This is a genomic window from Pseudarthrobacter sp. MEB009 (genome assembly GCF_030208875.1).
Taxonomy (GTDB): Bacteria; Actinomycetota; Actinomycetes; order Actinomycetales; family Micrococcaceae; genus Arthrobacter.
Window position 1 is genome coordinate 1 of record NZ_JARVTC010000008.1, and the last position, 56339, is coordinate 56339.

At 68.1% G+C, this 56339-nt stretch carries 53 protein-coding genes (1 of these 53 running past the window's edge); 13 read left to right on the forward strand and 40 right to left on the reverse strand.

The genetic code is table 11. The annotated features are described in order from the left end of the window. Positions 1-379: 379 nt before the first annotated feature. From tyrS to QRN07_RS08185, 3 genes are read right to left on the reverse strand one after another with little or no spacing between them, the layout of a single operon-like run. Entirely contained in the window at positions 380-1693 is a 1314-nt protein-coding gene (tyrS, locus tag QRN07_RS08175) for a tyrosine--tRNA ligase (RefSeq protein WP_050685667.1), read from the reverse strand. Between the two features lie 60 nt (positions 1694-1753). Further along, entirely contained in the window at positions 1754-3982 is a 2229-nt protein-coding gene (locus tag QRN07_RS08180) for a HelD family protein (protein WP_050685668.1), read from the reverse strand. Between the two features lie 51 nt (positions 3983-4033). Next, the gene (locus QRN07_RS08185; protein WP_050685669.1) at positions 4034-4711 is read right to left on the reverse strand and encodes a DNA-3-methyladenine glycosylase; all 678 of its coding nucleotides are present in this window, start codon (positions 4709-4711) and stop codon (positions 4034-4036) included. 97 nt (positions 4712-4808) lie between these two features. On the opposite strand from QRN07_RS08185, the gene QRN07_RS08190 reads away from it, so the two are divergent. Both QRN07_RS08190 and QRN07_RS08195 read left to right on the forward strand, forming a co-directional pair. Beyond that, a complete protein-coding gene (locus QRN07_RS08190; protein ID WP_285240794.1) occupies positions 4809-6317 on the forward strand; it encodes a DNA-3-methyladenine glycosylase 2 family protein in 1509 nt (502 codons plus the stop codon). Then, on the forward strand, positions 6314-6808 hold the full coding sequence (locus tag QRN07_RS08195) for a methylated-DNA--[protein]-cysteine S-methyltransferase (protein ID WP_285240795.1): 495 nt from the start codon (positions 6314-6316) through the stop codon (positions 6806-6808). The genes QRN07_RS08190 and QRN07_RS08195 overlap by 4 nt, the downstream gene beginning before the upstream one ends. A gap of 35 nt (positions 6809-6843) precedes the next feature. Here the strand turns inward: QRN07_RS08195 and QRN07_RS08200 are convergent, their stop codons facing one another. The 9 genes from QRN07_RS08200 to argC all read right to left on the reverse strand — a co-directional run bounded on the left by QRN07_RS08200 (position 6844) and on the right by argC (position 16117). Next, entirely contained in the window at positions 6844-7380 is a 537-nt protein-coding gene (locus QRN07_RS08200; protein WP_285240796.1) for a pyridoxamine 5'-phosphate oxidase family protein, read from the reverse strand. A gap of 88 nt (positions 7381-7468) precedes the next feature. Continuing rightward, a complete protein-coding gene (gene argH / locus QRN07_RS08205; RefSeq protein ID WP_285240797.1) occupies positions 7469-8905 on the reverse strand; it encodes an argininosuccinate lyase in 1437 nt (478 codons plus the stop codon). A 5-nt stretch (positions 8906-8910) separates the two neighbouring features. After that, entirely contained in the window at positions 8911-10116 is a 1206-nt protein-coding gene (locus QRN07_RS08210; protein ID WP_050685674.1) for an argininosuccinate synthase, read from the reverse strand. A gap of 49 nt (positions 10117-10165) precedes the next feature. Beyond that, positions 10166-10696 (reverse strand): arginine repressor, encoded by a 531-nt coding sequence (locus QRN07_RS08215; protein ID WP_050685675.1) that lies wholly within the window; start codon positions 10694-10696, stop codon positions 10166-10168. Continuing rightward, the gene (gene argF / locus QRN07_RS08220; protein WP_050685676.1) at positions 10693-11688 is read right to left on the reverse strand and encodes an ornithine carbamoyltransferase; all 996 of its coding nucleotides are present in this window, start codon (positions 11686-11688) and stop codon (positions 10693-10695) included. The genes QRN07_RS08215 and argF overlap by 4 nt, the downstream gene beginning before the upstream one ends. Beyond that, complete coding sequence (locus QRN07_RS08225; protein ID WP_285240821.1) at positions 11685-12899, reverse strand: acetylornithine transaminase; 1215 nt, start codon at positions 12897-12899, stop codon at positions 11685-11687. The genes argF and QRN07_RS08225 overlap by 4 nt, the downstream gene beginning before the upstream one ends. A 50-nt stretch (positions 12900-12949) precedes the next feature. Then, on the reverse strand, positions 12950-13903 hold the full coding sequence (gene argB, locus QRN07_RS08230; protein ID WP_050685678.1) for an acetylglutamate kinase: 954 nt from the start codon (positions 13901-13903) through the stop codon (positions 12950-12952). Between the two features lie 19 nt (positions 13904-13922). Beyond that, entirely contained in the window at positions 13923-15089 is a 1167-nt protein-coding gene (gene argJ, locus QRN07_RS08235) for a bifunctional glutamate N-acetyltransferase/amino-acid acetyltransferase ArgJ (protein ID WP_050685679.1), read from the reverse strand. Further along, positions 15086-16117, reverse strand: coding sequence for an N-acetyl-gamma-glutamyl-phosphate reductase (gene argC, locus QRN07_RS08240; protein WP_285240798.1), 1032 nt, complete (start codon positions 16115-16117; stop codon positions 15086-15088). The genes argJ and argC overlap by 4 nt, the downstream gene beginning before the upstream one ends. Positions 16118-16265: 148 nt before the next feature. On the opposite strand from argC, the gene QRN07_RS08245 reads away from it, so the two are divergent. The 3 genes from QRN07_RS08245 (at position 16266) to QRN07_RS08255 (ending at position 22766) form a co-directional block, all read left to right on the forward strand. Further along, positions 16266-17231: a quinone oxidoreductase family protein gene (locus QRN07_RS08245; protein ID WP_285240799.1), complete on the forward strand. Its 966-nt coding sequence runs from the start codon at positions 16266-16268 to the stop codon at positions 17229-17231. A gap of 257 nt (positions 17232-17488) precedes the next feature. Continuing rightward, positions 17489-21385: a Pls/PosA family non-ribosomal peptide synthetase gene (locus QRN07_RS08250; protein WP_285240822.1), complete on the forward strand. Its 3897-nt coding sequence runs from the start codon at positions 17489-17491 to the stop codon at positions 21383-21385. 19 nt (positions 21386-21404) lie between these two features. After that, positions 21405-22766 (forward strand): M1 family metallopeptidase, encoded by a 1362-nt coding sequence (locus QRN07_RS08255; protein WP_050685682.1) that lies wholly within the window; start codon positions 21405-21407, stop codon positions 22764-22766. A 4-nt stretch (positions 22767-22770) separates the two neighbouring features. Here QRN07_RS08255 and QRN07_RS08260 read toward each other — a convergent pair whose 3' ends face one another. The 3 genes from QRN07_RS08260 to pheS are packed head-to-tail and all read right to left on the reverse strand — an operon-like array spanning position 22771 to position 27115. Then, complete coding sequence (locus QRN07_RS08260; RefSeq protein ID WP_056595939.1) at positions 22771-23469, reverse strand: 4'-phosphopantetheinyl transferase family protein; 699 nt, start codon at positions 23467-23469, stop codon at positions 22771-22773. A 38-nt stretch (positions 23470-23507) separates the two neighbouring features. Then, positions 23508-26051, reverse strand: a complete 2544-nt coding sequence (gene pheT, locus QRN07_RS08265) for a phenylalanine--tRNA ligase subunit beta (RefSeq protein ID WP_050685684.1) — start codon at positions 26049-26051, stop codon at positions 23508-23510. Between the two features lie 2 nt (positions 26052-26053). After that, positions 26054-27115 (reverse strand): phenylalanine--tRNA ligase subunit alpha, encoded by a 1062-nt coding sequence (gene pheS, locus QRN07_RS08270; RefSeq protein WP_056595932.1) that lies wholly within the window; start codon positions 27113-27115, stop codon positions 26054-26056. Positions 27116-27315: 200 nt separating this feature from the next. On the opposite strand from pheS, the gene QRN07_RS08275 reads away from it, so the two are divergent. From QRN07_RS08275 to QRN07_RS08285, 3 genes are read left to right on the forward strand one after another with little or no spacing between them, the layout of a single operon-like run. Continuing rightward, on the forward strand, positions 27316-27843 hold the full coding sequence (locus QRN07_RS08275; protein ID WP_285240800.1) for a hypothetical protein: 528 nt from the start codon (positions 27316-27318) through the stop codon (positions 27841-27843). Further along, the gene (locus QRN07_RS08280; protein ID WP_285240801.1) at positions 27840-28511 is read left to right on the forward strand and encodes an SIMPL domain-containing protein; all 672 of its coding nucleotides are present in this window, start codon (positions 27840-27842) and stop codon (positions 28509-28511) included. Before QRN07_RS08275 ends, QRN07_RS08280 begins: the two co-directional genes overlap by 4 nt. Positions 28512-28567: 56 nt before the next feature. Continuing rightward, positions 28568-29695: an Rv2578c family radical SAM protein gene (locus QRN07_RS08285; protein WP_285240823.1), complete on the forward strand. Its 1128-nt coding sequence runs from the start codon at positions 28568-28570 to the stop codon at positions 29693-29695. Positions 29696-29781: 86 nt separating this feature from the next. On the opposite strand, the gene QRN07_RS08290 is transcribed toward QRN07_RS08285, so the two are convergent. Further along, positions 29782-30234, reverse strand: coding sequence for a (deoxy)nucleoside triphosphate pyrophosphohydrolase (locus QRN07_RS08290; RefSeq protein WP_285240802.1), 453 nt, complete (start codon positions 30232-30234; stop codon positions 29782-29784). Between the two features lie 161 nt (positions 30235-30395). Here QRN07_RS08290 and QRN07_RS08295 point away from each other — a divergent pair, with 161 nt between their 5' ends. Then, positions 30396-31604, forward strand: coding sequence for an MFS transporter (locus QRN07_RS08295; protein ID WP_285240803.1), 1209 nt, complete (start codon positions 30396-30398; stop codon positions 31602-31604). A 21-nt stretch (positions 31605-31625) separates the two neighbouring features. Here QRN07_RS08295 and QRN07_RS08300 read toward each other — a convergent pair whose 3' ends face one another. From QRN07_RS08300 to infC, 5 genes are all read right to left on the reverse strand, one after another. Next, on the reverse strand, positions 31626-32549 hold the full coding sequence (locus QRN07_RS08300; RefSeq protein ID WP_050685709.1) for a cation diffusion facilitator family transporter: 924 nt from the start codon (positions 32547-32549) through the stop codon (positions 31626-31628). Between the two features lie 123 nt (positions 32550-32672). After that, entirely contained in the window at positions 32673-33590 is a 918-nt protein-coding gene (locus tag QRN07_RS08305; RefSeq protein ID WP_285240804.1) for a TrmH family RNA methyltransferase, read from the reverse strand. A gap of 66 nt (positions 33591-33656) precedes the next feature. Further along, positions 33657-34151 carry a 50S ribosomal protein L20 gene (gene rplT / locus QRN07_RS08310; RefSeq protein ID WP_285240805.1) on the reverse strand — a complete coding sequence of 165 codons (495 nt, stop codon included), beginning with the start codon at positions 34149-34151 and terminating at the stop codon, positions 33657-33659. 118 nt (positions 34152-34269) lie between these two features. After that, a complete protein-coding gene (gene rpmI, locus QRN07_RS08315; RefSeq protein ID WP_009358635.1) occupies positions 34270-34464 on the reverse strand; it encodes a 50S ribosomal protein L35 in 195 nt (64 codons plus the stop codon). 118 nt (positions 34465-34582) lie between these two features. Then, on the reverse strand, positions 34583-35605 hold the full coding sequence (gene infC / locus QRN07_RS08320) for a translation initiation factor IF-3 (RefSeq protein ID WP_502934785.1): 1023 nt from the start codon (positions 35603-35605) through the stop codon (positions 34583-34585). A gap of 397 nt (positions 35606-36002) precedes the next feature. Here infC and QRN07_RS08325 point away from each other — a divergent pair, with 397 nt between their 5' ends. Further along, a complete protein-coding gene (locus QRN07_RS08325; RefSeq protein ID WP_056595916.1) occupies positions 36003-36389 on the forward strand; it encodes a DUF1844 domain-containing protein in 387 nt (128 codons plus the stop codon). A 208-nt stretch (positions 36390-36597) separates the two neighbouring features. Here QRN07_RS08325 and QRN07_RS08330 read toward each other — a convergent pair whose 3' ends face one another. The 8 genes from QRN07_RS08330 to QRN07_RS08365 all read right to left on the reverse strand — a co-directional run bounded on the left by QRN07_RS08330 (position 36598) and on the right by QRN07_RS08365 (position 42952). Further along, a complete protein-coding gene (locus tag QRN07_RS08330; protein WP_285240806.1) occupies positions 36598-37899 on the reverse strand; it encodes an MFS transporter in 1302 nt (433 codons plus the stop codon). A 55-nt stretch (positions 37900-37954) separates the two neighbouring features. Then, positions 37955-38842, reverse strand: a complete 888-nt coding sequence (locus tag QRN07_RS08335) for an SseB family protein (RefSeq protein WP_285240807.1) — start codon at positions 38840-38842, stop codon at positions 37955-37957. 19 nt (positions 38843-38861) lie between these two features. Next, positions 38862-39608 (reverse strand): bifunctional 1-(5-phosphoribosyl)-5-((5-phosphoribosylamino)methylideneamino)imidazole-4-carboxamide isomerase/phosphoribosylanthranilate isomerase PriA, encoded by a 747-nt coding sequence (gene priA / locus QRN07_RS08340; protein WP_050685694.1) that lies wholly within the window; start codon positions 39606-39608, stop codon positions 38862-38864. A 40-nt stretch (positions 39609-39648) separates the two neighbouring features. Continuing rightward, positions 39649-39807 carry a CG2302 family histidine operon protein gene (locus QRN07_RS08345; protein WP_164468838.1) on the reverse strand — a complete coding sequence of 53 codons (159 nt, stop codon included), beginning with the start codon at positions 39805-39807 and terminating at the stop codon, positions 39649-39651. After that, entirely contained in the window at positions 39808-40581 is a 774-nt protein-coding gene (hisH, locus tag QRN07_RS08350; protein WP_285240808.1) for an imidazole glycerol phosphate synthase subunit HisH, read from the reverse strand. Next, positions 40578-41204 carry an imidazoleglycerol-phosphate dehydratase HisB gene (hisB, locus tag QRN07_RS08355; RefSeq protein WP_285240809.1) on the reverse strand — a complete coding sequence of 209 codons (627 nt, stop codon included), beginning with the start codon at positions 41202-41204 and terminating at the stop codon, positions 40578-40580. Before hisB ends, hisH begins: the two co-directional genes overlap by 4 nt. A 61-nt stretch (positions 41205-41265) precedes the next feature. Next, on the reverse strand, positions 41266-42384 hold the full coding sequence (locus tag QRN07_RS08360; RefSeq protein ID WP_285240810.1) for a histidinol-phosphate transaminase: 1119 nt from the start codon (positions 42382-42384) through the stop codon (positions 41266-41268). Between the two features lie 142 nt (positions 42385-42526). Continuing rightward, entirely contained in the window at positions 42527-42952 is a 426-nt protein-coding gene (locus QRN07_RS08365; RefSeq protein ID WP_285240811.1) for a LysM peptidoglycan-binding domain-containing protein, read from the reverse strand. A 323-nt stretch (positions 42953-43275) separates the two neighbouring features. Here QRN07_RS08365 and lexA point away from each other — a divergent pair, with 323 nt between their 5' ends. Further along, entirely contained in the window at positions 43276-44010 is a 735-nt protein-coding gene (lexA, locus tag QRN07_RS08370) for a transcriptional repressor LexA (protein ID WP_050685698.1), read from the forward strand. Positions 44011-44119: 109 nt separating this feature from the next. Here the strand turns inward: lexA and QRN07_RS08375 are convergent, their stop codons facing one another. Together QRN07_RS08375 and hflX are read right to left on the reverse strand one after the other, a co-directional pair. Next, positions 44120-46174 carry an ATP-dependent DNA helicase gene (locus tag QRN07_RS08375; protein ID WP_285240812.1) on the reverse strand — a complete coding sequence of 685 codons (2055 nt, stop codon included), beginning with the start codon at positions 46172-46174 and terminating at the stop codon, positions 44120-44122. Next, positions 46167-47735: a GTPase HflX gene (hflX, locus tag QRN07_RS08380; protein ID WP_050685700.1), complete on the reverse strand. Its 1569-nt coding sequence runs from the start codon at positions 47733-47735 to the stop codon at positions 46167-46169. The genes QRN07_RS08375 and hflX overlap by 8 nt, the downstream gene beginning before the upstream one ends. Positions 47736-48170: 435 nt before the next feature. Here hflX and QRN07_RS08385 point away from each other — a divergent pair, with 435 nt between their 5' ends. Further along, on the forward strand, positions 48171-48794 hold the full coding sequence (locus QRN07_RS08385; protein WP_050685701.1) for a class I SAM-dependent methyltransferase: 624 nt from the start codon (positions 48171-48173) through the stop codon (positions 48792-48794). On the opposite strand, the gene dapF is transcribed toward QRN07_RS08385, so the two are convergent. From dapF to QRN07_RS08415, 6 genes are all read right to left on the reverse strand, one after another. After that, a complete protein-coding gene (gene dapF / locus QRN07_RS08390) occupies positions 48766-49710 on the reverse strand; it encodes a diaminopimelate epimerase (RefSeq protein WP_285240813.1) in 945 nt (314 codons plus the stop codon). The genes QRN07_RS08385 and dapF overlap by 29 nt on opposite strands. Positions 49711-49747: 37 nt before the next feature. Beyond that, positions 49748-50650: a tRNA (adenosine(37)-N6)-dimethylallyltransferase MiaA gene (miaA, locus tag QRN07_RS08395; RefSeq protein ID WP_050685702.1), complete on the reverse strand. Its 903-nt coding sequence runs from the start codon at positions 50648-50650 to the stop codon at positions 49748-49750. A gap of 3 nt (positions 50651-50653) precedes the next feature. Next, on the reverse strand, positions 50654-52231 hold the full coding sequence (gene miaB / locus QRN07_RS08400; RefSeq protein ID WP_502934786.1) for a tRNA (N6-isopentenyl adenosine(37)-C2)-methylthiotransferase MiaB: 1578 nt from the start codon (positions 52229-52231) through the stop codon (positions 50654-50656). 3 nt (positions 52232-52234) lie between these two features. Next, positions 52235-52732, reverse strand: coding sequence for a regulatory protein RecX (locus QRN07_RS08405; protein WP_285240826.1), 498 nt, complete (start codon positions 52730-52732; stop codon positions 52235-52237). 114 nt (positions 52733-52846) lie between these two features. Further along, the gene (recA, locus tag QRN07_RS08410; protein ID WP_050685704.1) at positions 52847-53902 is read right to left on the reverse strand and encodes a recombinase RecA; all 1056 of its coding nucleotides are present in this window, start codon (positions 53900-53902) and stop codon (positions 52847-52849) included. Between the two features lie 249 nt (positions 53903-54151). Beyond that, positions 54152-54376, reverse strand: a complete 225-nt coding sequence (locus tag QRN07_RS08415) for a DUF3046 domain-containing protein (RefSeq protein WP_050685705.1) — start codon at positions 54374-54376, stop codon at positions 54152-54154. A 41-nt stretch (positions 54377-54417) separates the two neighbouring features. On the opposite strand from QRN07_RS08415, the gene QRN07_RS08420 reads away from it, so the two are divergent. Next, complete coding sequence (locus tag QRN07_RS08420) at positions 54418-54951, forward strand: MarR family winged helix-turn-helix transcriptional regulator (protein ID WP_050685706.1); 534 nt, start codon at positions 54418-54420, stop codon at positions 54949-54951. A 108-nt stretch (positions 54952-55059) separates the two neighbouring features. On the opposite strand, the gene QRN07_RS08425 is transcribed toward QRN07_RS08420, so the two are convergent. The 3 genes from QRN07_RS08425 to pgsA form a co-directional block, all read right to left on the reverse strand. After that, a complete protein-coding gene (locus QRN07_RS08425; RefSeq protein ID WP_050687702.1) occupies positions 55060-55512 on the reverse strand; it encodes a helix-turn-helix domain-containing protein in 453 nt (150 codons plus the stop codon). A gap of 201 nt (positions 55513-55713) precedes the next feature. Then, positions 55714-56199: a CinA family protein gene (locus QRN07_RS08430; protein WP_285240814.1), complete on the reverse strand. Its 486-nt coding sequence runs from the start codon at positions 56197-56199 to the stop codon at positions 55714-55716. Continuing rightward, positions 56196-56339 carry the 3' end of a CDP-diacylglycerol--glycerol-3-phosphate 3-phosphatidyltransferase gene (gene pgsA, locus QRN07_RS08435; RefSeq protein ID WP_050687698.1) on the reverse strand. The gene runs 501 nt beyond the window's last position, so the window shows 144 of its 645 coding nt (coding positions 502-645); the start codon falls outside the window, past its right edge; it ends in the stop codon at positions 56196-56198. Before pgsA ends, QRN07_RS08430 begins: the two co-directional genes overlap by 4 nt.

Below are 56339 nucleotides of genomic sequence, written 5' to 3' on the forward strand. Positions count from 1 at the left end.
AAAAAATTGGTATCAACAAACATGGCACACTATTGAGTTCTCAAACAACAGACACGTTCGAATATTCCCGAAACAATTCATTTGAATGAATTCTTATTCCGTATTTCTTCGCCGTGATGTTTCAAGCTTATTTCATTCATATTCGCTTTGCAAATCCGGTTGTTTTCCCGGAATTCACTCTGTTTCCATGAATCCGCCCAGCAGAAAATCGAAGCAACTTTTCGGTCCAGGCACTGCCTGGCTAAGAATTGCTTCTTATCAATGTTGGGGGTTTGTCACCACTCAGCGGCGGCGACTCAGAAAACAATACACGCCCCCCAACAGCCGTGCAAGTCGGCTGGTGAAGGGCGTGCTGTGGTGTTTTCGGGGGCGTGGAACCCTAGGCGGGATCCACCTGGACGGTGGCGAGGTTCTTTTTTCCCCGCCGAAGGAGCAGGTACTTGCCGTGCAGCAGCTGCGAGCCGGCGACAACAGCATCCGGGTCTGTCATTTTCTGGTTGTTCACATAAGCGCCGCCCTCCCCCACCGTGCGGCGGGCGGCCGATTTGCTCTCGGAAAGACCCGACGCCACCAAAAGATCCACAATGCCCAAAGCGTCTGCCGGCACCGTGGCGGAAGGAAGTTCGGCGGTGGCGGCAGAAAGGGTCACCTCATCGAGGACAGTAAGGTCGCCGTTGCCGAACAAAGCGGCGGACGCTGCGATGACCTTTTCGGTCGCATCCACACCGTGAACCAGCGACGTTACTTCGAAGGCAAGCCGGCGCTGGCCTTCCCGGGCAAACGGACGCTCGGCAACAGCGGTGGCCACGTCGTCGATCTCTGCCCGGGTCAGGAAGGTGAACACCTTGAGCCGGTCAACGACGTCAGCATCTGCGGTATTAAGCCAGAACTGGTAGAAGGCGTACGGGCTGCACATCGCGGCATCGAGCCAGATGGCGTTGCCCTCGCTCTTGCCGAACTTGGTGCCATCGGAATTGGTGATCAACGGCGTACCCAGGGCGTGGACGCTCTTGCCCTCCACCTTGCGGATCAGCTCCGTGCCGCTGGTCAGGTTGCCCCATTGGTCCGAGCCTCCGGTCTGCAGGACGCAGCCGTGGTCGCGGTACAGCTGGAGGTAGTCCATACCCTGCAGGATCTGGTAGCTGAACTCGGTGTAGCTGATGCCCTCATCGGAACTCAGCCGGGAGGCCACCGCGTCCTTGCGCAGCATGGTGCCTACACGGAAGTGCTTGCCCACCTCACGCAGGAAGTCGATGGCGCTCAGCGGAGCCGTCCAGTCAAGGTTGTTGACCATCCGGGCGGCGTTGTCCCCCTCGAAGCTTAGGAAACGGCGGACCTGGCCCTGCAGGTAGCCCACCCATTCCACCACGGTGTCCTTGGTATTCAGGGTCCGTTCAGCCGTGGGACGGGGATCACCGATCAGGCCCGTGGACCCGCCAACCAGGCCCAGCGGCCGGTGGCCGGCCAGCTGGAGCCGCCGCATCACCAGCAGCTGCACCAGGTTGCCCAGGTGAAGCGAGGGAGCCGTGGGATCAAAGCCGCAATAGTACGTGACCGGCCCACCGGCGAGGAGCTTCTCCAGCTCTGCTTCATCGGTGGAGACGTGGACCAGGCCACGCCATTTCAGCTCCTGCCATACGTTGGCAAAAGTGGGATCGTTCTGTTGCAGTTCGAGGCTGTTGATTTCTGGCACGCCTTCTAAGTTAGCAGGAGTGCGGCGCCGCCAGGCGGCGGCACCGCCGGGAGCAGGCCCTCAGCCTGCGATGCCTGCCGGTACGGGCTGGGCCGCTATCAGGCGCAGCCGCTGGGTGGCCCGGGTCATGGCCACGTACAGGTCGCCCACCTTGCCGTGCTCGTGGTTGAGCATCATGGCCGGTTCCAGCACCACCACGCCGTCGAATTCCAGGCCCTTGGCCTCGCGGGGGCTGATGACCACAATGTCCTGCTCGTAGCTCCCAGCACCGTTGCCCACCCGCCGGCCGTACGCAGTGCGGAGGGCGCGGATGGCTGCGGGCAGGAGGTCGCCGTCGGCAATCACGGCGATCAGGCCGCCGTCGAGCGCTTCCAGCTCTGCCGGCAGGACCTCCACCAGGCGGTCCACCACTGAGCCCGCCGGGACCTCGTCAATGACAGGTGACCAGCGGCCCTCACGGACAGCCTTGGGCGCCGAAACCACCAGCCCGGCAGCGTTGGCCATCCGGACTGCTGCCTCGGCAATCTGGGACGGCGTCCGGTAGTTGACCGTCAGCTCCTCAAGCTGCCAGCGGTCACCGAACATGGGAGCCAGGGCACCCTGCCAGGAATTGGCGCCGGCCACGGAACTGGTCTGGGCAATGTCGCCCACGATCGTGAACGACTTCAGCGGGCAGCGCCGCACCAGCAGCCGCCACTGCATGGGCGAAAGCTCCTGGGCCTCGTCCACCACAATGTGCCCGAAGGCCCAGCTGCGGTCGCTGGTGGCGCGCTCGGCCGCCGTGAGCCGGTCCTCGCGCTCCTGGTTCTGGTCCGCGAGCTCCTCTGCAGTCATCAGCACATCAACACCCATGTGCTCCATGTTTTCCAGCGTTTGCTTGGCGTTGGCCAGGTCGCGGGCCCTGTCGTGCTCCTGCTGCGCAAGGCCGCGGCCGTCGGTAGCGTCCAGATCCCCCAGCAGTTCCGCGGCTTCATCAAGCAGCGGGACGTCGGGTTCCGTCCAGGGCGCGTCCGCCGGGCGCAGCAGGGAAGCCCGCTCAGCCTTGGTGAGGTGCGGGGTGCAGAATTCGAGGATGGCCGGCTTGCTGAACAGCTCGGAAACCAGCTTCTCCGGCGTTATGGGCATCCAGCACAGGTTGAGGGCGATCCGCACGTCGCGGGCGCTGCGGACGTCCTCGGCAAGGTAGCCCCGGTCAGCGTTGTTGCCGATGTTCCCGGCTTCAACAAGGTCGGTCAGCTGTTCGGTCAGCTCACGGAGCAGGATCTTGACGAAGCTGGCGCGTGCCTCGTTGTGCGGTTTCCCGGTGGCGCGGGCACGCTCCCGCGCACGCCGGACCTGGCGGACCGTCAGCGTCAGCTTGCGGCCGTCCACTTCCAGGATCCGGTCCCCGGCCGGGACCCGCTGGCGGTTGGCGACGGCGTTGGCCACAATGGCGGCCATGTCCAGGCGGCCCTTGATGGCGGCGACGCCGGCGTCCTGTTCGGGTACGGCATGGATGCCGGGCATCAGCCGGCCCAGGCTTGCCATCACCACACCAGTCTCGCCGAGGGAGGGCAGCACACGTTCGATGTACTTCATGAACGACGACGACGGCCCCACCAGCAGGACGCCTGCAGTCTTGAGCCGGTCCCGGTGGGTGTAGAGGAGATAGGCGGCACGGTGCAGCGCCACGGCGGTTTTGCCGGTGCCGGGGCCGCCCTGCACCACCAGGGCACCTGAGATCGAGGACCGGATGATGCGGTCCTGCTCCGACTGGATGGTGCTGACGATGTCCGACATCCGGCCGGTGCGCTTGGAGTTCAACGCCGCCAAAAGGGCGCCTTCGCCCTGCAGCGATTCGTCGTCCGCCAGCATGCCGGCGTCCAGGACGTCGTCTTCAATGGCCTTGACTTCGCGGCCCTGCAGGATCAGGTGGCGGCGGCGGCGTACACCCTGCCGGTCGAAAGCGGTGGCCTGGTAGAAGTGCCCGGCTTCTGGCGCGCGCCAGTCCACCATCAGCCGCTGCAGGTCCTCGGTGGTGAGGCCGATCCGGCCGATGTACTGTTCCTCGCCGGAGTCCAGATCCAGCCGGCCAAAGACCAACCGGTCGTCCACTGCATCCAGCTGCGCGAGCCGGTCCTCATACAGGGCGGCAAAAGCGTCCCGTTCCGAAACGTTCTGCATGGTGCCTACGGCTCCGGCGCGCCGGACCTGGGCAAGCTGCCGGCGCTTCTCGTCGCGCAGCTCCTCCAGCCGGGCGTAGAGGCCGGCAACATAATCCCGTTCGTGGGCCAAATCGGCGTCGAGCATTAACGTTCCCCTATCGCGGAATACAGACCGTCCATTCTACAACCATTTCCGTTAACGCTTGTGAAACATGGTGGTCTCAGGTTGCGGCGTCCGGGGCCGGGCCGGCTTGTACGTGGACACGGTCCGGTCCCCGGTCAGCCAGAACCGCCACGGGTACTCCCCCGACCCGCCGGGACCGGCAACCCCCACCCGCGGCCCGGAACTGACGGGCCCGGCAGGGTGCGGCGGCAGTTCCAGCGTGAACGGCTCCGCCAGGGCGTCCCGGCCGCTGTCCGCAGTGCTCAGTCCCATGGCTTTGGCCAGCCGGGCCGGTCCCCGCGCCAGGTCCGCCGGTGACTTGGACGTGGGCCGCCGCTGCCGGGCAAGGTCCCCGCCCGCCACCACCTCCCCGGCACGCAGCAGCAGCGCGGACGCCGTGCCAACCGGTCCGCAGACGATGTTGGCGCAGTGGTGCATCCCGTAGGTGAAGTAGACGTAAAGGTGCCCGGGCGGCCCGAACATCGGCGCGTTGCGCTGCGTGGACCCGCGGTAGGTGTGGGACCCGGGGTCGGGATGAAGTGAATCCCCCGGCCCCAGGTAGGCCTCCACCTCGGTGAGCCGGACAGCCACCAGGCCGTCCCGCGTCCGGTGCGTCAGCACGGCACCCAGGAGCATCGGGGCCAGGTCCAGGGCGTTGCCGGCCAGCAATTCCCGCAGGGGCGGCCCGGACGGGGGCTGTGGCGTGGTCATTTTTCGACTCTACCCACTCCGGGAAGTGGCCAGGGGTACGCACGGCCGTGTCCGATTTCCGCTAGAAGCAGTCCCGCCGGGCTGGCAGGATGGAGGCATGGACTTCTGGCAGCGCTACCGGGCGATCGACGCCCGGGACACCCGGTTCGACGGGCAGTTCTATACTGCCGTCCGCACCACGGGCATCTACTGCCGCCCCTCCTGCCCGGCCCGGACCCCCAAGGCCGCCAATGTCACCTTCTATGAGACCTCGGCCGCGGCGCACGACGCCGGTTACCGGGCCTGCAAGCGCTGCCTCCCGGAGGCGGTCCCCGGGACCCCCGCCTGGAACATCCGACAGGACGTTGCCGGCCGCGCGATGCGGCTGATTAATGACGGGGTCATCAACCGCGACGGCGTCCAGGGCCTTGCTGCCCGGCTGGGCTACTCCTCCCGGCAGCTGAACAGGATCCTCAGCCAGGAGCTGGGCGCCGGTCCCCTCTCGCTGGCCCGCGCCGGCAGGGCGCAGACGGCCCGGACGCTGCTGGTGTCCACGGCCATGAAGCTCGCGGACATCGCTTTCGCTGCCGGTTTCAGCAGTGTCCGCCAGTTCAACGAAACCATGGTGGAAGTCTTCGACATGACCCCCACTGCGCTGCGGCTCAAGGGCCGTCCGGCGAAGGCCGGGGGCGGCACCACGGCCCTCAGCCTGGCTTTGCCGTACCGCCAGCCGTTCGATCCGGGCATCTTCACGTTCCTTGCCGTGCGTGCCGTCCCCGGCATCGAAGCGGGCACCGCCACGTCCTACGCACGGACGCTGCGGCTGCCGCACGGCGACGCGCGCTTCGCGGTGGAGTACGACGGCGGCACGCCCGGCCGGCCCCTGACCCTCACCATCGGCGCGGTGGACCTGCGGGACCTGCCGGCGCTCCTGAGCCGGGTCCGCAGGCTCTTTGACCTGGACGCCGACCCGCAGGCCATCGATGCTGCCCTGGCGGCGGATCCCCGGCTCGCCGCCGCCGTCGCCGGGACACCCGGGATGCGGATGCCCGGGGCGCTGGACCCGCAGGAGCTGCTGGTCCGGGCCATGATCGGCCAGCAGATCACCGTGGCCGCTGCCCGGACGGCACTTTCGCAACTGGCTGCGGCAGGCAGCCACAGCAGCGCTCCGGCGGACGGCCTGGACCGGCTGTTCCCCACCCCAGCGCAGATCGCGGCTTCCGGGCACCTGCTCCGCGGCCCGAAGCGGCGCACGGAATCCCTCCTGAACGCCGCAGCGACCATGGCGGACGGCCGGCTGGAGATCGGCTACGGCCATAACGTCCCCGGCCTCACGGCCGCGTTGCTGCCACTGCCGGGCGTGGGACCCTGGACGGTGGGCTACGTGGCGATGCGGGTGCTCGGTGCCCCGGACGTTTTCCTCGCCAATGACGCCGCCGTCCGGAACGGCATCAAGGCCCTGGCCGCGGGCACAGACGCCGGTTCGCCGGACTTCCGCGAAGTCAGTCCCTGGCGTTCCTACGCCACCATGCACCTCTGGGCCGCTGCCGCCCGTCCCCCCGGCATCGGACGTACTCCACGCACCCGCCGTTCCCCGGCCCCAACCTCCGCGAAAGTGACGCCATGAAAGCCCAACTGCTGACCATGACCACCCCCGATGGCCCCTTCACCATCATCGCCCGGGACGGGGCGGTGCTCTCGTCCGGCTGGACAGCGGACCCGGCTGACTTGACCGGCCAAATCCACGCGTCCCTGCGGCCGGACGGCCTGGAAACAGTCAGCAGCCTGGCCGGCATCTCCCCGGCCGTTGACGCGTTCTACAGCGGAGACCCGGAACCTGCAATGGCCGTGCCGGTGCTGCAGCAGTCCGGCCCGTTCCGGGCGCATGCCTGGGACGTCCTGCGCCTTGTGGCACCGGGGCAGCCCGTGACGTATACCGAATACGCGGCGCTGGCCGGAAACCCCAGGGCTGTCCGGGCCGCGGCCAGCGCCTGCGCCTTCAACGCCGCGGCATTGTTTGTTCCCTGCCACCGGGTGATCCGGACGGACGGCACCCTGGGCGGGTTCCGCTGGGGCCTGCCGGTGAAGGAACGGCTGCTGGCGCGCGAAGCGGCATAGGCGAACCGCCGGCGCAGGTCCCGTGGCGCGACGGCTTAATCGAGCGGGATACCGTCCGGCCCGAACCGGTGCCGCAGGTGCCGGCGGTTGTGCCGGGCCTGCCAGAATTCGATCTCAACGGGCCGGAGGGCGTAGAGCTGCCATTCCGGGTTACTGCTGCCATCAGCCTGCGGCCGGGCGTCCCAGTCCGCTGCCGACGCGGCGGCGGAGAGCTCCACCACGGGACCGGCCACCCGCACCTGCCGGCCCTGCGAATGCCAGTAGAAGTTCATGGCCGCCACCGGCGAGCCCGTGAGTTCCCGGCCCTTGCGGGAGGTGCGGGACGTGGCGAACTGCCAGCCGGCGTCGTCAATGTCCTTCAGGATCAGCATCCGTGCCGACGGCTGCCCGCTGCCGGCCACCGTCGCCAGGCTGAAGGCGTGCGGCTGCGGTTCACCGGCGGCGAGGGCCTGGTCCAGCCAGAACCGGAACAGCGCGGCGGGGTCCGCCGGCGCGGTGTCCGGGTCGAAATCGGGCAGCTCCGCGGGGAAGTCGGGCAGTGCGCGGAGGAACTGCCGGAAGGTTTGGGTCATGGCGCCATGCTAGCGGGGCTGCCCCGCAAGTTAACGCAGAACACCCCTCCCGCCTGTCGGATCAACAGGCGGGAGGGGCGTGCGGGAGCTAGCCGGCGTAGGCGCGGACGGCTTCCAGTTCGGCTTCCAGCGCGGTGAGCTGGCGTTCGACGGCGGCCGGTGCCGTGCCGCCCTGGGAGTTGCGGCTGTTAAGCGAGCCCTCCGTGGACAGTACCGTGCGGACCTCCGGCGTGAGGTGCGCGGAGATGTCCGCGTATTCCTCGTCTGTCAGGTCCCACAGTTCAACGCCGCGGGATTCGGCCTGCTTGACGGCGGCGCCGGAAAGCTCGTGCGCTTCCCGGAACGGCACGCCCTGCCGGACCAGCCATTCGGCGATGTCGGTGGCCAGGGCAAAGCCCTGCGGTGCCAGCGACGCCATCCGCTCGGTGTTGAACGTCAGGGTGGCGATCATGCCGGAAACGGCCGGAAGCAGCAGCTCCAGGGTGTCGGCGGCATCGAAGACCGGCTCCTTGTCCTCCTGCAGGTCGCGGTTGTACGCCAGCGGCAGTCCCTTGAGGGTAGCCAGGAGCCCGGTCAGGTTGCCGATCAGGCGCCCTGCCTTGCCGCGTGCCAGCTCGGCCACGTCCGGGTTCTTCTTCTGCGGCATGATGGAGGACCCCGTGGAATAGGAATCGTGCAGTGTGACGAAGGAGAATTCCTTGGTGGCCCAGAAGATGACTTCCTCGGAGATCCGGGACAGGTCAACACCGATCATGGCCGTGACCCACGCGAACTCGGCGAAAACGTCGCGGGACGCGGTGCCGTCGATCGAGTTGTGCGTGGCGGAGAAGAAGCCCAGGTCCGCGGCCACCGCTTCCGGGTCCAGGCCCAGCGAGGACCCCGCCAGGGCGCCGGAACCGTACGGCGAAACGCCGGCCCGCTTATCCCAGTCCTGGAGCCGCTGCACATCACGCAGCAGCGCCCAAGCGTGGGCCAGCAGGTGATGGCTCAGCAGCACCGGCTGGGCGTGCTGCAGGTGGGTGCGGCCCGGCATGGCCACACCGTGGTGCGCCTTGGCCTGCCCGACGAGGGAGTCCACGGTGGCCAGCACGCCGCGGGCGATGATCCGGGCGTGGTCGCGCAGGAACATCCGGCCCAGGGTTGCCACCTGGTCGTTGCGGGACCGGCCGGCGCGGAGCTTGCCGCCCAGCTGGGTGCCGGCGCGTTCGATCAGGCCGCGTTCCAGCGATCCATGCACGTCCTCGTCGGAGTCGGCGGGCAGGTAGCCGCCGGACGCCACGTCCTCATCCAGGCGGGTGAGGGCGGCCAGCATGCCGTCGAGTTCGGCGTCGTCCAGCAGTCCGGCCTTGTGCAGCACGCGGGCGTGCGCCTTGGACCCGGCAATGTCGTAGCGGGCCAGCCGCCAGTCAAAATGCGTGGACTTGCTCAGCGCCGCGAGGGCGTCCGCGGGGCCGCCGGCGAACCGGCCGCCCCACAGCGCACCTGTATTGGTCCCCGAGCGCACCCCGGATTTGTGCTCAGCCACGGGGGCTACTTTCCTGCGACGCGGATGTCGCGGCCCGAGGCCACCTTGGCGGACATGCCCCACAACTCGATGAAGCCCTTGGCCTGCGACTGGTCGAAGGTGTCGCCGGTGTCGTAGGTGGCCAGGTCGAAGTCGTACAGGGACGTGTCGGAGCGGCGGCCGTTGACGATTGCCTGGCCGCCGTGCAGGGTCATGCGGATGTCGCCGGTGACGTACTTCTGGGTGTCTTCGATGAAGGCGTCGAGGGAACGCTTCAGCGGGGAGAACCACTGTCCGTCGTAGACCAGCTCGGCCCAGCGCTGGCCAACGGTGGCCTTGAAGCGGGCCTGCTCGCGCTCGACGGTGATGTCCTCGAGGTGCTTGTGCGCGGTGATCAGCGCCATGGCGCCGGGGGCCTCGTAGATTTCGCGGGACTTGATGCCCACGAGGCGGTCCTCGACAACGTCGATCCGGCCCACGCCCTGGGCGCCGGCCCGGCGGTTCAGTTCCTTGATGGCCTGCAGCGGGGTGACCCGGACGCCGTCGATCGCCACCGGCACGCCGGCTTCGAAGGAGATGGTGACTTCATCCGGGGCCGGCGGGAACTCCGGGGTGGCGGTGTAGTCGTAGATGTCCTTGGTGGGGGCGTTCCAGATGTCCTCAAGGTAGCCGGTTTCGACGGCACGGCCCCAGACGTTCTGGTCGATCGAGTACGGGTTCTTTTTGGTGGTCTCGATGGGCAGGCCCTTTTCCTCGGCGAAGGCGATGGCCTTGTCGCGGGTGAGGGCGAGGTCGCGGACGGGGGCGATGCACTTCAGGTCCGGCCCAAGGGTCTGGATGCCGACTTCGAAGCGGACCTGGTCGTTGCCCTTGCCGGTGCAGCCGTGGGCCACGGTGGTGGCGCCGAATTCGCGGGCGGCCTTGACCAGGTGCTTCACGATCACCGGGCGGGAGATGGCCGAGACCAGCGGGTAGTGGCCCTGGTAGAGGGCGTTGGCCTTCAGCGTGGGCATGCAGTACTCGTTGGCGAACTCGTCCGACGCGTCGGCCACGTAGGCTTCGACGGCGCCGCAGCCCAGGGCGCGCTGCCGGATGGTCTCCAGCGACTCGCCGCCCTGTCCAACGTCAACGGCCACGGCGATGACCTCGGCGCCGGTGGCTTCACCGATCCAGCCGATGGCTACTGAGGTGTCCAGGCCGCCGGAGTAGGCCAGCACAATGCGTTCAGTCACTTAAATGCTCCTTGAATTGAGGGTTTGGTTCGTGTTGTTGCCATCAAGCTTATTGCCCGGCTTCCTCGGCCAGCTGAAGGAAGCGCGCGGCGAGGTCGGGTCCGCCCAGGGGGTCCCGGGAGACCAGCAGGACGGTGTCGTCACCGGCGATGGTGCCCAGGATGGACGGCATCACCGAATGGTCGATTGCGAGGGCCAGGAAGTTCGCCGCGCCGGGCGGGGTACGCAGGACGGCGATGTTGGCCGAGGCTTCCGCCGTGACCAGCAGTTCGCTGCAGAGCCGGGCCAGCCGGGCGTCCAGGATTTCCTGGCTCACCCCGCTTTTGGCGGCCCGTTCCCCGCCTTCACCCGGGACGGCGTAAACCAGCACGCCTTCCTGGCCGCGGACCCGGACGGCACCGAGTTCCACCAGGTCCCGGGACAGGGTGGCCTGGGTGACCTGGACGCCGTCGTCCGCCAGCAGCGCCGCAAGCTCCGCCTGGGAGCGCACGGACTGGCCCGTGAGCAGGGCCGTGATCCGGGCCTGGCGGGCCGTTTTGGTGGCCGGGCTGGAGGCGGGCCCGGCTGACGGGACGGTCACTGGCTGCCAGCCGCCACGGGCTCAAGGCCAGCCACCACTGCCAGGCCGGACCGGTGCAGCAGCCAGGCCATCAGGGCCTTCTGGGCGTGCAGCCGGTTCTCGGCCTCGTCCCAGACGATGGACTGCGGACCGTCGATGACGCCGGCGGAGATCTCGTAGCCGCGATAAGCGGGAAGGCAATGCAGCACCACGGCGTCGTCCGCGGCGAGGGACATGGCCGCCTCGTCCACGGAGTACTTCCGGAACAGCTGCATCCTGGCTTCCTTTTCCGCTTCCTGGCCCATGGAGACCCAGGTGTCGGTGGCCACCACGTCCGCGCCGGTGAGGGCTTCGGTGGCATCGGTGGTGACCAGGACGGAGCCGCCTGTCAGGGCAGCCCGCTCCTCTGCGGCGGCCACGATCTCCGCGGTGGGAAGGTAGCCTTCGGGACCGGCGATCCGGACGTGCATGCCGGCGGTGACCCCGGCCAGCAGGTAGGAGTTGGCCATGTTGTTGGCGGAATCGCCGAGGTAGGCCATGGTGAGGCCCTGCAGCGGGCCCTTGTGCTCCTTGACGGTCAGCAGGTCCGCCAGGAGCTGGCACGGGTGGTAGTCATCGCACAGGGCGTTGATAACGGGCACCTTCGAGTTTTCCGCCATGGCCACGAGTCCGGCGTGCGCCCCGGTCCGCCACACGATGGTGGAGACCATACGCTCCAGGACCTTGGCGGTGTCCGCCACGGATTCCTTGTGCCCGATCTGTGCCTCGCCGGGGTTGATGATCAGGGCGTTGCCGCCCATGTCGGCGATGCCGGTGGCGAACGAGACCCGGGTGCGGGTGGAGGTCTTGTCGAAGATCACCGCTACCGTTTTGCGGCCGTTGCCTTCCGCGGCGAACGGCTGGACGCTGTACGGCGCGGCTTTCATGCGGACTGCAAGGTCCAGGACCTCCGCCTGCTCAGCCGGGCTGAGGTCGGTGTCCTTGAGGAAGTGCCGGGTTGGGGTTGCTGTCACTGGGCGTCCTTAGCAGTCTGGAGGATGGCCGGGAAGGCGGCGAGGAAGGTCTCTGCCTGGGCGGTGGTCAGGACCAGCGGGGGTGCCAGGCGGATGGTGTGCGGGCCGGGGGCGTTAACGATGAACCCCGCGTCCAGGCCGGCCTGGACCACTGCCGGTGCCACGTCGGCGTCGAGGTCGAAGCCGATCAGCAGTCCCCTGCCGCGTACGCCGGTCACGCCGGGAACGGCGGCCAGGCCGGCGCGCAGGTGTTCCCCCACGGTGTTGACGTTGGCCAGGACGTGCTGGTTTTCGATGGCGTGCAGTGTTGCCAGGGCAGCGGCCGTTGCCACCGGGTTGCCGCCGAAGGTGGTGCCGTGCTGGCCGGCGGACAGCAGGGCGGACGGCTTCTCCCCCATGGTCAGCAGCGCGCCGATGGGGAACCCACCGCCCAGGCCCTTGGCCAGGGTGATGGCGTCCGGAACGATTCCGGCGTCCTCGCTGGCCAGCCATGTGCCGGTCCGGCCTACACCGGTCTGGACCTCGTCGAGGATCAGCAGCGCGCCGGCGTCAGTGGTGAGCCGGCGGGCGGCCTGCAGGTATTCGGCGCTGAGCGGCCGGACTCCGGCTTCACCCTGGATGGGTTCCAGGAACACGGCCGCAGTGGAATGGTCGACGGCGGCACGCAGGGCTTCGAGGTCGCCGAAGGGGATGTGCACCACGCCGCCGGGCAGCGGTTCGAAGGGTGCCCGGTACGCTTCCTTGGCTGTGAGGGCCAGGGCGCCCATGGTGCGGCCGTGGAAGGCGCCGTCCAGCGCAACGACCTTGGTCCGTGGTGCGTCCGCTGTGCCGGTGTTGCGGCGGGCCAGCTTGAAGGCGGCCTCCACGGCTTCGGTGCCGGAATTGGCGAAAAAGACCTTGGAGCCGGCCGGTGCCTTGGCCAGGGCCAGCAGCTTCTCGGCCAGCGCGATCTGGGTGGGGCTGGTGAAGAAGTTGGAGACGTGGCCCAGGGTGGCCAGCTGGCTGGCGATCACGGAGGTCACGAACGGGTGGGCGTGGCCCAGCGCGTTGACGGCGATGCCGCCCAGGAGGTCAAGGTATTCCTTGCCGTCGGCGTCCCAGACCAGGCAGCCGGCGCCACGCACCAGGACCCGTTGCGGGGTGCCGAAGACACCCATCAGGGAACTTGAGTAGCGGGACAGCCACTCGGCGCCGCTGCCCATTCCGGTCATCACGGATGCTTTGGCGTCAGGCCCGGCGGGACCCACGTCAACAGTGTCGTTCATGCGCTCACTTCCTGGTCGGGAACCACCTGGGTGCCGATGCCGGCGGTGGTGAAGGTTTCAAGGAGCATGGAGTGCGGCAGGCGGCCATCAACGATATGCGCCCGTTCCACCCCGCCGTCCACTGCCTTGAGGCAGGCTTCCATTTTGGGGATCATCCCCGACTCCAGCGTGGGCAGGAGGTCCCGGAGGTCCGAGGCCTTCAGCGAGGAGATGAGCGAGGACTTGTCCGGCCAGTTGGCGTACAGGCCCTCGACGTCGGTGAGGATGACCAGCTTGGAGGCGCCCAGGGCTTCGGCGAGGGCAGCCGCGGCGGTGTCGGCGTTGACGTTGAGCACCTGGCCGGTGGTCTGGACCCGGCTGTCGGCAGGATCGGCGCCGGCTTCGATTTCGGGGGCAACGGTGGAGATCACCGGGATGCGGCCGGCGGCGAGGATGTCGAGGATGCCTTCCGGGTTCACCCCCACTACTTCGCCCACCAGGCCCAGGTCCACGTCTTCGCCGTCAACCACGGTGCCGGTCCGGACGGCGCGGAGCAGGCCGCCGTCTTCCCCGGACATGCCCACCGCGTACGGGCCGTGGGAGTTGATGAGTCCCACCAGCTCCCGGCCCACCTGGCCGGTCAGGACCATGCGGACCACGTCCATGGCCTCCGGGGTGGTGACGCGGAGTCCGCCCTTGAACTCGGATTCGATGCCCAGGCGCGCCAGCATGGAGTTGATTTGCGGGCCGCCGCCGTGGACCACCACGGGGTGGATGCCCACGTGGTGCAGGAACACCACGTCCTCGGCGAAGGCACGCCGGAGCTCGTCGTTGACCATGGCGTTGCCGCCGTACTTGATCACCATGGTGGTCCCGGCGAAACGCTGGATCCAGGGCAGGGCTTCAATCAGCGTGCCGGCTTTGCTTTGCGCGTCCAGCATCGAGGTGTTTTCGCGGGTTTCGGTGTTCATGCGTGCCTCCGGGCGTGGGTCAGCTTGAGTAGGCGCTGTTTTCGTGCACGTAGTCGTGGGTGAGGTCGTTGGTCCAGACCGTGGCTTCGGCCGTGCCGGCCTGCAGGTCGATCTCCACCAGGACCTCGCGGGGCTCCAGGTCCACCAGCGCGCGGTCATCGCCAATGCTGCCGTTGCGGCAGATCCGGATGCCGTTCATGCTGACGTTCAGGGCGTCCGGGTCGAAGACGGCGTCGGTGGTTCCCACAGCGGAGAGCACCCGGCCCCAGTTGGGGTCCTTGCCGAAGATGGCGGCTTTGAACAGGTTGGACCGTGCCACGGAGCGGCTGACGGTTTCGGCGTCCGCTTCGCTGGCGGCGTTGTAGGTGCGGATGGCGATATCGTGGCTGGCGCCCTCGGCGTCACCGATCAGCTTGCGGGCCAGCTCGGCGCAGACCTGGGTGAGTCCGGCTGCGAAGGCCTCCGCGTCCGGCACCGCACCGGAGGCGCCGGAAGCCAGCAGGACCACGGTGTCATTGGTGGACATGCAGCCGTCAGAGTCTGCCCGGTCAAAGGTGACACGGGTGGCGTCGCGGAGGACGGTGTCCAGCATGTCCGCGTCCACAGCGGCGTCGGTGGTGAGCACCACCAGCATCGTGGCCAGGCCGGGCGCCAGCATGCCGGCGCCCTTGGCGATGCCGCCGATGCTGAACTCCTGCCCGTCCGCGTCGCTGCCGATGAAGAGGGCGGACTTCGGGACCGAGTCCGTGGTCATGATGGCGGTCCCGGCGTCCGGGCCGCCGTCGGGGCTCAGCGCAGCGGCTGCGGCCTCGACACCGGGCAGGATCTTGTCCATGGGGAGTTGCTCGCCGATCAGGCCGGTGGAGCAGACAAACACGTCGGTGGCGGAAATGCCCAGCACGTCCGCAACCTTTTCGGCGGTGCTGTGGGTGTTCTGGAAGCCGGTGGGCCCGGTGCAGGCATTGGCTCCGCCGGAGTTCAGGACCACGGCGTCCACCCGGCCGTCGGAGACAACCTGCCGGGACCAGTGCACGGGAGCGGCCGCAACGCGGTTGCTGGTGAACACGGCGGCAGCGGCCTTGGAAGGGCCGTCGTTGACCACCAGGGCGAGGTCCGGGTTTCCTGATGCCTTGAGTCCGGCGGTGACGCCGGCGGCGCGGAATCCCTGGGGTGCGGTGATGGTCACGGTGCTACTCCCTGCAGGTTGAGGCCGGCCGTTTCCGGCAGGCCAAGTGCGATGTTCATGGATTGGACGGCACCGCCGGCGGTGCCTTTGGTGAGGTTGTCGATCACGCACGTGATGATCACCCGGTTGGCGTGGGCATCAAAAGCGAGCTGCATGGCCACGTGGTTGGAGCCAACCACCGATTTAGTGGCCGGCCATTGGCCCTCGGGAAGCAGGTGGACGAAGGGCTCATCGTCATAGGCATCCGCCCAGGCCTGGCGCAGCTGGTCGGCGCTGACACCGGGCTTGACCTTAGCCGTGGCGGTGGTGAGGATCCCCCGGCTCATGGGTGCCAGGGTGGGCGTGAAGGAAACGGTCACGGGGCTGCCCGCAGCGAGGCCCAGGCCCTGTTCGATTTCGGGGGTGTGCCGGTGCCCGCCGCCCACGCCGTAGGGGCTCATGGAGCCCATCACTTCGGAGCCGATCAGGTTGACCTTGGCGGCTTTCCCGGCACCCGAGGTTCCGGAGGCGGAAACGATCACAACGTCATCGTGCTCCAGCAGGTGCGCCGCGAAGCCCGGCGTCAACGCCAGGAGCGCGGAGGTGGGGTAGCAGCCGGGCACGGCAATCCGTTTGGCCCCCTTGAGGGCCTCGCGCTGGCCCGGCAGTTCGGGGAGCCCGTAAGGCCAGGTTCCGGCGTGCGGTGAGCCGTAGAACTTTTCCCACACGGCAGGATCGGCGAGGCGGTGGTCGGCGCCGGCGTCGATCACCACCGTGCCCTCCGGCAGCTGCGCGGCAATCTCCGCGGAGGCGCCATGTGGCAGGGCGAGGAACACCACGTCGTGGCCGGAGAGGTTAGCGACGGTGGTGTCCTCGAGGATGCGGCTGGCCAGCCCGTGCAGGTGCGGCTGCAGCTCACCGAGGCGGGAGCCGGCGTTGCTGTGGGCGGTGATGGCGCCGATGGTGACGCCGGGGTGGCCGGCGAGCAGGCGCAGGACCTCTCCCCCGGCATAACCGCTGGCTCCGGACACTGCAACAGAAATAGTCATGGCATCGACTATACAGCAATAGTTATGCAATACACCCGATATTTATGCACCGCCGCCGGAGGGCGGCCCCTTGCCCCGCCGATGGGGGCAGAACCTAGGATGGAAGCGGCAGCCGGGCCGGAAACGCCGGTCCCGGGGAAAGAGAGCTATGACGCACGCAATCGTCGCACGGCAGGCCGGCGGACCGGAAGTACTCCAGTACCAGGACATTGAGCGGCCCACGCCGGGTCCCGGGCAGCTGCTCATCAAAGTGGGGGCTGCAGGGGTCAACTTCATCGACACCTACAAGCGCAGCGGCGCCTACCAGGTTCCCTATCCCTTCACGCCCGGTTCCGAAGCAGCAGGCACCGTGGAATCTGTGGGCGCCGGAGTCAAGGACTTTACCGCCGGAGACCGGATCGCCACCGCGGAGGGCATCGCGTGCTACGCCGGTTACGCCCTGGTTCCCGAAGAAGCGGCACTGCCCGTTCCCGACGGTGTGGATGACCTGACGGCCGCCGCCCTGCCGCTGCAGGGCATCACCGCCCACTACCTGATGAACTCGACGTTCAAGGTGGCCGCCGGCCACACGGTCCTGCTCCATGCCGGCGCGGGCGGGGTTGGCCTGCTGCTGATCCAGCTGCTCAAGGCCCGCGGCGCCAGGGTCATCACCACTGTCTCCAGCGACGCGAAGGCGGAACTGGCAGCCGGCGCCGGGGCTGACCAGGTGCTCCGGTACGACGGATTCGCGGACAAAGTCCGGGACATCACCGGGGGCACCGGCGCGGACGTGGTGTACGACGGCGTGGGCAAGGATACGTTCGATGGCTCACTGGCGGCGCTGCGCATCCGCGGCACCCTGGTCCTTTTTGGGGCCGCATCAGGGCCGGTGCCCGCGGTTGACCCGCAGCGCCTTAACGCCGGCGGCTCCCTGTTCCTGACCCGGCCCACCATGGCGCACTACCTGCAGGACGCCGCCGAGCGGCGCTGGCGTTCGGGCGAGGTCTTCGCGGCAGCCGCCGACGGCAGCCTGAAAGTCCGGATCGGCGCACAGTACAGCCTCGCCGACGCGGCACAGGCACACCGCGACCTCGAGGGCCGCCGGACCACCGGCAAGGTCCTCCTGGTGCCCTAGGCACGTCCCGGGATGGAACAGCGGACACACAGACGTTCCGGGAGCGGGACCTAAACCGCCGTCACGGACACCTTCCGTTCATCTGGCGCAGGCACAATGCCCGGGTGACTTCGCAGCATGCCCCTTCGGGGAACATCCTTTCCGGCCCGGCAACCTCCGCCGCGGCGCCTTTGGCGCCACCGGAGGGGCCGGCTCCGGGGGTGCCCGGCCAGCCCGGACCCGCGGATGCTGCGCCCGGAACTTTGCCCGGCGGGGACCTGGTCCACGCCCCGCAGCTGCCCGGCCTCCCGGCAGCCCCGCCGGTCCGCACCCTGATCGACATCCTCCAGGACACGGCGGCCCGCTACCCCGACGCTTCCGCGCTAGACGACGGCCGGCAGTCCCTCAGTTACGCCCAGCTTCTGGTGGAAGTCCGGGCTGCGGCGCTGCAGCTGCACCAGGCGGGGGTGGGCGCCGGGGACCGGATCGGGGTGCGGATCCCCTCCGGCACCAACGAGCTTTACATCGCCATCCTCGCGGTGCTGCTGGTGGGCGCCGCCTACGTGCCCGTGGACGCTGACGATCCCGACGAACGGGCCCGCCTGGTGTTCGGTGAAGCCAAGGTGGCGGGGGTGCTGGGTACGGGCGGAGTCCTGTCCGGCACCGGACGCACCGGGCCTTTTGCCGGTGCGCGGCCGCCGGGCCCGGACGACGACGCCTGGATCATTTTTACGTCCGGCTCAACCGGTACGCCCAAGGGGGTGGCCGTCCAACACCGGTCGGCCGCCGCGTTTGTGGACGCCGAAGCCCGGATTTTCCTGACCGGGGAGCCGTTGGGGCCACAGGACCGGGTCCTGGCCGGGCTGTCGGTGGCCTTTGACGCTTCCTGCGAGGAGATGTGGCTGGCCTGGCGCCACGGTGCAGCCCTGGTGCCCGCCCCGCGGGCCCTGGTGCGCACCGGAATGGACCTTGGCCCGTGGCTGATCAGCCACGGCATCACGGCAGTCTCCACAGTCCCCACGCTGGCGGCGCTGTGGCCCGCGGAATCGCTGGAGAGCGTCCGGTTGCTGATTTTCGGCGGCGAAGCCTGCCCGCCGGAACTCGCCGAACGCCTGGCCGTGGATGGCCGCGAAGTCTGGAACACCTACGGCCCCACGGAAGCGACAGTGGTTGCCTGCGCTGCCCCGCTGGGCGGCCCCGGGCCGGTCCGGATCGGGCTGCCGCTGGACGGCTGGGACCTGGCAGTGGTGGACGCCGATGGGGTGCCCGTTGCCGAAGGGGAAGTCGGTGAGCTGATCATCGGCGGCGTAGGCCTGGCCCGCTACCTCGACCCCGCCAAGGACGCCGAGAAGTACGCCCCCATGCCCAGCCTCGGCTGGAAACGCGCCTACCGCTCCGGCGACCTGGTCAAGTACGAGCAGGCCGGCCTGATCTTCCAGGGCCGCGCGGACGAACAGGTCAAGCTGGGCGGCCGCAGGATCGAACTCGGCGAGATCGATGCCGCCCTCCAGTCGTTGCCGCACGTGGGCGGCGCCGCGGCGGCCGTCCGCACCACGGCGGCAGGGAACCAGATCCTGGTGGGATACCTGGCCCCCGCTTCCGGACAGGACATCGACCTGGCTGCAGCCCGTGCGCTGCTCGGCACCAGCCTGCCGGCGGCCCTGGTTCCCCTGCTGACCGTGGTCCCCTCGCTGCCCACCAAAACCAGCGGAAAGGTGGACCGCCACGCGCTGCCCTGGCCGCTGGCCGGCGCCGGTGCCGCGGCAGCCGATGCCGCCCCATTGAACCTGCCGGACGACGCCGCCTGGATCGTGGAGCAGTGGAGCGCCGTGCTGGGCAGCCCGGTCACGTCCCTCGACGCTGACTTCTTTGCTTACGGCGGCGGCTCGCTGTCCGCCGCGCAACTGGTCTCGGCCCTGCGCCGGCGCTACCCCACCATCACCGTTGCGGACATCTACGCCACGCCCCGCATCGGAGCACTGGTGGAAGTGGCCCGGCAGTCCAACCCGGGCGGTACGGCCGGGCCGGCCAGGGAACGGCCCGTCCGGCCCACGGCCCGGAAATCGCAGATCTTCCAGACCTTGATGGGCGTCCCGCTGCACATCCTGGTGGGCATGCGGTGGCTGACCTACGTGATGGCCGCCAACAACGTGCTCGCGGCGGTGGCAGGTTTCTCGGCAGCGCCCACCGTTTCCTGGTGGTGGGTGGCCGCCGCCTGGCTGCTCTTCGTCAGCCCGGCCGGCCGGATGCTGATGTCGGTGGCCGCAGCCCGGTTCCTGTTGCGCGGTGTCGGGCCGGGGACGTATCCACGCTCGGGCCGGGTTCATCTCCGGCTGTGGCTGGCCGAGCAGATCCAGGACCTTTCCGGCGCCATCAGCCTGGCCAGCGCGCCGTGGGTGCCCTACTACGCCAGGGCCCTTGGCGCGAAGATCGGCCGGGACGTCCAGCTCCATTCGCTGCCGCCGGTTACAGGTTTGCTGACGCTGGGACCGGGGGCCAACGTGGAACCGGAAGTGGACCTGTCCGGCTGGTGGATCGACGGCGACAGCGTCCATATCGGCGCCGTCCGGATCGGTGCAGGCGCCACGGTGGGAGCCCGGAGCACGCTGATGCCCGGCGCCTCGATCGGTGCCGGGGCGCAGGTGGAGGCCGGGTCCGCGGTGCTGGGGAAGGTCAAGGCCGGCCAGCTGGTGGCCGGCTCCCCCGCAGTGCGCCGCGGCAAAGCCCGGCACTCCTTCCCGGACGCCCCGGCGCAGGGCAGGTTCCTGGCCAGGCTGTGGTTTGCCGGGTTTGCCTCGGCCTCGGCGGCCCTGGCCCTGCTGCCCATCGTGGCGGCCGGTGCCGCACTCGCGGTGGCGTACCCGTTCATCCAGGGCAGCTCCTCGCTTTCTGCCGCGATTCCCGGCTTGGCCCTGGCGCTGGCACCGGCAGCGCTGGCCTGGTTCCTCACCAACGCCCTGCTGATCCTGGCCGCCACGAGGCTGCTGGGCATCGGGCTGGTCGAAGGCCACCACCGGGTGCGCAGCCGGGTTGGCTGGCAGGTGTGGGCCACCGAACGAGTCCTGGACCTGGCCCGGGACCTGCTGTTCCCCATCTACGCCAGCCTGTTCACCCCGGTGTGGCTGCGCCTCCTGGGCGCCAAAATCGGCAAAAACGTCGAAGCCTCCACTGTCCTGCTGATCCCCAAGATGACCACCGTGGGCGAAGGCGCGTTCCTGGCCGACGACACCATGGTGGCGTCCTACGAACTGGACGGCGGCTGGCTCCGTGTGGCCCCGGCCAAGATCGGCAAGCGCTCGTTCCTGGGCAACTCCGGCATGACGGCCGCGGGCCGGAACGTGCCCAAGAACTCGCTGGTGGCCGTCCTGTCCGCCACGCCGGCCAAGGCGAAGTCCGGCACCTCATGGCTGGGCAGCCCGCCCGTCCGGCTGCGGCGTACCGCGATTGCCTCCGACGACGCCCGCACCTTCCAGCCGCCGTTCCGGCTCAAAGTGGCCAGGACCCTCTGGGAACTGGGCCGGTTTGTTCCCGTGATGCTCACCGTAGGCATCGCCGTGGCAGTGATGCTCGCCTTCGATTGGCTGGCCGGTACCTTCAACTACGCCGTGGCCGCCCTGCTCAGCGGCGTGGTGATGATCCTGGCCGGGGCCGCGGCCGCCGCGGCTTCCGTGCTGGCCAAATGGATCCTGGTGGGCAGGATCCGGGCCGGCGAACATCCGCTGTGGAGTTCCTTCATCTGGCGGAACGAAGTGGTGGACACGTTCATCGAGATGGTCAGCGCCCCCTGGTTCGCCCGCGCAGCCACCGGCACCCCGGCCCTGGTCTGGTGGCTCCGGAGCCTCGGCGCCAGCATCGGCACCGGCACCTGGTGCGAGAGCTACTGGCTGCCGGAAGCGGACCTGGTAACCCTGGGCCGCAACGCAACAGTCAACCGCGGCTGCGTGGTCCAGACCCACCTTTTCCACGACCGGGTGATGAGCCTGGACGCTGTTACGCTCGAAGACGGTGCCACCATGGGACCGCACGGGGTCATCCTGCCACAGGCCAGCATCGGCGCCGGCGGTACCGTAGGCCCGGCATCCCTGGTGATGCGCGGCGAATCGGTGCCTGCCGCCACGTACTGGATGGGCAACCCGGTCAGTCCGTGGACCGGCCCCGCCGCCCCGCCTGCCTGACACAAACCTAAGGTCGTTCATGAGTCCCACAGCACCACCCGCCGGCAGCCCGATCGGCCTGCCGGGCGGCGGCGCGCCCGACCCCTACCTGCCCGGTGCAGGTACCAGCGCATACCGGGTGGAGCACTACGACCTGTTCCTCGACTACAAAGTGGCCAGCAACCGCCTCAGCGGCAGGGCGGTGCTGCGCGGCGTGGCCCAGGAACCGGCGTCGGCCATTGTCCTTGACCTGACCGGGCTGCGCGCCACCAAAGTCCAGCTGGACGGCCGGAAGGCAGCCCGCTTCAGCCAGCGCGCCGAGCAGCTGGTGGTCTCAACACCGGTACCCCTGGAACCCGGGCAGCCGTTCACGCTTGAAGTCCGGTACGAAGGCAATCCGGCGCCGCGCCGGGGCTTCTGGGGCGAGGTGGGCTGGGAGGAGCTTTCCGACGGGGTCCTGGTGGCCGGCCAGCCCAACGGCGCGCCGTCCTGGTTCCCCTGCAACGACCACCCGCGCGACAAGGCCAGCTACCGGTTCACCGTCACCACGGACGCGAACTACCGGGCCGTATGCAACGGCACCCTGCAGGGCCACACCACCCGATCCAGCCGCGAGACCTGGACCTATGACCAGGCCGAACCAATGGCCACGTATCTCGCCACCGTGCAGATCGGCCGGTACCAGCTGCTGGAGCTCGACGCCGGCCGCCACCCCGGCCAGGTCACCCAGCTGGTGGCCGTTCCCCCGGCCCTCGCCGTCCAGGCCCGCCTTGGCCTGGCCCACCAGCCGGCCATGATGCGCACGTTCATCAACTGCTTTGGGCCCTATCCCTTCCCTGCCTACACGGTGGTGGTCGCGGAGGACGTGTTGGAGATCCCGCTGGAGGCGCAGGGCATGTCCATCCTGGGCCCCAACCACCTTGAGCTGGACTGGGAGGCGCAGCGCCTGGTCGCCCATGAGCTCTCCCACCAATGGTTCGGCAATTCGCTGACCGCCGCTTCCTGGCAGGACATCTGGCTGCATGAGGGCTTTGCCTGCTACGCCGAATGGATCTGGTCCGAGGAGGCCGGCGTGATGGGTGTGGCGGACCGGGCGGCTGCTGCCTGGCGCCGGCTCAACGCCGATGCCCAGGACCTGCTGGTGGGCGATCCCGGCCCGGAACACATGTTTGATGACCGGGTGTATAAGCGCGGCGCCCTGGCCCTGCACGCGGTCCGGGTGGCCTGCGGCGACCTGGCCTTTTTTGCGCTGCTGCAGGAATGGGCCACGGCGCACCGCCACGGATCGGTGGCCACCGCCGACTTCATCCTGGCCGTGGACCGGGCCACGGGGCTTGATTCGGAGGCGTTGCTCCACCCGTGGCTCTACGAGGAAGCCCTGCCGCCACTGCCCGGGAGCTGAGGGCTCAGGCCTGCTGTTCCAGTGCCGGGTCTCCAGCCAGCTCCGGCAGCGTCCCGTCGGAACGGGCGACGGCGGCCGCCAGGTGGGCGGGCAGCCCGCTCCGGGCGGGGGCCAAGTCAGCCAGGCCCGGCAGGGCGGTGACGTCCAGTCCGGCCGGGGACGTCCGCAGCCCCTCGCCGGTCATTTTCAACCAGGCTTCCTTGCGCGCCCAGAGCCGGGCCTGGGCGGCCAGCAACATGTCCCCGTGGAGCGGCGCCACCGCCCGCTGCTCGGCTGCCGTCAGGGCCACGCCGGCAAAGCCCGCAAAACCGGTCCGGGCCGGGTCCTCCACATCAACGCCGAGCAAAAAACCCGGCGCCGGATCCGTCACGGCGGCCAGCAGGGTCCAGCCCGCCGCCCGGGAAAGGCTGAGGACCAGGGGCGCCGGAACACCGGCCAGGGTGTAGCCGGGCCTGCCGTGGCCGGCGTCCGGGCCGCAGCGCGGGCAGCGATAGCTGGCGGTGAGGTCGCCGGCCGGCACTCCCAGGAGCTCCGCCGCGAACCGGCGCTGGGCCAGCCGGCCGGCCACGAACACAGCCCGCACCGCCGGTGCCATGGCCGCGGCGCGGGCCAGCTCTGACGTGTCCAGCTCCGCGCCGGCTGTTGGGGCCTGCGGCGGCAGCAAAAAGGGCGGGATGGCACGCACCACAAACCTCGAGGCCATGCATCCCGCCCTTCCAGGACTTCCCGCCGCAGCGGCTCCTAGCGCTGGACGGCGCCGAACCGCTCGCCGGCCAGCGCCACGGCACTTTCGCGGGCTGCCGAGGCCTCGTCCGCCGTCAGTGTCCTGTCGGCAGCCCGGAACCGGAGCCCGAAGGCCAGCGACTTCCGGCCGTCCTCGATGCCCTTGCCGGCGTAGACGTCAAAGAGTGCCACGTCCTCCAGGAGTTCGCCGGCGCCTTCGCGGAGCGCAGCGAGGACACTGTCAGCCGGCACGTCGGCAGGCACCACGAGTGCCACGTCCTGGGTGGCCACGGGGAACGCGGAGATGTGGCGGGCCACAATCACGTCCGGCGCGGCTTGGAACAGGGCGTCCGCGTTCAGTTCCAGCGCCACAGAGCGGGCCGGCATGTCCGCTGCGGCCAGGAGCTTGGGATGCAGTTCGCCGGCGTAGCCCACCGGTTCCCCGGAACGCAGCGACAGCAGCGCCGCCCGGCCCGGGTGGAAGGCCTGGTGCCTGCCCTGGCTGGCCACCAGGTCAACGCCCAGGACGTCGCCGGCAAACCGGGCGATGTCCAGTGCGTCGGCCCAGTCCCAGGCGCGCGGCGTGTGGGCCGCGGCTGCCGGTGAGTCGTGTCCGGTGAATACGGCGGCGACGTGGAACGGCTGGTCCGGGACGCCGTCGTACAGTCCATCAAGCACCTCGTCCGAAGGCTTGGCGCCCAACGGCGGGATCTCCGCGGTGCCCACGGTACCGGACGGCAGGAACACCAGGCCGCTTTCGAAGACGGCGAGGTCGCGGAAGCCGCGGGAGTGGTTGCGCTTGGCCACCTCGATCAGGCCCGGCAGGATGGAGGTCCGCAGGAAGCCCTGCTCCTCGCTGATGGGGTTGGCCAGCTTGACGGCGCTGCGGACAGCGCCGGCCTCGGCGACGCCGAACGTGTCGTTCGCTGCCTTGGTGACAAACGGGTAGGACAGGACCTCGGTGAGGCCGGCGTCCGCCAGGGCCTGGATGAGGCGCCGGCGCTGCTGCTGCAGCCGGGTCAGGCCGCGGCCGGGTGGCGCCACGGGCAAGGTGGCAGGGATCTTGTCGTACCCCACCAGCCGGGCGATTTCCTCGGTCAGGTCTTCCTTGGTTTCCAGGTCGCTCCGCCAGCTGGGCGCCGTGACGGTCCAGCCGGCGTCGGACGCTTCAACGGTGGCGCCGAGGTCCACCAGGGAGGTGGTGATCTGCTCCGCGGTGAAGTCGATGCCGATCCGCTGCGCGGCGAAGCCTGCCGGCAGGGTGATGGTGACGGCGCCGGGCGCGGTCCCAACATCCGTCCCGGTTGCGTCGGCGGTGCCGCCGGCGAGGTCAACCAGCAGGTCAACCACACGCTGGGCTGCAACATCCGCCACGTGCCAGTCCACGCCACGCTCGAAGCGCTTGGACGCCTCGGACGGCAGCTTGTGGCGGCGCCGGGAGCGGCCGATTGACACCTCGTCGAAGTGGGCGGCCTCCACCAGGATGGTCGACGTCGAATCGCCCACCTCGGTCGCGGCGCCGCCCATCACACCGGCAATGCCGATCGGGCCGGAACCGTCGGTGATCAGGAGGTCCCCGGCGTCGAGCGCCCGGTCCTTCCCGTCAAGGGTGGTGAGCCTCTCGCCCGCGGCGGCGCGGCGCACCACAATGCCGCCGGACAATTTGTCCTTGTCGTAGCAGTGCGTGGGCTGGCCCAGTTCAAGCATCACGTAGTTGGAGATGTCCACGGGAAGGGAAATGGAACGGATGCCGGCCAGCCGCAGCCGGGACGTCATCCACGGCGGCGTGGGCCTGGTGGCGTCAACGCCTGAGACGGTGCGGGCCACAAACCTGTCGCAGCCCGGCTTGCCGTAGATGGGGGCGGCGTCGTCAAGTGTCACGGCGTAGCCGCCGGTGAGGCCCTGGGGCGCCTGCACGTTGGCGGCGGGGTCCGTGAATGGTGTGCCGGTGGCGTGGGCATACTCGCGGGCCACACCGCGGATGGAGAACGCGTAGCCGCGGTCAGGGGTGACGTTGATTTCGGCTGCCTGGTCGTAGAGGCCCAGCAGTTCCATGGCGTCGGTGCCGATTTCCGGGTCCAGGCCGATCCGGGACAGCACCAGGATGCCGTCGTGGTCATCGCCGATCCCCAGTTCACGGACGGAGGCGATCATGCCGGCGGAAAGGTGGCCGTAGGTTTTCCGCGCCGAGATGCGGAAGTCGCCGGGCAGGACGGCGCCGGGCAGTGTGACCACCACTTTGTCCCCTGCCACGAAGTTGTGCGCGCCGCAGATGATGCCCTGCACACCGGAGGGGTCGATGCCGTCGCCGGTGAGGGTCTGCTCCTGGCCTTCGGGGACAACGCGGACCTGGCACCAGTTGATGGTTTTGCCGTTGGTCTGGGGTTCCTTGACGATGCTCAGGACCTGGCCCACCACAATGGGACCCTGCAGGGTGTCGGTGGGACGGTGCACGTCCTCCTCTTCGAAACCGACCTTGACCAGTTCCGCCATCACATCTTCGGCCGTTGCTCCGGCCGGTACTGCCGCGAACTCACGCAGCCAGGAAATTGGGATACGCATGCTTAGATCTCCATCCCGAAGTGCTCGCTGAAACGTACATCGCCTTCGATCATGTCGCGCATGTCGCCCACCTCGTTGCGGAACATCAGGGCGCGTTCGATCCCCATGCCGAAGGCAAAACCTGAGTACACGTCCGGGTCGATGCCGGCGGCGCGCAGGACGTTGGGGTTGATCATGCCGCAGCCACCCCACTCGATCCAGCGCGGACCACCCTTGGCGCCGGGGTGCCAGATGTCCAGTTCGGCGGACGGCTCGGTGAACGGGAAATAGTTGGGCCGCAGCCGGACGGAGGCCTCATCGCCGAACATCTGCCGGGTGAAGTGCTCCAGGGTGCCCAGGAGGTCGGCCATGCTCAGGTTTTTGTCGATGGCCAGGCCCTCGAACTGGTGGAACACCGGGGTGTGGGTGGCATCGAGTTCATCGGTGCGGAACACCTTGCCGGGGCACAGCACATAGATGGGGACTTCGCGTTCCAGCATGGAGCGCACCTGCACCGGGGAGGTGTGGGTGCGCATCACCAGGTGCGCCTCGGGCGGCTCCACAAAGAAGGTGTCCTGCATTTCGCGGGCCGGGTGGTCCGGCTTGAAGTTCAGTGCGTCGAAGTTGAACCATTCCGATTCAACCTCGGGGCCTTCGGCGATTTCCCAGCCCATGCCCACAAAGATGTCCGCAACGCGGTCCTGCAGCGTTGAGAGCGGGTGCCGGGCGCCGGCACGACGACGGCGGGGCGCGGCGGTGACGTCAACGGTTTCTTCCAGCAGGATCCGGGCGTCGTTTTCGGCTTCCAGCTCGGCTGTCCGGTCCGCGAGCGCTTTGTTGACCTTGCCGCGGGAAGACCCCATCAGCTTGCCGGCGATGGCTTTCTGGTCTTTGGGAAGGGCTCCGATTTCGCGGTTGGCGAGGCTCAGGGGCGACTTTTCGCCCGTGTGCGCCAGCCGCACCGCCTTCAGCCCATCGAGGGTGCCAGCACCGGCAATGGCGGTGATGGCCTGGTCTACAGCGGCGTTGATGGCGGCTTCATCCGTGGGGTTCGGGATGGCGGCGCCCGGCAAAGTTTCAGTCATCTACTGTTCTTAGCTACGAGTTGCGGCTGCCGGCGGCGGGGCACCCGGCGCGGTTTCCCGGCGGCGCGTCCCGTCACTGGCAGGTCATGGACGGACGCCCCCGGTTTCAGGGCTTCCAATGACCAGGTTCAGGGCACACCGGAAAAAACCGGTGGGCCTTTTTCTCCAGTCTAATTGAACGCTCCGGCTACCATGGCCTCATGACATTACGGCAGGGTCCGGGACCCCGCCCGCCCCTCACGGCAGGACAGCGGCTGCGGCAGGCTGCCAATGTGGTCAACGGCAGCACCCTGGCCGGCGTTGTGGTGGCACTGGCCGCCAGGACCCGGCTCAGCGCCGGCCCGCGGGGCCTGATCCTGGCCGAAGGGTATGCGTGGCGGCTACCGGTTGCCGGTGCTTTCACGCTGGGCAACGTGGTCCTGTGCCGCGGGAGCACAGCAGGAATGCTGGCCCGGCCAGCGCTGCTGGGCCATGAGGAGCGCCACTGCACGCAGTATGCCTGGTGCCTGGGCCTGCCCTTCATCCCGTTGTACCTGTTGGCTGCCGGCTGGTCCGTGGCGCGCACCGGAAACCCCGGAACGGGCAACGTCTTTGAGCGCAACGCCGGGCTGGCCGCCGGCGGCTACCCCGTGCACACGCCACCCCGGAAGGCCGTTGCTGGTGCGGTCCGACGGCTTTTTGGCTTCTTCCCACCCCCGCCACCACGTGTTCAAAGGAGAACCGTATGAGTAGCAACCAGCTGTTCGAAACATCCGGACCCATGCCAGGGACCGTGACCGTCACGGGCACGGGCTGGGCCGATGCCGCGCCGGACCTGATGGTGGTCGCCATTGGCGTGGAGAGCCGCGCCCCGTCCGTGGACGAGGCCTATACCGCCGCCGGCCGGGCCCTGTCCGCTGTGGCCGCCACCTTCAAAGGCAACGGCGTGGCCCCAGCCGATATCCGGACCACGGGGCTCGGCGTCCGTGCTGACCTTGTCTGGCGCGATGGCGAGGGCCAGCGGGTGGCAGGCTACATTGCCACCAGCTCGCTGTCGGTCCAGCTCCGGGACATGGAGTCCGCGTCGGCAACGGTCTCGGCCGCAGCAGCAGCCGGCGGCAACGACGTGCGCCTGCACAACCTCCAGCTGGCCATCCTGGACGACGCAGCGGTGCGTGCCGGTGCCCGCGAAGCTGCCTGGCGCAACGCCCAGGCCGCAGCATCCCAGTTCGCAGCCCTCGCTTCCGCCCGGCTGGGCAGGGTGGTGTCCGTGGCGGAGCGGGGCCCCGGGGCGGGGCCGATGCCCGTGGCGGGCCTGCAGCGGGCGGCTGCGGTGGAGAGCGTCGCCATTGAGGCGGGCGAGGACAGGGTGGAGGCCGCCGTCACCGTGGTCTGGGAACTCGTCTCGGAATCCTAGGGCTCCACCGCGGCGCCTCCTTGACAATCATTCGAACATACCTTCGAATGGAAGCCATGAGATGGGATGCGCAAGCACTGGTACCGGCACCGGACCCCGGCACGGCGGGAGCAGCTCCGGCGCTCCTGCCCCTGGCGGGCCTGGTCCGCTCCGTCACCACTCCGGAGTTCGCCGGCATCACGTTCCATGAGGTCACCGCCAAATCGGTGCTCAACAAGGTGCCGGCGGGATCCCGGATGCCGTTCGAATGGACGGTCAATCCCTACCGCGGCTGCAGCCACGCCTGTGTGTACTGCTTCGCCCGCAAAAGCCACACGTACCTGGATTTCGACGCCGGCCTGGACTTCGACAGCCAGGTGGTGGTCAAGGTCAACGCCGCCGAAGTCCTCCGCAGCGAGCTGTCAAAGCCCTCGTGGAAGGGCCACCAGGTGGCCCTGGGAACCAATACCGACCCCTACCAGCGCGCCGAAGGCCGGTACAAGCTGATGCCGGGGATCATCGCCGCCCTGGCAGAGACCGGCACGCCGTTCTCCATCCTGACCAAAGGCACCCTGCTGGGCCGGGACATTCCGTTGCTTAAAAGCGCTGCCTCGCAGGTTCCGGTGGGCCTGGGCATCTCGCTGGCGATGACGGACGAAGAGCTGTCCGAAGCCATTGAACCCGGCACCCCGGGGCCGCGCGCCAGGCTGAAACTGGTCTCCCGGCTGCGGGAAGCCGGCCTGCCCTGCGGCGTGATGGCCATGCCCATCCTGCCCTGGCTCTCCGACAGCGACGAGGCCCTGGATTCACTGTTCTCGGCGCTGGCAGCTGCGGGCGCCACGGGGGTCTCCGCCGGCGCCCTGTACCTGAAGCCCGGCACCCGCGAATGGTTTATGCAATGGCTCGCCGCCAGGCACCCGGAGCTTGCCGGCAAGTACCGGCGGCTGTACGGCACGGGGTCCTACGCTTCCAAGGAATACCGCACCTGGCTGGCGGCCAAGGTCCGGTACTTCAAGGCGCGGCACGGCTTCACGGGCACGTCCGGCTTCAGCCATGATGACGTGGACGATCCCCGCGGCGAGGAGGCACAGTACCCGGCCGGCAGCATCCCGGAACCCGGGGCGGCCAACCACCGCCGTGCCGGGCAGCATGCCCTGGCCGCGGGTCCGAGCGCCGGGCCGGCGGGGCAGGACGCCCTCTTCTAGGCCTGCCGCATCCCTATCTGCCGGGTCCAGTCCTGCCGGATCCAGTCCTGCCGGGTCCAGTCCTGCCGGGTCCAAGCCTGCCGGGTCTAAGCCTGCCGCGCAGCTTCGCCGGCAACAGCCAGCTCTGCGAGCAGGGCCCTGACGATCGGAAAGTCCGCCGGAATCCACGGCAGGGCCAGGATCGCTTCCGGATCCGCCAGCGGCAGCCAGCGCAGCTCGTTGTGGTCCTCCAGAGGCTCCGGCTCACCCGTGACGATCTCCGCCAGCCACACCCGCATGCTGGCCTTTGCGTTCAGGGGCCAGCCCGTGGCCTCCGGTGCCGGCAGCTCAGCGCCCAACCGGGCTGCTATTCCAAGTTCCTCGGCAAGCTCCCGCACCAGTGCATCGTCGGGGCTTTCGCCGGGCTCAACCTTGCCGCCGGGGAACTCCCACAACCCTGCAAGCTGCTCCGGTGCGCTTCGGCGCGCCACGAGCAAACGGGCCGGTTCGGCCAGGCTGTCCACCAGGGCTCCGCCCACTACCTGTATCAGTCCAGTCACCGCCCCATTCTATGAGGGACAATGGAAGGACCGGGCAGCGCGCCGCACGGGCGGGAATACCGCAGCCGGCACCGCGGTTTCCGCAAAAGGCCCACCCCGTACCACCGCCCCACTGCCGTGGCATGTCCCACCATCAAGCACCACGTTCGAGAAGCAGGCACATGAGCAGCGACCTCCGCACGTCCACGGCGTCCCCGGCCACCTCCTCCTTCCTTGCCATGGCCATCATCGCCCTGGCCATGGGCGGGGTGGGGATCGGGGTCACGGAATTCACCATGATGGGGCTGCTCAAGGAGGTGGAGCAAGGCCTGGGGATTTCCACCCCGGAGGCCGGCCACCTGATTTCCGCCTATGCCCTGGGCGTGGTGGTGGGCGCGCCGCTGCTGGCGGCGGTGGGAGCCAAGCTGCCGCGCAAGCAGCTGGCACTGGGCCTGATGCTCTTCTTCACGCTGGCCAACCTCACGTCCTACCTGGCCCCCGACTACGGCACCATGCTGCTGTCCCGGTTTGCCGCCGGCCTTCCGCACGGCGCGTTCTTCGGTGTCGCCGCCGTCATCGCCGCATCCCTGGTGCCCGCGTCCCGGCGCGGCTGGGCCATTTCCATGGTGATGGCCGGCCTCAGCATCTCCAACGTGGTGGGTGTCCCCTTCGCCACCTGGCTGGGCCAAACCTACGGCTGGCGGTTGCTGTTCATCCTGGTGGGCGCCATCGGCCTGGTCACCATGGCCCTGATCTGGAAGTTCGTGCCATTCCAGGCGGCCCACCCGGACGCGAGCATCAGGCGTGAACTCGGCGCACTGAAACGAATCCAGGTGTGGCTGGCCATTGCCATCGGCATCGTGGGCTTCGGCGGGTTCTTCGCCACCTACACCTACATCGCCCACACCATGACAATGGTGGCCGGGATCCCGTCGTCGCTGATCCCGCTGGTGGTAGCCCTCTATGGGCTGGGCATGGTGGCCGGCAACGTGGTGGGCGGCCGGCTGGCCGACAAATCCGTGATGGGGACCATCTACAAGGTGCTGCCCGGCGTTGCCGTGGCACTGGTGGTCTACGCGGTGGCCGTGCACTGGCCCTGGTCCGCCTACGTCATGGTGTTTGTGGTGGGAGCCGCCGGGTCCATGCTGATCCCGGCCCTGCAGACCCGGCTGCTGGACGCGTCCCCGGACGCCCCCTCGCTGGCCTCGTCCCTGAACCACGCGGCCCTGAACGTGGCCAACGCCCTGGGTGCATTCCTGGGCGGCGTGGTCATCGCCCTCGGCTGGGGCTACGTCGCCCCGGCCCTGGTCGGTGCGGTGCTGGCCCTCCTGGGCTTCGGCGTCGCCATCCTCAGCGGCCTCCTGGAACGCAAAAAGCCGCTGACCGCCTGAGCCCGGGTTGGACTCCCGGGATTATTCGCCGGTATCCGACCGGTTGAGGTCCGGTTCCAGGTAGATGACCCTGGCGATGGGCACTGCTGCCCGGATCCGCGCCTCGGTCCTGTCGATTTCCCGGGCGATCTGCCGGCCCGTCTCCGTGCTGTCCACGGCGATCTTGGCTGCCACCAGCAGTTCATCGGGTCCAAGGTGCAGGGTCTTGAGGTGGATGATGCGGCCGCCGTCGGCCTCGATGGCGGCCCTGATGCGCTCCAGGTCCTCTTTACCGGCGGACTCCCCCACCAGCAGGGACTTGGTCTCCATGGCCAGGACCACGGCGATGGCCACCAGCAGGAGACCAATCATGCCAGTGCCGGCGGCGTCCCACACCCCGTTCCCTGTCAGCAGGGTCAGGCCCACCCCCATCAGGGCGAAGGCCAGGCCTATAAGGGCGCCAAAGTCCTCGAGCAGGATGACGGGCAGTTCCGGCTGTTTTGCGCTCCGGATGAACTTCACCCAGGTCTGCTTGCCGCGGACGGTGTTGGATTCGCGGATCGCCGTCCGGAACGAAAGGGATTCCGCCACGATCGCGCCCACCAGCACGGCCAGTGGCACCCACCAGAAGCTGCCCTCGATGGGATGCGGTTCCAGGAATTTTTCGTAGGCCTCGTAGAGGGCAAACAGGCCACCGACGCTGAACAGCACAATGGCAACGATAAATGCGTAGATGTAGCGCTCCCGGCCGTAGCCGAACGGGTGCTCCGGGCTGGCAGCACGCCGGGACTTCTTTCCGCCCACCAGCAGCAGGAGCTGGTTGCCAGAGTCCGCCAGCGAGTGGATGGCTTCGGCCAGCATCGACGAGGACAGCGTCAGCAGGTACGCCACGAACTTGAGGACGGCGATGCCCAGGTTCGCGGCCAGGGCCGCCACGATCGCTTTGGTACCGCCATTGGCAGCCACGGTGGCTTCCACCTCTCCAGGATCAGGAATCCAGCACTTATTACGGACCCAGCTTGGCTCCGCCCATGCATTACCGTACCCGGCCGGAACCTGGAGCGCACGGCAGTGCGGCCCGGCGGCGCCTTACCGGTCAGCTGGCTGTGCGGCTGGCTCCTGCTGCGAGCGGGCGCTGGCGTAGAGGCACACGGTGGCCGCGGTGCCGAGGTTGAGGCTTTCGGCAGCGCCGTAGATGGGGACCGCCACCCGATGCTCGGCCAGGGCCAGTTCGTCCTCCGAGAGGCCCTGCGCCTCGTTGCCGAACAACCAGGCCGTGGGGGCCGCCAGGTCGTAGCCGGTCTCCGGCCCGTCACCGGTCAGCCTGCGCCGGGCACTGCCGTCCTGGAGCGTGTCCAGGTTCAGGGCGCCATAGCCGTCGGCGGCGAGGACCCCGATCCCCCGTTCCTTGCAGGCCGCCACCACTTCCGCCACGTCTGCACCGATGACCACCGGAAGGTGGAAAAGCGAGCCTGCCGTGGAGCGGACGGCTTTGGGATTGTAGATGTCCACGCTGGAACCGGTCAGCACCACGGCGTCCGCCCCGGCGGAGTCGGCGGCCCGGAGGACCGTCCCGGCGTTCCCCGGGTCCCGGACCTGGCACAGGACGGCAATCAGGCGTGGGCCGACGTCGAGCACGTCAGTGAGGGACACGTCCACAAAGCGGCAGACGGCCACAATTCCCTGCGGGTTGACGGTGTCCGCCATGGCTGCCAGGACATCCTCGGTTGCCAGCCGCGCATCGGTGCCCTCCGCGAGCCCATCAAACTCCGGGTAGCGGTCCAGGCAGGCCTCACTGGCAAACACTTCGGTCACGATGCCCGGCGCACCTGCGGCCAGCCGCTGCTGGTGCAGCTTCAGGGCTTCCCGCACCGCCTGGGGGCCTTCCACCAGGAATTCGCCGCGCCTTAAACGGGCCGGGCGCCCTGCAAGTTTCGCCACGTCCCGGACCCGATCTGCTCGGGGGTTGGAAATTGGAAAATCTTGCGGGCGCCCGGTTTCGTTCATATAAGAACTGTAATGGCTGCTGCCACCCGTTCCTGAACTGCCGTTTCCCGAAGGAACGCTTTGCTGCTACTCGGCTGCTGCAGCCTTCTTGGCGGCAGGCTTCTTCGCAGCAGGCTTCTTCGCAGCAGGCTTCTTCGCAGCAGGCTTCTTCTTCTCGGCCTTCGGCGCTGCGGCTTCAACCTGGACGGCCGGAGCGGACGTGTCGGCGGGCAGCGAGTTCTTGGCAACCTGGACCAGCGCGGCGAAAGCGTTGGCGTCCGAGACGGCCAGCTCGGCCAGCATGCGGCGGTCAACCTCAACCTCAGCGGCCTTCAGGCCCTGGATCAGTCGGTTGTAGGTGAGGCCGTTGGCGCGGGATGCAGCGTTGATGCGCTGGATCCACAGGCGGCGGAAGTCGCCCTTCTTCTTCTTGCGGTCGCCGTAGCTGTACACAAACGAGTGCAGCAGCTGCTCTTTGGCCTTGCGGTACAGGCGTGAACGCTGACCACGGTAACCCTTTGCGCGCTCAAGAATAACCCGACGCTTCTTGTGGGCGTTTACCGCCCTCTTCACACGTGCCACGTGCGTACTCCTTCGAAAATCTGATCCCAAGCATCTACTGCCGGTTTCCCGGCGGCCTGAGAAGGCTTTTTGGTAGCTGACCGGCTGCCGGTTGGCGGCCCGTCAAAGAACTTGGAAATTAGATGCCGAGCATCTTCCGGATGACCTTGGCGTCGCCCTTGAAGACGATCTTGTCGCCGGCGAGGCGGCGGGTCAGCCTGGAGGACTTGTGCTCGAGGTAGTGGCGGCGGTTGGCCTGCTGGCGGCGCAGCTTGCCGCTGCCGGTCAGCTTGAAGCGCTTCTTAGCACCACTGTGGGTCTTCATCTTCGGCATGGGAACCGATCTCCTTACGTGTCCGCAGGCTGGGCCTGCAGTTCTATCGAGCAGCCACCCTTACGGGCGGCGTGCTGGTTGCTGGCTGCCGGCGGGACTTACCGCCGGCAGTTGTGGACTAAGTGGTTTTCTTCGCAGCCGGCTTCGGCGCTGCCTTGGGGGCAGGGCGTGCAGCAGGCTTGGGGGCAGCAGGCCGGGCCATCGGCTTCGGCACAGCAGCCGGCTTGGGAGCGGCAGCCGGGGTGGCGGCTTCCGTCTTTTCAGCAGCAGCAGGCTTGGCAGCCGGGGCGGCGGCCTTCGGGGCTGCAGCCTTGGGAGCAGCGGCCTTCGGGGCAGCGGCCTTAGGAGCGGCAGCCTTCGGCGCGGCGGCCTTGGTGGCCTCCTGCTTGGGGGCTTCCTGCTTCGGAGCCTCCTGCTTGGGGGCTTCAGCCGGTGCTGCGGCGGCTTCGGAAGGTTCGACGGCGGCTGCCGGCTTTTCCTCCGGAGCCTCGACTGCTGCGGCGGGTTCGGTGGTGATGGCGAAGCCCTCGGGCAGCAGGTCCGCGAGGGACTGCGTGAAGGGTGCCTGGTCATCGCCGGAAACGTCGATGTGGCCGCCCGTTGCCCGGGCTTCGTTCTGTGCCTTGGACTCGGCGCGCTGGGTGGCGCGGCGGGCTTCGGCCTTGGCCTCAGCCTTGTTCTTGAGCGGGCCAACCACCATCACCATGTTGCGGCCGTCGATGCGGGGGCTGGACTCCACCACACCGACTTCAGCGACGTCGTCGGCGAAGCGCTGGAGCAGGCGGATGCCCATCTCGGGACGCTGCTGCTCACGGCCACGGAACTGGATCATGGCCTTGACCTTGTCCCCGGCGCCGAGGAAGCGGAGGGCGTGGCCGCGCTTGGTCTCGTAGTCGTGGGTGTCGATCTTAAGGCGGAAGCGGATTTCCTTCAGAACGGTGTTCGTCTGGTTCTTCCGGGCTTCACGGGCTTTGACAGCGGCTTCGTACTTGTACTTGCCGAAGTCCATCAGCTTGCACACCGGAGGCTTGGCCTGCGGCGCAACTTCAACGAGATCAAGATCGGACTCGGCAGCCAGGCGCAGTGCATCATCAATACGGACGATTCCTACCTGTTCACCTGCAGGGCCGACCAGCCGCACCTCGGGGACGCGGATACGCTCATTGATTCTTGGCTCGCTAATGTTAAAGCTCCTGTGTTTGTTGTGGATTCCGGCAAATAGAGAAGGCCCCCAATTGCCGGAGCAATCGAAGGCCTCTAAAAGGTTGACTGGACTGCCCCACTAAGGGACTGCCCGCACACACCGGCTACTGCCGGCGCCATGCCCAACCAGGTACCCGGCAACCTTGCGTCCATCAGATGTTCAGGAACATCGAAGGACAACGGCTGACGCGGGTGGGAGAGAACTCCGCTTGCAAACTGCATGCCATTCTACAGAAAAAGATTCCTGTCAACGCCGCGGGGCGCCGCAGGAATCCGATCGTAAGGACAATCTCTGAAATAACAGCATCCAGTCGGTCTGTGTCAAGCTTACCAGTATGAGCACCCCAGACAGTAATTCACATGTTTTCGAGCCTGCAGGTGACGCCGGTGGCGTCTCGCAGCAGATCCGGGACATTTCCGAAGTTCCGGCCATTGAGGTCATCACCACCGCCGCCGTGCACCTGATGAGCGCGGCCGCCGTCAAGCTGGGCCTCGCCGCCGAGGAAAACGCCGAAGAGCTCAAGGACCTCGACGAGGCCCGGAAGCTGATCCACGCCCTGGCCGGTCTGGTAACCGCCGCGGCACCCGAGATCGGCTCCCAGCACGCGGGCCCGTTGCGTGATGGCCTGCGGTCGCTGCAGCTGGCCTTCCGCGAGGAATCCCTGATCCAGGATCCGCCGGGCAAGGGTCCGGGCGAGAAGTTCACCGGCGCCGTCAACTGACGGACACCTTCCGGGGCGCCGGCTCCGGAGACTGATGACCACCACGGCGGCGGCCGGCCCACACGGGCCTGCCGCCGCCGTCGTTGGTTAACCAATCGGCTCTACGGGCCTGGCGGCTGCGCCGGCGGGCCGGCTCAGACAGCAATCCAGCCCACGCCGCAGCGCCGGCGGCCGTTGTTGTTGGTTTTACCAACCCCGGCCGTGCAGCTCAGGCGGTTGCGCGTCGCCGGCGAACCTGCTGAAGCACCAGTCCCACCAGGCACAGCAGGACTCCGGCGGTGCCGACGGCGAAGAAGCCGCCGGACGGACCGACACCGTCGATGAACACCCCGGCAAGCGGCGCGCCCAGGGCAACGCCGCCGGTCAGTGCAGAGCCGTACCAGCCCATGGCTTCGCCGCGGCGTTCCTCCGAGACCAGATCCGCGACCTTCTCCGACGCGGAGGACAGCACCGGCGCGCAGAGCAGGCCGGGGAGCAGGGAGACCAGCGCCAGGGTCCAGGTATCGTGCGCGAAGCCCATGGGGATGGTGAAGGCGGCCATTCCGAGCAGCAGCAGGATGGGTGACACGGGCCGGTGCATGGCACCGTAAATCAGTCCACCGACCACGGACGCGGCGCACCAGAACAGGAAAACAATCCCGATTTCGCCCTGGTGTCCGCCTCCTTCCAGGGCAGCGACGATTCCCACATCGGTGCCGCTGAGGACCATCCCGGTTCCGGCTGCCACGGCGAACAATGCCGCTACGGTCGCCGTGAACCAGGCGAAGTTGTGCGCCACCCGTCCCCGGATCCCCGGGGCTGGGGCACCTGCCGGCACCAGTTCCGCCGCCGCCTCCTGAAGGTGGGCCGGGGCCGCGGCCACCACTGCCGCTTCGGCGGCGTGGCGCTCGTCCCGGCTGCGCTCCCCCTCGGCGTCTGCGGTCTGGGCCGGGCTGCGGGTGGGTGGGTTGAACCACATGAGAAACAGGCCGGCGAAGGATGTGGCCAGGCCTACAACGGTGAGGCCGGCGACGGTGTGGCCGCTGGTGGCAATGATGGCGCCGGCCGCCGGGCCGATCATAAACACCAGTTCGGTGGTGATCGCGTCGAGGGCGAAGGCCGTGCGGCGCTGGTCCCCCTCAGCTAGGATGCCCAGCGATTGGCGGACCACGCTGAAGATGGGGAGGGTGAGCAGGCCGCCCACAAACACCAGGGGCAGCAGCCACTGGTACGAGACGTGGGGCACCACGGTCCAGATGACCGCTTCGGAAACCACGGATGGTATGAGGGCCTTCCGCAGGCCCACGGTGTCCACCCTGCGGCCCCGCCACGGCGCGCCAACGGCGATGCCGATGGTCATCACGGCGGCGGCGGCTCCGGCGGCGGCATAGCCCTGGTCCAGGGTGAGGACGATGTGCAGGGTCAGCAGCACGCCGGCTGCGGAGTGGGGAATACGGGCGATCATGCCCACCAGCAGCAGGCGCCGGATGGGTTGGACGGCGAGCAACTCCCGGTAGAGAGCGAAATTCACGAAAATGATCCTTAGGTCTGCCGCAGCCTCCCGGGGTTTCCCGCCTGGCTGCCGGCTAGTGTGTGGCGCGCCTCAACTTGACCTCGATCGAGTCGACCCGCTCCCCAAACAATACATTCCGCGACCACTCGCCCTGGAGCCCCGCCACCAGCTGCTGTACCCCGGCAGCGTCCAGCCCGTCCGCCAGGTAGAGCACCACCTGCAGCTCGGGACCGGCGCCGCCACCGGCAAGGGTTGAGCCGTCCGCTGCGGCGGTGCCCACTCCCCTGCCGGGTTTCAGCTGAAGGTCCCGGACGGCGGGGAAGGCCGCTGCAGCCTGCCGCATTTCGGTGGCCAGTTCCGCGTCCGCGTAGGACGGCGACCAGGAGTGCTGCTGGGCCAGCGCCCACAGGCCCGGTCTGCGGACCACAAAGGTGACCCCGGACCCTGGGTCAAGCACCATAAGCTCGGCGCCCTCTGCCACAGCGGACAGCGCGGCCCTGGCGGCGTAGACGGCCACCGGCCGGGCGTCCGGGTGCCAGGCCGAAAGGGCCCCGGCTGACGTGAAGGCCGGCATGGCCGTCCGTCCGTCCGCGGCCATGAGGGTGACCAATGCCATGTCGGCCTGCTTGTCGGCGTGCAGCCCCGAGTCCGTTTCGGCTTCCTCGGCCAGCTGCGCAACGATCGGGATAAACACCCTGGCCGTGGCCAGCGAAGCCACGACCCCGGCTTCGTCGCCGGTGCCGGACCGGAGTGCCGCGACGGCGGCGAGGTAACCGGCGTCGGCAGCGCCGTCGTCGTCGTCGAAATTGTGGATCCGGGCGTCATCGCCGGCCAGGCTGCGGCCTGCCCAGGGCTGTCCGGCAGAGTCGGCGGCGCCGCCGGCACCGGCCAACGCGGCGGCGATATGCCCGGGCAGGTGCCGGGGCGCGGGGCTGTCCGGACCGGACTCTCGGCTTGTCATGCGGTTTCCCTGTTGCGCCTCAGCGGCGGCCGGCAACGTCGAGGGCTTCGGGCAGGGTGAAGGCGCCGGCGTACAGGGCCTTGCCCACAATGGCACCTTCGACGCCCAGCGGAACCAGCGAACGGAGGACCTTGAGGTCCTCGAGGCTGGAGATGCCTCCCGAGGCGACCACGGGCTTGCCGGTCTTCTCCACCATCCGGCGGAGTAGCTCCACATTGGGGCCCTGCAGGGTGCCGTCCTTGGTGACGTCCGTGACCACGTAGCGTGCGCAGCCGGCGTCTTCAAGGCGTGCCAGGACGTCCCAGAGGTCCCCGCCTTCCTTGGTCCAGCCGCGGCCTGCCAGTGTAGTGCCGCGGACGTCGAGGCCCACGGCGATCCGGTCGCCGAAGCGGTCGATTGCCCGGCGGGTCCAGTCGGGGTTCTCCAGCGCGGCGGTGCCCAGGTTCACGCGCGCGACGCCCAGGTCAAGGGCAGCTTCGAGGCTTTCGTCGTCGCGCAGCCCGCCGGACAGTTCCACTTTGATGTCCAGCCGGCCCACCACTTCGCGGAGCAGTTCCGCGTTGGACCCCCGGCCGAAGGCTGCGTCGAGGTCCACCAGGTGCACCCACTCGGCACCCTGGTCCTGCCAGTTCAGCGCAGCTTCCAGCGGGGTGCCGTAGCTGGTTTCGCTGCCGGCCTCGCCCTGGACCAGCCGGACGGCCTGTCCATTAACAACGTCGACGGCGGGCAGCAGTTCCAGGACCGGCAGGTCGTTTGCGGTGGTCATCAGTTTCCTCAGGGTTGGGTGACGGAGTACGCGGGCCCGGTCAGGAGCCAGGCAGGGTCAGGAGATACGCGGCCACCAGCGACATCGCGGCCAGGACGTAGAACGAAACCTGGGTCCAGAGCGGTTTGGCCTGCTGGCGGAAGGACAGTGCGCCGCCCACCAGGAGACCGGCCAGGCCCATCAGGACAATGGACCACATTCAGGAATCGCCGCCGGCCGCGGGCTGGGCAGCGGTTTCGGCTGGGGTGGCATCGCTGGTTGCGGGGCGGCGCAGGGCGTCCACCCAGTTGCGCAGCAGCCGGGCTCCGGCGTCGCCGGACTTTTCCGGGTGGAACTGGGTGGCGCACAGCGGCCCGTTCTCCACCGCGGCTATGAAGGGGGCGCCGTGCTCGGACCAGGTCACCAGGGGCGCCGCCATACGCGGCTGGATGATGTCGAAGTTCCATTCCTGCACCCCGTAGGAGTGCACAAAGTAGAAGCGTTCGTTTTCGACGCCGGCAAACAGTTTGGAGCCGGCCGGGGACTTCACGGTGTTCCACCCCATGTGGGGCACCACCTCGGCGGGCAGCAGTTCCACCTTGCCGGGCCATTCGCCGATGCCTTCAGCTTCGGTGCCGTGCTCCACACCGGCTTCAAAAAGCACCTGGAGTCCTACGCAGATGCCCAGGACCGGGCGTCCGCCGGCCACCCTGCGGCCGATCAGGCGGATCCCGTCCACGGCTTTGAGCTCGCGCATCACCGTTTCAAAGGCGCCGACGCCGGGCACCACCAGGCCGTCCGCGTTCAGCGCGTCCCCGGGCTTGGCGCTCAGGATGACCTCGGCTCCGGCACGCTCAAGGGCGCGGACGGCGGAGCGTACGTTCCCGGAACCGTAGTCAAGCACGGTGACGGTGGGTTTGCCCTGGGGCGACTCGAGCCGCTGGGCTGCCGAGGGGTCGATGATCGCGCCGTCCTTGAGGATCCGGCCCGTCACAGGGCGCCCTTGGTGGACGGGATGCCTTCAACGCGGGGGTCGGGTTCCACGGCCGCGCGCAGGGCCCGGGCGAACGCCTTGAACTGTGCCTCCACGATGTGGTGCGGATCGCGGCCGGCCATGACGTTCATGTGCAGGCAGATGCCGGCGTGCAAGGTGATGGCTTCGAAAACGTGGCGGGTCAGGGACCCGGTGAAGTGCCCGCCGATCAGGTGGTACTCCTGGCCTGCGGGCTCGCCGCCGTGCACCAGGTAGGGCCGGCCCGAGACATCAACAACGGCGTGGGCAAGGGCCTCGTCCAGCGGGACAGTGGCTTCGCCGAAGCGCCGGATCCCGGTCTTGGTGCCCAGGGCGGTGCGGAGGACTTCCCCGAAGGTGATGGCGACGTCTTCGACGGTGTGGTGGACGTCGATGTGGGTGTCACCGGTGGCCTTGACGGTCATGTCGATCAGCGAGTGCTTGCACAGTGCTGTGAGCATGTGGTCGTAGAACGGCACCGAGGTGTCGATGTCCGATACACCGGTGCCGTCAAGGTTGATCTCCACGAGCACTGACGATTCACTGGTGGCACGCTCCATGCGTGCGGTCCGGGACTCGGCTGCGTTCGATCCGGTGGAACTCATGGTCAAGGGTCCTTTGAGGGAAGTGGGGGTGGTGGGACGGGGTGCGCCCTGTTGGTCAAGTCTAGGCGCGAAGCCCGGGCGTCCCGGCAAGGATGCTCTCCAGGGCGGACAGGAACGCCGTTGTTTCCTTCTCCGTGCCCGCAGTGACGCGCAGGTGTCCGGGGATCCCGACGTCCCTGATCAGCACGCCGGCGTCCAGGAGTTCCTGCCAGACCTGGTGCGGGTCCGTGAGGCCGCCGAAGAACACGTAGTTCGAGTCGGACGCCGCGGGCTTGAGGCCCAGCAGCTCCAGCCCGGCCACGATGCGGTCGCGCTGGACCATGATGTCCTGCACGTCCGCCATCAGGGCCTCGCGGTGCTCAAGTGCGGCAAGGGCAGTGGCTTGCGTGATGGCTGACAGGTGGTACGGCAGCCTGACCAGGCGGAGGGCGTCGGTGACTTCCGGGGCCGCCGCCATGTAGCCGAGCCGGGCGCCGGCCAGGGCGAAGGCCTTGCTCATGGTGCGGGTGACGATCAGGCGTTCCCGGCTAGGCAGGAGGGTGAGGGCGCTGGGTGTGCCCTCGTGGGCAAACTCGTGATACGCCTCGTCGACGATGACGATGGTCTGGCTGTCGTTGCCGGCTTCGTAGACAGCCTCAACCACGTCCAGGCCCAGCCCGGTTCCCGTGGGATTGTTCGGTGAGCAGAGGAAAACGACGTTGGGCTGCAGCTCGCGCACCTGGCGGGCAGCCGACTCCGCGCTGAGGCCGTACCCTTCGGCGCGTACCCCTGCGATGTATTCGGTATCCGTGCCGCTGGCCAGGAGCGGGTACATGGAATACGTGGGAGGAAAACCCAGGGCGGTCCGGCCGGGGCCGCCAAACGCCTGCAGGATCTGCTGGAGGACCTCGTTGGAGCCGTTGGCGGCCCAGAGGTTGGCCTCGTCCAGGCCGTGCCCCAGGTATTCCGCCAGGGCCTTCCGCAGATCGGTGAATTCGCGGTCCGGGTAGCGGTTGAGCCCGGCAGCGGCCTCGGTGACTGCTGCGCTGATGGCGGCACGGACGTCCGCCGGGACGCCATGGGTGTTCTCGTTGACGTTGAGCAGGATGGGAACATCCAGCTGGGGGGCCCCGTAAGGGGTCAGCCCACGGAGGTTGCTGCGGAGGGGAAGCCGGTTCAAACGCTCTAGCTGGTCATTCACCTGAACAGTTTAGTGGCCCTGCCCGGCCCCGGAAAATGTGACGGTCCGGGACTGCCATCCTGCGGGTGGGGTGTCCTTGTTTCCAGCCGTTGGTGCTGGCCCGAACGTGGGGACGAACAGCCCGCACGTGCGTTCGAACAAGCTAGTACGTGGGGACGAAGAGCTGCTGGCCGGGGAGGACTGCTCCGCCGGTGAGGTTGTTGAGCTGCACGATGTCCGCAATGACGTCCCGCGCGTCCCGGTCCGGAGCCACATAGCCGGCAATGGCCCACAGTGAGTCGCCCGGCTGGACGGTCACCGACACCGAGGGCGTGGGGGCGAGATCCGCAACGGAGTCGGACGCTTTGGCCGGCGAGGTGAAGAAGCCGGCCAGGGAGAGCAGGACCGCTGCCAGCAGCATCAGCGGGATGCCCACCAGGACAATCCGGCCGCGCCGGGTGAGGCGGAGCGGCGGCAGGGCCTTTGAAGCCTTGGCGCTGGAAACCCCTGCACGCGGAACCTGGCGGATGGAAGCCGCGGGGTGTGCAACCACGGGAAGTGAAACCTGGGTGAGTGATGTAGCTGACATGAACTGAGCCCTCCTGGACCGTACTGTGCTGCCCGGTTGTCCTTCCCAGCAGCCACGCCCCGGCGTATCCGGCATCTTCTTCGAACGGGGCAAGCAAGGAATAGAACACATATTCGAACTTTGCTTCTTCAGTTTTAGCATCTATCAACGAACAATGTCGAGACTCGCTAGAACAAATGTTTGAAAAAGCCTTGTGGCTGGCCTAGTTTTGAACCAACGAACAACCACCTCTGAAGTTGATCACCAGGGTCTGACAATGAGGACGGGACCAACCGGCCCGGGGGCACGGACAGCCCGGTGGCAACCGAAAGGCATTGGCGAATATGGCAGCAGCAGCCGCCGGAAGCAGGGCAACCCCGCAACCGAAGAGGACCGCCAAGGGCCTGACCCCCCGGCAGAAGAAAATCCTCGAGACCATCCAGCGGTCCGTCAATGACAACGGCTACCCGCCGTCCATGCGTGAAATCGGCGACACCGTGGGGCTCGCCAGCCTCTCCAGCGTGACGCACCAGCTCTCGCAGCTGGAAAAGCTCGGCTACCTTCGCCGCGATCCCAAGCGGCCCCGCGCCATGGAAGTCCTGATGCCCCTCACGCTGGACGGCGGCGCAGCCACAGCGGAGTCACGCCCGGCCAACGGCGCCTCGGCGGGCGGCGCAACCGTCACCGTCCTGCCCACCGCGCTGGATACGGCCATGGTGCCACTGGTGGGCCGTATTGCCGCCGGCGGCCCCATCCTGGCGGACCAGGTGGTGGAGGACGTGATGCCCCTCCCCCGCCAGCTGGTGGGCCAGGGCGAACTTTTTATGCTCAAGGTGGCCGGCGATTCCATGGTGGACGCCGCCATTTGCGATGGTGACTGGGTGGTGGTGCGCCGCCAGGCGGACGCCGTGAACGGCGATATCGTCGCCGCCCTCCTCGATGACGAGGCAACGGTCAAGACGTTCCGCCAGCGTGACGGCCACACCTGGCTGCTCCCGCAAAACACCCAGTACGAGCCCATTCTTGGTGACCACGCCACCATCATGGGCAAAGTGGTCTCGGTGCTGCGGTCCCTCTGACTGTCGCCAAACTCCTGTTCCCCCGAACTGCCGGTACGGCCGGTGGGCTGGCAGCGTCGCTGCCTGCCCACCGGCCGTACTCGTCTCCGCGTCCGGCCAGGGTCTGCAGCTAGGCGTTTTCCCGGGCCAGCCGCTCCAGGGCGGCCACAGCAGTCTTGGGATCCGTTGTGGCCCAGAACGGGGGCAGCGCCCCGCGCAGGAAGCCCGCATAACGTTCGGTGGCCAGGCGGGAGTCCAGGACTGCAACCACGCCTTTGTCCCCGGTGGACCTGATCAGCCGGCCGGCGCCCTGGGCGAGCCGGATGGCCGCGTGGGTGGCCGAGACGGACATAAAGCCGTTCCCGCCGGCCTGCGCCACGGCGCGGGAGCGGGCGGTCATCAGCGGATCGTCCGGGCGCGGGAACGGGATCCGGTCAATCACCACCAGCCGGCATGAACCGCCGGGCACGTCCACGCCCTGCCACAGCGACATGGTGCCGAAAAGGCAGGTGTCGGGCTCGTCAGCAAACTGTTTCACCAACGCGGTCATGGTGGAATCGCCCTGGCACAGGACTGTCTGTTCCAGTTTAGGCCGCAGCGCCTCCGCCGCTTCCTCTGCCGCGCGGCGGGACGAAAACAGGCACAAGGCTCCCCCGCCGGAGGCCGTAATGAGGGATTCGAGTTCAGCCAGCGATTCCGGGGAGACCCCGCGCCCGGGCTTGGGCAGGTGCCCTGCCACGTACAGGATGCCTTGCCGCGGGTAGTCGAAGGGCGAGCCGACGTCGATGCCCGTCCAGGTGGGGGCACCTTCCCCCACCAGGCCCAGCCCACCGGCTGCGGGTTCGAACGCCGAGCCGATGGCAAGGGTGGCGGAGGTAAGGACCACGGTGTGGCCGGCAAACAGGCCTTCACGCAGGCGGCCCGCCACTGACAACGGGGCAATGTTCACCAGGACCGGGGCGGTCTCGTCCGGCGGCGAATAGCCCTGGCCGGGATCGAAGGTGCTGGCGCGGGAGAACCACACCACTTCGCGGTTGTCGCGGGCTGTCAGGAGCCGCTCACACAGTTCCAGGATGAGCATCAGCCGGGACCGCGCCAGCTGCCGCCCGCCGTCGGCCGCAGCGCTTCCGTCGGCCTTGGAATCGGACAGCGCCGCCCGGCACGCTTCACGGAGCTGGTCCACACAGTCGAGTTGTTCGTCATTGAGCCCGTTGGGCAGCAGGCCGTTGGGGGCACCGTCCAGCGCCAACTCCAGGTTCCCGGCGGCGGCGTTGAGCGCATCCACGGTGATGGCCGTGTGCTTCCGGGCTCCGGAGGCGGCGGCGTGGATCATGGCAACGGACAGCTGGCCGGAGACCGCGCCCGTCACCCGGTCCTGGAGTTCGTGGGCCTCGTCCACCACCACCACGTCATACTCGGGCAGCACGGCAAGTCCTTCGAAGGCGCTGACGGCCAGCATGGCGTGGTTGGTCACCACCAGGTCCGCCTCGGCGGCGTCCTGGCGGGCCAGCTCGCTGAAGCACTCGGCAGCCATGGGGCACTTCTGTGCCCCCAGGCACTCCATGGAGGTCACGGACACCTGCCGCCACGCCTTGTCGGTTACGCCCGGCAGCAGCTCGTCGCGGTCTCCCGTGGTGGTCTTCTCCGCCCATTCACGCAGCCGGACCACTTCGCGGCCCAGCTGGGACGAGGGACCGCCCATCGACGCGGCAAAGTGCGGCACGCTGGTGTCTTCCGCCAGGGAGAACAGCTGGCCCTCGGCGGGTTCCTCGGACGGAAAGCCGCCTTCGAGCTTGTGCAGGCAGGCATAGTTGGACCGGCCTTTGACCAGGGCCACTTTGACCGGCCGCTCAAGGGCGGGGGTGATCGCTTTGAGCAGGCGGGGCAGGTCGCGGCCCACAATCTGGGTCTGCAGTGCCAGCGTCGCTGTGGACACCAGCGCCGGTTTGTTGCTTTCGATGGCATGGGCGATCAGCGGGATCAGGTAGGCCAGCGATTTGCCCGTGCCCGTGCCGGCCTGGACCAGCAGGTGGTTGCCGGTTTCGAGGGCGCGGGCCACCTGGCGGGTCATCTCGTGCTGGCCGCTGCGGCTCTGCCCGCCCATGCCGGACACCGCCCGGTCGAGGAGTTCAATGGCGAACTCCTCGCCGGGTGTGCCCGCGGCGCTCCGCCCGGTATCAGTCATTGCTGGCGAATGGTTCGAGCTCGGCCGCAAGGCCTTCCCGGACCATCACCACGGCCCGGGTACCGTTCTCAACGTGGTCAACGCTGATGATCTCGGCATCCGATTCGTGCAGTTTGCTGATCAGGTCCCCGCGGTCGTACGGGATCAGCAGCTCCAGCTTGACGCCGGGCCGCGGGATACCGTCGCTGATGGCCTGCAGCAGCGCGTCGATGCCTTCACCGGTGCGCGCCGAAACCACCACGTGGCGGGGTTCGCGCTGCTTGAGCCGCTCCACCACAAAGGGATCCGCGGCGTCGGCCTTGTTCAGCACGATGATCTCGGGGACCTTGCGCGCGTCCACCTCGGTGAAGACCTTGCGGACGGCAGCGATCTGCCCCTCGGGATCGGGGTGCGAGACGTCCACCACATGCAGGATCAGGTCCGAGTCCGCTACCTCCTCCAGGGTGGACCGGAAGGCCTCCACCAGCTGGGTGGGCAGTGACCGGACAAAGCCCACGGTGTCGGCAAGGGTGTAACCCAGGCCGTCCGCGGTCTCCGCCTTGCGGATGGTGGGGTCCAGCGTGGCGAACAAGGCGTTCTCCACCAGGACACCGGCATCCGTCAGGCGGTTGAGCAGCGAGGATTTCCCGGCGTTGGTATAGCCGGCAATGGCAACGGATGGTACTTCGTTACGACGGCGGTTGGCCCGCTTGGTTTCCCGGGCGGGCTTCATCGCGGCTATTTCGCGCCGCAGCTTTGCCATCCGGGTCCGGATGCGCCGGCGGTCCAGCTCGATCTTTGTCTCACCGGGACCACGTGAACCCATACCTGCGGCGGCTCCACCCACCTGGCCGCCTGCCTGGCGGGACATCGAATCGCCCCAGCCGCGCAGGCGCGGGAGCAGGTATTCGAGCTGGGCCAGTTCAACCTGGGCCTTGCCTTCGCGGCTCTTGGCGTGCTGGGCGAAGATGTCCAGGATCAGGCCGGTACGGTCGATCACCTTGACCTTGACGATGTCCTCCAGGCCACGGCGCTGGGATGGTGCCAGCTCCGCGTCCACCACCACAGTGTCCGCGCCCGTGGACATCACAATGTCCTTGAGCTCCAGGGCCTTGCCCGAGCCCAGGAACGTTCCGGGGTCCGGTTTGGCGCGGCGCTGGACCAGGCCGTCGAGGACCTCGGAGCCGGCCGTTTCGGCAAGGGCCGCCAGCTCGCGCAGCGAGTTCTCGGCATCGGCGAGGGTCCCTTCGGACCACAGCCCGGCAAGGACCACCCGCTCAAGCCGAAGCTGGCGGTACTCGACTTCGGTGACGTCCTCGAGTTCCGTGGACAGCCCTGCGGTGCGGCGCAGCGCCCGGCGTTCCTCAAGGTCCTGCTGGTCGCCGTCGTAGCTGGAATGCTCCTGCTCCTGGTGGGAGATCGCCTGGGCTTTGCCAAAGACTGCCTTCCCGCCGTCGTCCGACTTCCCGTTGCTGCCGGCCGGCACGTCCTTGGAGAGGATCCGGTCGATCACAGCCTGGATGTCGGCGGGGCTGAGGTCCGAGGCGGCGGGATCGGATCCGGGGTTGGGCTGGTCGGTCATGGTCTCCTTTGAAGATTCGGCATTTCCAGAATAGTGCCGATCGCTGTGCTGTGGTGAAGTCTCTGAGCTGGGGTGACGGCCTGCAGTCATCCATGCCTCCTGTTTTTCGCGCAGCCCCCTGGGCTGCGGTTGGCGTGCCTGCACGGGACATCATGCTTTCGCTCCCGGTGCAGGGAAGAAATAGGGCCGGAAAAGGCAGGAGCGCCAGCCAGGCTGATGCTTCGAGGATTGTCCGGCGGCCGGAACAGCGCGGATCGCGGCTGGTCCGGTGCACAAGCGGAAGGTTGGCTAACCTGCGTCGCTGTGGGACGGGGCACGGGGCGGGCGGGGCCCGGCGCGTGCTACTCGAAGATCAGGAACATGCTCCCAACACTAGCAGAGCGCCAAAGTACGCGGTTTCCCATTACGCTCCAAGGGGAACTATTCTGGCTCGTTATGGAGTCAGCACATTATTTCAGCGCATCACCCGCCGGCCCTTTTACCCGCAAGCCGCTCACCGTGGATCTCGCCGGCGAAACCCGGCACCTCCACACCTCCGCAGGCATCTTCAGCCCTGACGGCATCGATAAGGGAACCGCTGTCCTCCTGGCCGAAGTCCCGGCGCCCTCCCCGCAGGGAAACCTGCTGGACATTGGCTGCGGGTGGGGCCCGATCGCCCTGACCATGGCGCTGCTGGCACCCGAAGCCACAGTCCACGCCGTGGACGTCAATGAACGGTGCATCACGCTGACCAACGAAAACGCGGCGGCCCTGGGGCTGGCCAATGTGGCAGCAGCCCTTCCGGATGCGGTGGATCCGGGGGTGCGCTTCGACACCATCTGGTCCAATCCGCCCATCCGGATCGGCAAGGACGAGCTGCATTCCCTGCTTCGGCTCTGGCTGCCCCGGCTGGCCCCGGGCGGCACCGCCTGGTTGGTGGTCCAGAAGAACCTCGGCTCGGATTCACTTCAGCGGTGGCTTGCCTCGGAGCTGGACGCCACGTTCAGCGTGACCCGCGAATCCACGGCCAAGACGTTCCGGATCCTGAAGGTCAGGAAAGCGTCCCTGTCGCCACAATAACGGCGGGGCCGCTGAGCTCCACGTGTTCGTGGCCGCCGGGCCCGGCGAAGAACTTCACGCCCACCGCACCGCCGGGGACGTTGACCTGCCACGTGTCCGGGGCTTCGGCCCCAGCCCAGTGACGGATGGCCACAGCCGCAGCGCAGGCCCCGGTGCCGCAGGACTGGGTCTCCCCCACGCCGCGCTCGTGCACCCGCATGGTGACCGCCCCGACGCCGTTGTGCACCAGCGGGTCGGCGGGGACCACAAATTCGACGTTGGTGCCGTGGGGCGGCACGGGCTCCACGGTGGGCGCTGTGTACAGCCGGGTGGCGCTGAGTTCGGAAAGTTCGGCCAGGGCAACTACGGTGTGCGGGTTGCCCATGCTGATGGACAGGGCAGGCCGCGGCACTTCGAGGCCGTCGGCGGTGACCAGCGAGTCCATGGCCTTGGCGGTGGCATCGCCGGGGAAGATGAACTCCCAGGGGCCCATGTCCACCGCGTAGCCGTCGCCCGTCCGGACCACGGTCTTGACGCCGCCGCGCGTGCCGATGGTGAGGGCGCCGCCGTCGGGCAGGTCGATCAGGCCTTCGGCGCGCAGGAAGTGGACAAAGACACGCACGCCGTTGCCGCACATTTCGGACAGTGAGCCGTCCCCGTTCCGGTAGTCCATGAACCATTCGGCGTCGGGGCTGGAGGCCAGCAGGTCGCGGCCTTCGGGCAGGAATCGGGAAGGGACAGCGCGGATGAGGCCGTCCGCACCGATGCCGCGGTGCCTGTCGCACAGCGCAGCAACGTGGTCTGCGCCGATAACGGAGGTTCCCTCAGGATCGGCCACCAGGACGAAGTCGTTGCCGGTGCCGTGTCCTTTGGCGAACCGGAGGCCGGCAAGGTCGGGCAGGGCCGGGGTGGCGGTGTGTGCGGTGGCTGCGTCCATGGGTCCTAGGTTACCGGCCACGGTGCCGGCACCCGAATCAGGCATGCCGGCTGAGCGCAACTGCCTTCGCCGCGAGCTCCGGGTCCTTCCAGTCCAGCCAGTCCACGCGCGGGTCGGCACGGAACCAGGTGAGCTGGCGGCGGGCGAACTGGCGGGTGGCCACGATGGTTTCCTCTGCCGCCTGGGCCTCTGTTGCCACTCCTTCCAGGACGTTGAGGAACTGGGAGTACCCGAGGGCCCTGGCAGCTGTCCTGCCGCGCCGCAGGCCCTCAGCATCGAGCCGCCGGACCTCGGCGGTCAGGCCGTTGGCAACCATGCCGTGCACCCGGTCAGCGAGCCGGACGCGGAGCACCTCCCGGTCCACTGCCAGGCCGATCTGCACGGCCGGCTGGAAGTACTCCCGGCGGGGCATAAAGGCGCTGAACGGGCGGCCTGTGAGCTGCTGGACTTCCAGTGCACGGATGATGCGGCGGTCATCCGTGAGCCGCTCCGCCGACACCGGGTCCACGGCGCGAAGGCGTTCGCGCAGCGACGCCGTTCCCTGGGCTGCAAGGTCCGCTTCCAGCTGCCCGCGAAGTTCGGGGCTGGTGCCGGGGAACTCCAGGACGTCGAGGGCCGCCCGGACGTACAGTCCCGAGCCGCCGGCCAGGATGGCCCGTTTGCCGCGGGCATGGATGGCTGCCACAGTTGCCCGGGCCTGCTCCTGGAAGTCCGCAACGCTCGCTTCCTGGGTGACGTCCATGATGTCCAGCAGGTGGTGCGGCACACCCCGGCGTTCGGCGATGGTGATTTTTGCGGTGCCGATGTCCATGCCCCGGTAAAACTGCATGGCATCAGCGTTGATGACCTCGCCATCCAGTGCGAGGGCGAGGTCAACAGCGAGGTCTGACTTACCGGAGCCGGTGGGTCCGACGACGGCGATGACGGCCGGGGCTGCCACCGGTCAGCGGGTGCGCAGCGGCAGGGCAGGCATGCCAAGGGACACGCCGGAACCACCCTTTGCAGCCCCTGGTGCGGGAGCGCCGCAGGAGTCCGCCAGGGACCGGTCCCAGGCGTCCCCGGCGCGTGAGCGCCTGAGGCTGTAGTCCTCCGGAGCAGGATCGGCGACGAGGTGGAAGGCTGCTGCCTCGGTGATGGTGACGGTGACCAGGTCACCCGGACGCGGGGCCGGGGCCCCTGCCGGAACCGAGAAGTGCACCAGCCTCTGGTCCTGGGCACGGCCGGAGAGCCGGTGCGTCTCTTCGGACTTGCGTCCTGACTGTGCGGTGACCAGCACTTCCACCCGGCAGCCCAGCTGGCTGCGGTTCTCTTCTGCGGCGATCCTGTCCTGAAGTGCGGTGAGCCGTTCGAAGCGTTCCTGCACGACGGCCTTGGGCAGCTGCTCAGGCAGGTCGGCGGCGGGAGTGCCCGGCCGCTTGGAGTACTGGAAGGTGAAGGCGGTGGCGAACCGGGACTGCTGCACCACGTCAAGGGTGGCCTGGAAGTCCTCCTCGGTCTCGCCGGGGAAGCCCACAATGATGTCCGTGGAGATGGCGGCATGCGGGATCCGGGTCCGGACCTTGTCCAGGATGCCGAGGAACCTGGCGGACCGGTAGGAGCGCTTCATGGCCCGCAGGACGGCGTCCGAACCGGACTGCAGCGGCATGTGGAGTTGCGGCATCACGTTGGGGGTTTCGGCCATGGCATCGATGACGTCGTCAGTGAAAGCGGCCGGGTGGGGGCTGGTGAACCGGACGCGTTCGAGCCCCTCAATGTCGCCGCAGGCGCGCAGCAGCTTGGAGAAGGCCTGCCGGTCGCCGAATTCCACGCCATAGGAGTTGACGTTCTGGCCAAGCAAGGTGACCTCGATGGCGCCGTCAGCCACCAGGGCCTGGATTTCGGCGAGGATGTCGCCCGGGCGGCGGTCCTTTTCCTTGCCCCGGAGGGCGGGCACGATGCAGAACGTGCAGGTGTTGTTGCAGCCCACGGAGATGGATACCCAGCCCGAGTAGACCGAGTCGCGTTTGGTGGGCAGCGTGGACGGGAAGACGTCCAGTGATTCAAGGATTTCCAGCTGCGCTTCGTTGTTGTGCCGGGCCCGGTCCAGCAGTGCCGGCAGCGCACCCACATTGTGGGTACCAAAGACAGCGTCCACCCACGGCGCCTTCTTCAGGATGGTGTCCCGGTCCTTCTGGGCCAGGCAGCCTCCGACGGCGATCTGCATGCCCGGGTTGGCGGCCTTGATGGGAGCCAGCATGCCCAGGTTGCCGTAGAGCTTGTTGTCGGCGTTTTCCCGGACCGCGCAGGTGTTAAAGACCATAACGTCTGCCTGGGCGCCTTCGGCCGGTACGTAGCCGGCGTCCTCCAGCATCCCGGCCATCCGCTCGGAGTCGTGCACGTTCATCTGGCAGCCGAAGGTCCGCACCTGGTAGGTGCGGGCGCCGGCAGGGCCGGAGTGCAGCGGCGGAGCCGGCTCCGCTTCGGTTGCGGGCGCTGCAACGGAACCGTTGCCGGGAAGGGGGGAAGGAATGGTCAAACTCACCTGTTAAGGGTAGCCGCTTACCGGCTGGCCGGTGTCTGCCGCGTGCGCATCGATGACGTCAGCCACAATCCGGAAGGCCTGGGCGGGCTGATACCCCTTGCGGGCGAGCATGGACGCCAGCCGGCGGGTTGTTTTGTCGCGCCCAGCGCGGTCGTCAAGGTCCAGGCCGGGCCGGAGCTTGCGCTCCACCAGGCTCCGGGCTGCCAGTTCCTCGTCGGCGTCGGACAGCTGTTCCAGGGCGGCTTCCGCGGTGTCCGGCTCGATGCCTTTCTCTGCCAGTTCCCGCCGGAGCGCGCCCTTGGCGAGTTTCCGTGACTGCGCGCGGCTGCGGACCCACATGTCCGCGAACTCGGCATCGTTAATAAGCCGAACGTCCTCGAACTTGTCCAGGACGTTTTCTGCGACATCTTCCGGAACGTCCCGTTCGGCCAGCTTGCGGGCCAGCTGGAGCCTGCTTTTGGGTGCCGCCGACAGCTGCCGGTAGACGATGGCCTTGGCCACCGCCTCCGGGTCCGCCTCCGCATCCACCGGGAAGCCGGCGGGTCCGCCTTCTTCCACCTCAGGGGTGGAGCGGCGGGCCCGCCTGCTGCGCGGTTCTCCGAATCCGGTCAACTGCTAAAACCCGTCGACGGCCTTCAGCTTCGGCGAATCGGCGGACTCGGCCTCAGCCGGCTTCACACCCACACCGAGCTTCTCCTTGATGAGCCGTTCGAGCTCTGCTGCAAGCTCCGGGTTGTCGCGCAGGAACCGGCGGGAGTTCTCCATGCCCTGGCCCAGCTGGTCGCCGTCGTAGGTGAACCAGGAACCGGACTTCTTGATGAGGCCGTGCTCCACACCCATGTCGATGATGCCACCCTCGCGGGAGATGCCCTGGCCGTAGATGATGTCGAATTCGGCGATCTTGAAGGGCGGGGCCATCTTGTTTTTCACAATTTTGGCCTTGGTCCGGTTGCCGACGGAGTCGGCACCTTCCTTCAGGGTCTGGATCCGGCGTACGTCAATGCGGATGGAAGCGTAGAACTTCAGCGCCTTACCACCGGTGGTGGTCTCGGGCGAGCCGAAGAACACGCCGATCTTCTCACGCAGCTGGTTAATGAAGATGGCGGTGGTTTTGGTCTGGCTCAGGCGGCCGGTGATCTTACGCAGCGCCTGGCTCATCAGACGGGCCTGCAGGCCCACGTGGCTGTCGCCCATGTCGCCTTCGATTTCGGCACGGGGCACCAGGGCGGCTACGGAGTCGATGACGATCACGTCCAGGGAGCCTGAGCCGATCAGCATGTCCATGATTTCGAGGGCCTGCTCACCGGTGTCCGGCTGGGAGACCAGGAGGGCGTCCGTGTCCACGCCGAGCTTGGCGGCGTATTCGGGGTCAAGGGCGTGCTCGGCGTCGATAAACGCTGCGATGCCGCCCTGGCGCTGTGCGTTGGCCACCGCGTGCAGCGCAACGGTGGTTTTACCCGAGGATTCCGGGCCGTAGATCTCCACAACACGGCCGCGGGGCAGACCGCCAATTCCAAGCGCGACATCCAGTGCGATGGAGCCGGTGGGGATGACCTCGATGGGGGCACGGACCTCATCGCCCAGGCGCATGACCGAACCCTTGCCGAACTGCTTGTCAATCTGGGCCAAAGCTGCTTCCAGCGCTTTTGCACGATCCGGGGCTGCCGCCATGGTTGACACCTCTAATGCTTTCTCGATGGTGGCCTTGAGGGCCGTTTATTGGTCATCTCTGACGCTAGGGGGACCCACTGACATTTCCGCCGGATGGCATCGGCTATGTGGATAACCCGCTGGTAAAAGCATAACTTTATCCGAACAGGTATTCGAACCCGCGCCCGGCGTGTCAGCAGGAATTCCGGATTTTTCGCTTGCCCCGGCAGGCGCGGAGGGCGCTTGGGCCGGCCGGAAACGCAGCCGGGATCAGTCGGCGGCGGGTTTGATGTCGCGGCCCAGGCGCCGGTCTGCAGGGACGTCCTGCACGTCGCACATGGCCAGCCAGACCTTCCTTGGTTCCACCCCGGCGGCCAGCGCCTGCTGGGCCGTGCGGCCACCCACCCCGGCCAGGACCAGGGTGTTGCCCAGCACGCGGGAATAGCCCGCGCCGAACTCGTCGTCCATGAGTCGCCAGTAGTCGCTGATCCGCATCGGTAAATCCTCTCACGGCCGCGGACCCTAGAATTGTTGCCATGAGCAACTCTCCCGGCGGCCAATCAGTTGACCGCCCCGCAGACATTGATGTGGTTGACGCCGCCCTAAGGAACGTTGAGCACCAGATCAGCGTGTTCTGGCGGCGCGCCCGGGCCATTTCAAACCAGTTGTCCCGCCAGGTCCACCCGGATATGGAGCCTGCCGCCTACGGCCTGCTGACCATCATCCGGCGCGAAGGTCCCATCCGGCTGACGGAGCTGGCCATGAACATCGGCGTGGGCAAGCCGTCCGTCAGCCGGCAGATTGCGTTCCTGGAGAGCATCGGCCTGGTGTCCAAGGAAGCGGATCCATTGGACGGGCGCGCCCAGTCCATCCAGCTGACGCCAAAGGGCGAGGAGAAGATGCACCAGGTCCAGGACGCCCGCCGGCAGGTATTCCAGGAACGCCTGGGCGAATGGCCGGTGGCCGACCTGGAAGAACTGGCCCGCTACATGGCCAAGTTGAACGCAACGTATGAGCGCGACGGTTTCCCGAAGGACGAACCTGCGGAACCGGGCAGCAAGGACGCCTAGCCCTGCTGGATCGGGCCCGCTTGGGCCACCGGCCAGAAAACGCAGCGAAGCCCCCGACCGGACGGTCGGGGGCTTCGCTGCGTTTGCTGAAAAGCGGCTGGAATGCCCTTAGCGGGCGCCGGACAGGAGTCCGGTGGAGAGTTCGTCGTTCAGCTCCGAGCTGAGGTCGCGCTCCAGGTCGCGGCCGTAGCGCTGGGAGAATTCCTGCGGCACGGTGTCCGGCACGGCGACGCCTTCGGCGACTGCCACCCGGTCGCTGACCTCGCGGAGCATGGTGGACAGCGGAACGTCCAGGGCCGAGCAGATCGAGGAGAGGAGCTCGGAGGAAGCTTCCTTCTGGCCGCGCTCCACTTCGCTGAGGTAACCCAGGGAAACGCGGGCGCTGTGCGAAACTTCACGGAGCGTGCGCCCCTGGCGCTGGCGGACATCGCGCAGGACATCACCGATTTCGTGACGAAGTACAACCATCTTGCGCTCCTTCTGTTCGCTCTTAGCCTGATCGGCGAGGCCCACATCCTTCCAGCGGACAACGCCGTTTACGGATACGGGCTGCTTTACCATCTGTATCGCCTTGCTCCCTCTTATGTCAGGTCCGCGGAGATGCGGGCCAACGTGGTGATTTCATCCTAGGCGCCTCCGCTCTTCGGAAGCGACACAATGTAATAACTAATCGCCGGTGGCATTTGTTCCCGGCTACTTTACGTCCGGTAACTATGTGGCGCATCCCACAGGCAGCACTCAAAGGGGTTGCCGGGAATGGTGTTACGCCTGGGCGGCCAGCACAGCCAGCAACCGTTCGAGGGCGGCAGCGCACGCCTGGCCGCGGATTTCCGCCCGGCTCCCGGCGAACGAATAACCAAACGCTTCAGCGCCGGCCGCGGTGGCGACACCGATGTAAACGGTTCCCACGGGTTTGCCGTCGTGCGGTTCCGGGCCTGCCACGCCGGTGGTGGACACGCCGATGCCGGCGCCGAGGACGGTCCGGGCACCTGCCGCCATGGCGGCGGCGACGTCCGCGTCCACGGATCCGGCGCTGGCCAGGAGGCTGCCGGAGACGTGCAGGACCTCTTCCTTCACCGAGTTCCGGTACGCCACCACCCCGCCTTGCAGCATGCCTGATGCGCCGGGGGTGTCGGCCAGGATGGCGGAGACCATCCCCGCGGTCAGGGATTCGGCCGTTGCCACGGTGGTTCCGGCGTCGAGCGCCGCCGCAACCGCCTGCCCGGCCAGCAGGTGCAGGCTGCTCATGGTGCTGCCGGACCGTTGCCGGTTTTGGCCTGCAGTTTGCCTTTGGTCCGGAGGCGCAGTGCTTCAACGACGTATTCGACGCCGGTCCAGACCGTGATGGCCACGGCCGCCAGCATCACGGCCAGCGCCACCCAGGTCAG

What these genes read in the sequence shown, in the direction of transcription:
- QRN07_RS08180 (WP_050685668.1), bottom strand. Translation starts at nt 3,982, where the DNA reads ATGCTCGACGCCGATTTGGCCCACGAACGGGATTATGTTGCCGGCCTC.
- QRN07_RS08185 (WP_050685669.1), bottom strand. Translation starts at nt 4,711, where the DNA reads ATGACCACGCCACAGCCCCCGTCCGGGCCGCCCCTGCGGGAATTGCTG.
- QRN07_RS08190 (WP_285240794.1), top strand. Translation starts at nt 4,809, where the DNA reads ATGGACTTCTGGCAGCGCTACCGGGCGATCGACGCCCGGGACACCCGG.
- QRN07_RS08195 (WP_285240795.1), top strand. Translation starts at nt 6,314, where the DNA reads ATGAAAGCCCAACTGCTGACCATGACCACCCCCGATGGCCCCTTCACC.
- QRN07_RS08200 (WP_285240796.1), bottom strand. Translation starts at nt 7,380, where the DNA reads ATGACCCAAACCTTCCGGCAGTTCCTCCGCGCACTGCCCGACTTCCCC.
- QRN07_RS08225 (WP_285240821.1), bottom strand. Translation starts at nt 12,899, where the DNA reads ATGACCGGAATGGGCAGCGGCGCCGAGTGGCTGTCCCGCTACTCAAGT.
- argB (WP_050685678.1), bottom strand. Translation starts at nt 13,903, where the DNA reads ATGAACACCGAAACCCGCGAAAACACCTCGATGCTGGACGCGCAAAGC.
- argC (WP_285240798.1), bottom strand. Translation starts at nt 16,117, where the DNA reads ATGACTATTTCTGTTGCAGTGTCCGGAGCCAGCGGTTATGCCGGGGGA.
- QRN07_RS08245 (WP_285240799.1), top strand. Translation starts at nt 16,266, where the DNA reads ATGACGCACGCAATCGTCGCACGGCAGGCCGGCGGACCGGAAGTACTC.
- QRN07_RS08255 (WP_050685682.1), top strand. Translation starts at nt 21,405, where the DNA reads ATGAGTCCCACAGCACCACCCGCCGGCAGCCCGATCGGCCTGCCGGGC.
- QRN07_RS08260 (WP_056595939.1), bottom strand. Translation starts at nt 23,469, where the DNA reads ATGGCCTCGAGGTTTGTGGTGCGTGCCATCCCGCCCTTTTTGCTGCCG.
- pheT (WP_050685684.1), bottom strand. Translation starts at nt 26,051, where the DNA reads ATGCGTATCCCAATTTCCTGGCTGCGTGAGTTCGCGGCAGTACCGGCC.
- pheS (WP_056595932.1), bottom strand. Translation starts at nt 27,115, where the DNA reads ATGACTGAAACTTTGCCGGGCGCCGCCATCCCGAACCCCACGGATGAA.
- QRN07_RS08275 (WP_285240800.1), top strand. Translation starts at nt 27,316, where the DNA reads ATGACATTACGGCAGGGTCCGGGACCCCGCCCGCCCCTCACGGCAGGA.
- QRN07_RS08280 (WP_285240801.1), top strand. Translation starts at nt 27,840, where the DNA reads ATGAGTAGCAACCAGCTGTTCGAAACATCCGGACCCATGCCAGGGACC.
- QRN07_RS08285 (WP_285240823.1), top strand. Translation starts at nt 28,568, where the DNA reads ATGAGATGGGATGCGCAAGCACTGGTACCGGCACCGGACCCCGGCACG.
- QRN07_RS08295 (WP_285240803.1), top strand. Translation starts at nt 30,396, where the DNA reads ATGAGCAGCGACCTCCGCACGTCCACGGCGTCCCCGGCCACCTCCTCC.
- QRN07_RS08305 (WP_285240804.1), bottom strand. Translation starts at nt 33,590, where the DNA reads ATGAACGAAACCGGGCGCCCGCAAGATTTTCCAATTTCCAACCCCCGA.
- rpmI (WP_009358635.1), bottom strand. Translation starts at nt 34,464, where the DNA reads ATGCCGAAGATGAAGACCCACAGTGGTGCTAAGAAGCGCTTCAAGCTG.
- QRN07_RS08325 (WP_056595916.1), top strand. Translation starts at nt 36,003, where the DNA reads ATGAGCACCCCAGACAGTAATTCACATGTTTTCGAGCCTGCAGGTGAC.
- QRN07_RS08335 (WP_285240807.1), bottom strand. Translation starts at nt 38,842, where the DNA reads ATGACAAGCCGAGAGTCCGGTCCGGACAGCCCCGCGCCCCGGCACCTG.
- priA (WP_050685694.1), bottom strand. Translation starts at nt 39,608, where the DNA reads ATGACCACCGCAAACGACCTGCCGGTCCTGGAACTGCTGCCCGCCGTC.
- QRN07_RS08345 (WP_164468838.1), bottom strand. Translation starts at nt 39,807, where the DNA reads ATGTGGTCCATTGTCCTGATGGGCCTGGCCGGTCTCCTGGTGGGCGGC.
- hisB (WP_285240809.1), bottom strand. Translation starts at nt 41,204, where the DNA reads ATGAGTTCCACCGGATCGAACGCAGCCGAGTCCCGGACCGCACGCATG.
- QRN07_RS08365 (WP_285240811.1), bottom strand. Translation starts at nt 42,952, where the DNA reads ATGTCAGCTACATCACTCACCCAGGTTTCACTTCCCGTGGTTGCACAC.
- lexA (WP_050685698.1), top strand. Translation starts at nt 43,276, where the DNA reads ATGGCAGCAGCAGCCGCCGGAAGCAGGGCAACCCCGCAACCGAAGAGG.
- QRN07_RS08375 (WP_285240812.1), bottom strand. Translation starts at nt 46,174, where the DNA reads ATGACTGATACCGGGCGGAGCGCCGCGGGCACACCCGGCGAGGAGTTC.
- hflX (WP_050685700.1), bottom strand. Translation starts at nt 47,735, where the DNA reads ATGACCGACCAGCCCAACCCCGGATCCGATCCCGCCGCCTCGGACCTC.
- QRN07_RS08385 (WP_050685701.1), top strand. Translation starts at nt 48,171, where the DNA reads ATGGAGTCAGCACATTATTTCAGCGCATCACCCGCCGGCCCTTTTACC.
- dapF (WP_285240813.1), bottom strand. Translation starts at nt 49,710, where the DNA reads ATGGACGCAGCCACCGCACACACCGCCACCCCGGCCCTGCCCGACCTT.
- recA (WP_050685704.1), bottom strand. Translation starts at nt 53,902, where the DNA reads ATGGCGGCAGCCCCGGATCGTGCAAAAGCGCTGGAAGCAGCTTTGGCC.
- QRN07_RS08415 (WP_050685705.1), bottom strand. Translation starts at nt 54,376, where the DNA reads ATGCGGATCAGCGACTACTGGCGACTCATGGACGACGAGTTCGGCGCG.
- QRN07_RS08420 (WP_050685706.1), top strand. Translation starts at nt 54,418, where the DNA reads ATGAGCAACTCTCCCGGCGGCCAATCAGTTGACCGCCCCGCAGACATT.
- QRN07_RS08425 (WP_050687702.1), bottom strand. Translation starts at nt 55,512, where the DNA reads ATGGTAAAGCAGCCCGTATCCGTAAACGGCGTTGTCCGCTGGAAGGAT.
- QRN07_RS08430 (WP_285240814.1), bottom strand. Translation starts at nt 56,199, where the DNA reads ATGAGCAGCCTGCACCTGCTGGCCGGGCAGGCGGTTGCGGCGGCGCTC.